Source organism: Streptomyces sp. NPDC015346 (genome assembly GCF_043078785.1).
Classification (GTDB): Bacteria; Actinomycetota; Actinomycetes; order Streptomycetales; family Streptomycetaceae; genus Streptomyces.
In genome coordinates, this window is record NZ_JBIBTW010000003.1 from 222140 (window position 1) to 278012 (window position 55873).

Genomic DNA, 55873 nt, shown 5'->3' on the forward strand with positions numbered 1-55873 from the left:
GCGGCTCACGCCGCCGTCGCGGCTCACGCCGCCGTCGCGGCTCACGCCGCCGTCGCGGCTCACGCCGCCGTCGCGGCTCACGCCGCCGTCGCGGCTCACGCCGCCGTCGCGGCCCATGCCGCCCACAGCGCCCACGGCGCCCACGGCGCCCGCAAGATCCACGTCAGCCACGCCGCCCCCGCCGCCCACCAAGCTCTCCACCGCCCCCAGCACCTCCTCGACCGAGACACGCAGCAGCCGCGGGTCCGGGGTGGTGCCGTGTGGGTCTCCCGGGCGGAGGGGGTCGTCGTCCGGGAGGGGGTGCCACAGAGGGCGGTGAGGGCCTGAGGGGGGCGGGCCCCACAGGCGCGGCGCCACCGGGCCGAACAGCACCACGGAGCGGGCGCCGAGCGCCGAGGCGAGATGGGCGATACCCGTGTCGCCCACCACCACGCAGCGGGACCGCGCGAGCAGCGCGCACAGCAGGGCGAAGGGCACGCCCCGCGGTCCGCCGAGCACCTCCGACGCGGGCAGCCCCGCCCGCGCGGCCACCGCCGAGGCGACCGCCTCCTCGCCCGGGCCCGCCGTCACCACCACCCGATGTCCCGCCCGGCGCAGGGCCCCGGCCACGGCGGCGTACCGCTCCGTCGGCCAGCGGCGGGCCCCGGAGTCCGCCCCGGGATGGAGCACCACGGCCCCGGGGGCGGGGGACGGCACGCTGGGCGCCGGGATGCGCAGTTCGTCGGGGTCCGCCGCCAGGCCGTACCAGCGCAGCAGCCGGCACCAGCGTTCCCGCTCGTGCTCGTCCGGGCGCCACCGGGGACCGTCGAGCGCGGGCAGTTCGGGGTGCCGGAACGCCCACAGCGCGCCCGCGCCCGTGCGTTCCAGGAGCCGGTGGCTGAGCGGGCCGCTGCCGTGCAGGTCGACCGCCAGGTCGGGCGGCGGGCCCGTCCACGGCAGCTCCGCCGGGACCTCGCGCCCCGGCGCCCGGGTCGGCAGCAGCCGGTCCACGGCTCCGGTGGCCCCCACGACCTCCGCCAACGCCCCCGGGGCCGCGAGCACGATCTCGTGGCCGGGGAACCCCCGGCGCAGCGCCCGCAGCGCCGGTACGGAGGTCAGCACGTCGCCGAGACCGAGCGCGCGCAGCACCAGCACCGTGGGCCGCCGCCCGTCCGCCCCGCGGGGGACCGGGGCGGCCTCCTCCCGCGCCGTCATCGTGCGGGTGGCGGGGGAGCGGCCGCCGCACGGGCGGCCCGGTGGGCGAGCGAGGTGGTGGAACGGCCGTCGAGGTAGGGCAGCATGACCGCCTGGCCGCCCCATGTGCGCAGCACCTCCGCCTCCGGCAGCTCCTCGACCGCGTAGTCGCCGCCCTTGACCCAGACGTCGGGCCGCAGCGTCTCCAGGAGCCGTACGGGAGTCTCCTCGTCGAACACGGCGACCGCGTCGACGCTGTCCAGGGCGCTCAGCACGCGCACCCGGTCCGCCAGCGGGGTCAGCGGCCGCCCGGGGCCCTTGAGCCGGGTGACGGAGGCGTCGGAGTTGACGCAGACGATCAGGCAGTCGCCGATCCGCCCGGCGTTCTCCAGGAGCCCGACGTGTCCGGCGTGGAGCAGGTCGAAGCAGCCGCCGGTGGCGACGACCGTGCCGCCGCGCGCGTGGATCTCGCGGGCGAGCTGGAGCGCGTCCGCGGGCAGCGGCGGCTCGTCGCGCGGCATCGTCGCCGGCTCCCACAGTCCTCGGTTGCCGGCGCCGCCCGCTCGTACGAACGCCGCCGCCTCGGCGACCGCGCGGGTGACGGCCTCCTCCGGCAGGGCGCCCTCGGCGAGGGCGACGGCCGCCGCCGCGGCGAAGCAGTCGCCCGCTCCGCACGGGTCGCCCCCGGCGTGGAAGGGGGCGGGGACGAGGACGGGAGCCGCCCCCGGCCGGGTGAGGAGCGCGCCCCGCTCGCCGAGGGTGACGACGACGGAGCCGGCGGCCCACCGCTCGGCCAGCTCGGCGCCCCGGTCGGCGTGCGCGCCGAGCGAGCCGCCGGGCAGGGCGCTGAGCGCGGCCGCCTCGGCGGCGTTGGGCGTGACCAGGCGGGCCCCGGCGACGGGCGAGCCGCCCCTGGGGTGGGGGTCCCACACCAGCGGGATCCGCGGGGCCGCCGCGGTCAGGGCCGGGCGGAGAGCGTCCGCGGTGCCCCGGCCGTAGTCGGCCACGAGGACGGCCCGGGCGGCGGCGAGAGCGGCGAGCGCCCGTGCGCCCGGCTCTCCCGGCGTCCCGTCGCCCCGGTCGACCCGGACCAACGGGCGTCCGCCGGCCAGGACCCGCGTCTTCACCGGCAGCGTGCCCTCCAGCGGGATCTCCACCAGGCTCACCCGTCCCCGCAGTGCGCGGCGGACGGTCTCGCTCGCCGCGTCCCGGCCGAGCGCGGTGATCAGGACGACCTGGCGGGGGTGGCGGGCCGCGAGCGCGGCGGCGAGACCGGCCCCGCCGGGCCGGGCACGTTCCTCCGCGACGTCGACCACGGGCACCGGCGCGTCGGGGGCGAGCCGGGTCGCGTGGCCTTCGACGTCCTGGTCGAGCAGGACGTCGCCCACGACGACGAGGGGTCCGTCTTCGTTCACGACGACCTCCTGAGGAAGGCGACCGAGGGCGCGGCCGACGTATGAGGCGTGCCGTTGAGCGCGGCGCGCGGCGGCGCGGCGGGGGCGGCTTCGACGGCGTCGTCGAAGAACTCGCAGAGCAGGTGGACGGCGACCAGGTGCGCCTCCTGGACGGTGGCCGTCGTCGCCCCGTCGACGCAGAGGGCCTCGTCGGACGCCTCCGCCAGGGGATTGGGCGACGGTCCCGTCAGCGCCCAGACCGTGAGGCCGACCGTGCGCGCGGTCATGGCGGCCGAGAGCAGGTTCGCGCTGCGCCCGGAGGTGGAGAGCAGCATGAGGACGTCTCCGGCGCGGCCGTGCGCGGCGACCTGCCGGGCGTAGACCTGCTCGAAGCCGTAGTCGTTGCCGATGGCGGTGACGCTGGACGTCTCGGCGTGCAGCGCGAGGGCCGAGTAGGGCGGTCGCTCGCGTTGGTAGCGTCCGACCAGTTCGGCCGTCAGATGCTGGGCCTGCGCGGCGCTGCCGCCGTTGCCCGCCGCGAGGAGTCGGCCACCCGCCGGAAGCACCTCGGCGAGTCGGTCGCCCCACCCCGCGAGTCGCCCCAGGCCCTGGCGACGCAGGCGCTCCAGGGCCGTCTGGAGCGACTGGCAGTGGAGCTGCGCGCTCTCGTACGTGTGCGATTCGCTCATGGTGTGTCGGCCGGCGCTTCGGGGAGCACCCGCCGCACCTCCTTCCGGCGCTTCCAGTCCGTGACGCGGTGGGATCGTGGTCGGCTCGCGGTGGCGGTGTCCGCACCGGGCATCCGGCATCCGGCATTCCGGGCCCGGGCCCGCCCCCGGGTGGTCAGAGGGCGGTCCCCGCGACCGGGACGCGCGCCGCGAGCGCGGCGCGGTAGGACGCCTCGGTGGCGGCCGCCACCCGCTCCCAGCAGAACCGGTCGAGGACACGTCGGCGGCCGGCGTTGCCGTACGCCGTGCGCAGGGCGGGATCGGCGAGCAGGACGGCGACGGCGGCGGCGAGGGCCCCCGGGTTCCTCGGTGGCACCAGGAGCCCGTTCACCCCGTCGGCCACGGAGTCCAGCTGGCCGCCCACGGCGCTGGCGACGACCGGCCGGCCGCACGCCATCGCCTCCAGCGGGACGATGCCGAAGGGTTCGTAGTCCGCCGGGCAGAGCACGACGTCCGCGCTGCGCATCAGGGCGGGGACCTTCGAGGTGGGCACGCCGCCGGTGAAACGGACCCGGTCGGCCACGCCGGCCTCCGTCGCGAGGTTCCGCAGCCGCCGTACCTCCGGATCGGCGTGGAGCCGGTCGGCCGGCGGGCCGCCGACCACGACCAGCTCCGCCCGGGGCAGCCCGGGCAGCGCCGCGATCGCGACGGCGGCGCCCTTGCGCGGCACCAGCCGCCCCAGTTGCAGCAGCCGGTAGGGGAACGCGCCCCGGCGCGCGACCGGCCCGTCCGGCCGGAACGCCTCCGGGTCGACCCCGCACGGAACGATGTCGACCTTCCCGCGCGGTATGCCCATGGCGGCCAGTTCGTCCACCTCGTCCCGGCAGGTGGCGATCACCCGGTCGCAGCCCGTGCCGACATCCGTCTCGCAGGCGACGCGGGCCGGCGGACTGGTGTCGGCCCGGCCCTGGTGGCGCCGCTTGACCGTGCCCAGCGCGTGGTACGTGTGCAGGAGCGGCAGCCGGGTCTCCCGGGTCGCCCACAGGGAGGCCAGGCCCGACATCCAGAAGTGCGAGTGGACCACGTCCGGGGCGCGGGCCTGCCACTCGCCGGTGAGGTAGCGGGCGAACTCGCTCATGTACGGCAGCAGTTCGTCCTTCGGGACCTGAGTCGCGGGCCCCGCCGGAACATGATGGACCGTCACCCCGGCGCGCAGGGGGGTCTCGACCGGAAGGCCGGCGTCGTCGCGTCGGGTGTACACCGTCACGCGGTGCCCGCGGTCGGCGAGCACGCCGGCGAGCTGGGCCACGTGCACGTTCTGCCCGCCGGCGTCGACCCCGCCCAGCGTGGCGAGGGGACTGGCGTGCTCGGAGACGAGGGCGATGTCCAGGGGACGGCCGCCGAGGGGGGAGAAGCGTGTCATGACCGAACCTCCGCGATGAGGTGCTCCCAGTCGTCGAGGAAGCGCTTGACGCCGTACCGCTCCAGGGCCGCCTGCCGGGCGCGCGCACCGTCCTCGGCCGCGGCCTCCGGCTCGGCGAGATAGCGCCGGGCCGCTTCGGCGAGGACCTCGGGGCGGGTGGAGAGCGTGCCCGTTCCCGCGGGGACGGCCTCCACGGCCTCGGTGGTGGCGAGCGCCACCACCGGCATGCCGAGGTGCATGGCCTCCAGGAGCGAGAGCCCCAGCGACGTCCACCGCACCGGATGGAGGTACAGGCGGCGTTCCGCGAGGGCGGCGTGCAGGTGACGTTGGGGGAGGTCGGCGGTGCGGCACCGCTCGGCGGTGAGGCCGAGATGGCCGGCGAGCCCCTCGGTCCGCATCCCGAAGACGTCGAGCGGCGCCGCCTCGGCCAGCTGCGGCAGCAGGTCCGTACCGACGAAGCGGCGCCGTCTGACCGGCTCGTTGACCACCACGGCGGCCCTCGGGAGCCGGCCGGTGTAGAGATGGCCGGGGTCCACGATGCCGTGCTCGATCACCGCGGTGCGGGTGGCGCCGTTGTCCCAGAAGAGCCGGTTGAAGTGGGTGACGTGGACGAGGGTGAGGTCCGTGCGGTCGGCCATCGGGTGCCGGGTGTCGGGAACGCCGCCGCGTGGCGTGTTGTGCTCCACGTAGACGGCGGGGACGTCCCTGCCGGGACGCCGGCCGCCGAGCCAGCGGGCGGCGAGCTCCTCCTCGTGCGGGCGTTGGAGGACGACCAGATCCACCGGTGCCTCCGCCAGCTCGGCGGGGGAGAGTTCGCGTACCGACGACGGCCAGGTGAAGGTCTCGGCCCGTCCCCGCCCGTCGGCTCCCCGGTCCGGCGTCACCGGAACCAGATACGTGTGAGGTCCCTGGACGAACGCGGTCGTCCAGGAACCGTGCACATGCCACAGGAGGATGTTCATACGGTCGCTCCTTCCGTCCCGTACGCGTCCTCCGGATGTACCGGAGCGGCGCCGGGAGCTTCCCGGCCGAGGAGCGCGGACACCGCCGCGACGACCTCGGCATCGCTCACCCCGTCGAGGCAGGGATGACCCTCGACCGGGCAGATCCGTGCCCGGCTCAGGGCGCACGGGGCGTCCTGGTCGCCGAGCAGCACATGGGCGACGCCGTAGGGCCGCCAGCGATCGGCGGGCACCACCGGCGCGAAGAGAGAGACGACGGGGGTGCCCACGGCGGCGGCCAGGTGCGCGGGCCCGCTGTTCCCGGCCACGACGACCTCGGCGCGCGCCAGGACTCCGGCGAGCGCCCCCAACCCTGCGGTCGCCCCGCCGAGATCGAGGCCGTGCCGGCCGGCCACCCGCGCCGTCAGCGGCTTCTCCGCCGGGCCGCCCGTCACGACCACCCGGTGCCCGGACCGGTGCAGGGCGGCGGCCGCCCGCTCCGCTCGGGCGGGGCTCCACGCGCGGGCCGGCACCGCCGCACCCGGGTGCAGCACGACGTACGGCTCCGGGCCGGTCAGCGCGGTGGTGTCCGGCGGCTCACCGACCCGCAGCGCCCCGTCGTCCCCCGGCGGCAGGGCGAAACCAGCGGCGCGCGCCAGGTCCAGCGCGGCCTCGGCCTCGTGCCGGCCAGGCAGGCGGCGATGGCGCAGGTCGAGCAGCGCCCCGGGGTAGTCCTCGCTGTCGGCGGCGATCCACGGCACGCCGGCGAGCCGCAGCAGCAGCGCCGCGGGCAGGGGGCTCTGGTGGTACGAGACGAGAACGAGGGCCCGGTCGAAGCGGTGGGCGGCGACGGCGTCGATCAGCTCCGCGCAGTCGCGGCGGGAGACCGGCGGCGGCTCCAGGCCGACCCAGGGCGCCTCGTGCACGAGGACGTCGTCCACACCGGGCAGCAGTTCGGCGGCGGGCGCGCCCAGCGGCCCGCACAGCATGACGGTCTTCGAGGAGCCGGCGGCGACCGCCCGCACGGCCGGGCCCGCGAGCAGCACGTCTCCGGCGCTGTCCAGGCGGACGACGAGCGTGCGGGGCGCGGTCATCGCACACCGCCCCCGGCCGCCGGGTCGCCGTGGGCACCGGCGCCCATCAGGATCATGCGGACCATGGCCGGCAGGTCGGTCGCGGTCTCGGGCGCCGCGTCGACCTCGTGCGGCAGCGTCGTACGGGTCGGGACGAGGACGCCCCGGGCGCCCGCCGCGCGGGCCGCCTCGACGTCGGAGCCGATGTCGCCGACGACCACCGTGCGCGACGGCCGCACCCCGAGCCGCGCGCAGGCGGCGAGGACCAGGCCGGGCGCGGGCTTGCGGCAGGAGCAGCCGTCTCCCGGACCGTGCGGGCACACCGCCCACACCGAGAAGGGGCCGACGAGCTCGTCCACGCGCCGCCGCATCGCCTCGACGTTCCGGCGGCTGATCAGGCCGCGGGCGACACCGGACTGGTTGCTCACGACCCCCACGGGTATGCCGAGGCTGCGCAGCGCCGCGACGGCGGCGGCCGCGCCCGGCATGGGGACCACCAGGCCGGGGTCGCCGTTGTAGGGCACATCGGCTATGAGCGTGTCGTCCCGGTCGAAGAGGACCGCCTCCGGCAGACGGGCGTACGGCCCCCGCGCCCACGCCGGCCTCGGCGGGAGCGGAGCGGTGGGAGGGTCGCCGTCCAGCAGCCACGGCCCGTCGGCGCGGGCGTCCACGGTACGGAGCCGGGCGGCGGAGGCGCCCCTCATGACGCCACCTCGGCGCGGCGCTGGGCGTCCGCCGTGGCGGGCCCCCCGACCGGCGGGCGGGCCGGTCCACGAGGCAGGGCGTTGCGGTGGACGATCCGGCCGCGCAGCCGGTGCCAGACGGCGGCGGCGGGGATCACGGCACTCGTCAGCAGCATGCGGGTGATCTCCTCCCGTGTGCGGGGGCCCGGAGCGACGCGGGCCAGGGCGAACTCGGCCGTTCCCGCGAGCCAGAGCGCGGCGCACCCCGCCGCCGCCCCGGGGCGCCCGGCGGCGGCGCAGCCGAGGGCGCCGACGCCGGCCGCGGCGACGGCCAGATGGCGCGGAAACCGGCCGCGAGGGGCGCCGGCCCGGTCCCGCCAGTCCGGTCCGTGCAGCCGGTTCATCAGCACGTCGTCGGCGTTGCCGGCCTGCTGGCGAACGGAGATCCAGGGGTCGGCGGGCCGTACGGGATGGGTGGTCCTACGGGTGCCCGCCGCGAGCGTCCAGCCACCGTCCAGCAGCCGCAGCGCCAGGTCGGCGTCCTCCCGGTAGGCACGCCGGAAGCGTTCGTCGAAGCCGCCGGAGGCGTCGAGCGCCGCTTTGCGGAAGGCCATGTCGGCGGTGATCCAGCGGGCGGTCGCCAGACCGGCCGTGGTGCGCTCCCAGTCGGTGGGGCGGCGGTCCCGCGGCAGCGGTACGTCGATGCGCGCCGTCACCGCCGCGGTGTCCCGCGACGCGGCGGCCAGGTCGCGGGCCAGGTCCTCGGCCCAGGTGTCCGACGGCACCACGTCGTCGTCCAGGAAGACGATCCACGGCGCGCCGGCCAGCCGGGCCCCGGTGTTGCGGGCCGCGGCCGGGCCGCACGCCCGGCCGGGGACGACGGTGGTGTAGGGCCGGAGGGCCTCGGGGACGTCGAGGCCGGGCGCCGTACCGTCCTCGCCGGGGCGGTCGTGCACGATCACCACCCGCGTCGGCCTCGGCCCGCTGGACGCGGCCAGAGCGGCCAGGCAGGCGCGGAGGCTGGGGCGGCCGAGGGTCGGCACCACCACCGCGTACGAGAGCGCTCCACCGGTGCCGGTCACCGGGACCACCCGTTGGCGCCGGAGCGGAAGGCCTCACCGCGGCGGATGGCGTACGGGCCGATGGCCAGCAGATCGACCGGCGACGACCCGAAGCACTCCAGGGCGTCGCGCGGGTCGTCCACCATCGGCCTTCCCGCCGTGTTCAGGCTGGTGTTGACGACGACCGGGAGGCCGGTGCGGCGCTCGAACTCCTCGAGCATCCGGGCCACGAGCGGCTCCTGGTCCCGGTCCACGGTCTGGATGCGTGCCGTGCCGTCCACGTGCACGACGGCCGGGATCCGCTCGCGCCACTCGGCCGCGACGTCGTGCACGAAGAGCATGTACGGGCTGGGCAGCGGGCCGTCGAACATCTCGGCCGCCCGGTCGGCCAGCACCATCGGCGCGACCGGCCGGAACTGCTCGCGCCCCTTGACGTCGTTCAGCCGCTCCAGGTTTCCCGCGTGGCCGGGATGGGCGAGGAGCGAGCGGTGCCCGAGCGCGCGCGGGCCGTACTCCGAACGCCCCTGGAACCAGGCGACGATGGCGTTGTCGGCCAGTGCCTCGGCGACGGTGGCGGCGATGTCGGGGGGCCGCTCGAAGGGGACCGCCGCGGTCTTGAGCCAGCCGCCGAGCTCCGCGTCCGACCACTCCCGGCCGAGGTCGGCGCCCCGCATCGGCTCCGGGTCGTCGCCCGCCCCCGCCGACAGCAGCAGCGCCGCGCCGAGCGCCGTCCCCGCGTCACCGGCCGCCGGCTGGACCCACACCCGGGCGAAGGGGCCTTCGCGCGCGATCCGCGAGTTGGCCACGCAGTTGAGCGCCACGCCTCCGGCGAGGGTCAGCACCCGGTCGTGGGTGCGCCCGTGCAGCCAGCGCGCCAGGTCCAGCATCGTCTCCTCCAGGACCGCCTGCGCGCTCGCCGCGACATCGGCGTGGTCCTGGGTCCACTGCTCGTCGGGGGCGCGCGGCGGACACAGCTCGTGCCACGGCACACCGCACGCCCGGAAGCCGCCCTCGCCGGTCGGGTGCACGTACCGGCGCAGCTCTCCCAGCATGCGCGGGGTGCCGTGCGAGGCGAGCGCCATCACCTTGAACTCGTCGGAGGAGCGCAGGAAGCCGAGATGCTCGGTCAGCTCCTCGTACACCAGGCCGAGGGAGTGCGGCAGGTCCTGCGCGTACAGCGGCTCGATGCGGTCGCCGGTCCGCCGCGCGGCCAGATGCGAGCTCCGTTCCCCCCGCCCGTCGAGGACGAGCACCGAGGAGGTCTCGGCGTCGTGCGCGGCGAACGCGCTCGACGCGGCGTGGGCCATGTGGTGGCCGACGAAACGGACGATGCCGGGGTCGAGCCCGGGGAGCGCGGTCTTCAGGAATCCGGGCGCCTCACGGGCGTAGGTCTGCCGCAGGTGGTCCCACGGGTCGTACAGCCCCATGGACTCGGCCGGCAGCGCCTGCGCCGGGTCGTAGGAGTACGCGACGGCGTCGAGGTCCTGCGGCTGCAGCCCGGCGCGCTCCAGACACCAGCGGGCCGCCTGCTCGGGCAGCTCCCAGGCCGAGAACGGCACCGGACGCTTGCCGTGCTTGCGCCGTGAGAAGCGCTCCTCCTCCGCGGCGGCGACCGTCCTGCCGTCGACGACGAGGGCGGCGGCGGGATCGTGGAACAGCGCGTTGATTCCGAGAACTCGCATGATGGCGGGGGCCTTTCCGCTGTCGGGCTACGGACGGCTCAACTGGCGAGAGGAGGGGCGGGGGACTCGGTGGCGCCGTGGTCGCGGAACCACGCGATGGTGCGGCGCAGCCCCTCCTCGGCCTGGACCACCGGTTCCCACTGGAGCTTGTCGCGGGCCAGGGTGATGTCCGGGCAGCGGACGGCCGGATCGTCGGTGGGCCGCTCGATGAAGCGGATCTCCGAGCGGGAACCGGTGAGTTCGACGATCCAGCGCGCCAGGTCGAGCATGGTGATCTCGGTCGGGTTGCCGAGGTTGACCGGGCCGCGCATCGTGTGGGCGGCCGTCGCGAGGATGCCGCGGACCGTGTCGTCCACGTAGCACAGCGACCGCGTCTGCAGCCCGTCACCGGTCACCGTCAGCGGCTCGCCGGCCAGCGCCTGCCGGATGAAGGTCGGCACGGCACGTCCGTCGTGCCCGCGCATCCGCGGCCCGTACGTGTTGAAGAGCCGCACGATCGCCGTGTCGGTGCCGTGCGCCGAGGCCTCGGCCGTGGTCAGCGCCTCGCCGAAGCGTTTGGCCTCGTCGTAGACGCTGCGCGGCCCCACCGGGTTGACGTTGCCCCAGTACCGCTCGTTCTGCGGGTGCTCCTGAGGGTCGCCGTACACCTCGGACGTGGAGGCGAGGACGAACCGCGCTCCCGAGGCGTGCGCGACCGCGAGGGCGTTCCGCGTGCCCAGACTGCCGACCTCCAGCGTGTGCAGGGGGAGGCGCAGATAGTCCACGGGGGAGGCGGGCGACGCGAAGTGGAGGACGAGGTCGGCCGGCCGGTCGACGTGGAAGGGCTCGGAGACGTTGGCCTCCAGCAGGGCGAAATCGGGGCGGGCGAGCAAGGGGGAGACGTTCTCCCGCCGACCGGTGCTGAAGTCGTCGACACAGGTCACGGCCACGCCCTCGTCGAGCAGCGCGGCGCACAGATGGGAACCGACGAAGCCGGCGCCGCCGGTGACGACGGCATGCTCCCAGCGGGGCCTGGATGAAGTTGCCATGGTGAATTCCTCCAGCGGTGAGGGAGGGGAGAACCGCGGCCTCGGTGGCGGCTGGAAAGCGGACAACGCCCCCGCGCGCCGAGTGGACGGCGCCGACCGGGGGCGCTCATGCGTCCTGCTCATCTTGTGCCGGGTGGGCGCGGCTCGCCACGCGACTGCTCTGTCCGGGTGATCGTCCGCACCCTTGTTTGCGGACGAAACCGCAGGGCAACACGCGAAGGGAGGACGGAAGGAGACGGTCGTGAGTGGTCCGCAGAGTCGTGAACAGCGGCGCAGCGACAAAGGCGCCGCCACACCGCAGGACAGCGCCGAACTGAAGGCGCGCCAGAGCGGCCCCGGAAAGCGGGAAAGGGGAAAGGCGCACGGCACGGACAAGGGCGGCAAGGGCGGTGGCCGCGGCGGCGGAACCCCGCCGGCCCAGCAGCCCGACGAACCCTGATCCCGGCCCCTGACCGGGCCACGGCACCCGCGGAGGCGAAGAAGCCCCGCGGGCGCCGCCGCACGCGCTGCGGCGGCCCCCTTGGCGGGCACGGTCCGCCAGCCCCTTGGCATGGGCGCATGGGCGGACGGTCCGCCGGGGCCCTTGGCCGGTCCTTCGGGGCGGGCTCCTAGCCGATCACCGCCGCCCGGACGCAGAGGACGTCCGGCAGGTGCTGGACGAGGAGCTGCCAGCTGTCACCGTCGTCCGCGCTCGCGTACACCTCGCCGTTGCGGTTGCCGAAGTAGACGCCCGTCGGGTCGGCGCCGTCCACGCACATCGCGTCCCGGAGCACCGTGCCGTAGTGGTCGCCCTGCGGCAGCCCGGCCGTGAGCGGCTCCCAGCTCTCCCCGGCGTCGGTCGTACGGAAGACACGGCAGCGCCGTCCCGCCGGCACCCGGTCGCTGTCGGCGTTGATGGGGAACACATAGGCCACGTCTGCCCGATGGGGGTGGGCGACGCAGGCGAAGCCGAAGTCGGACGGGAGCCCGGACCCGATGTCGGTCCACTTCGCCCCCGCGTCGTCGCTGCGGAAGACTCCCCAGTGGTTCTGCAGATACAGCCGGTCCAGGTCGCCCGCGTCCTGCGCGATCTTGTGGACGCACTGGCCGAACTCCGGGTTCGGGTCGGGCAGGAAGACCGCGGACACGCCCTGGTTGGACGGGGCCCAGCTCTTCCCGCCGTCCCTGGTGCGGAACACACCGGCCGCCGACACCGCCACCGTCACCGCGTCCGGATCGCGCCGGTCGGTCACGATCGTGTGCACGGCCTCACCGCCGCCACCCGGCTCCCACCGGGAGCGGGTCGGGTGCTCCCACAGCGGGCGCACCAGCTCGAAGGAGACGCCGCCGTCCTCGGACCTGAAGAGGGCGGCGGGCTCCGTCCCGGCGTAGACGACGTCGGGGGAGTGCGCGGGCGCCGGGTGCAGCTGCCAGACCCGCTCCAGCGAAGCGCCGGTGTCGCGCGGGAATCCGACCGCCGGCTTCGGCGGCTCGGTCCAGCTCGCGCCGAGGTCGTCGGAGTGGAACACCGAGGGCCCCCAGTGCTCGCTGTCCCCGCCCACGAGGAGCCGCGGTGTGGCCCGGCGGGTGTCGATGCCGATCGAATAGACGGCCTGCGCGGGGAAATGGGGCTCGCCGAACTCCCACCGGCCCGCACGCCTGCGGCCGATGAACAGACCCTTGCGGGTGCCTACGGTCAGTACTACGTCGGGCATGGCCGACACCTCCAGGACGCCGTTGTCGCGGATAGGGGCCAGTCTGCACCCGACCACTGACAACGGCTTCTGAGCCATGCTTCTCCCCAGGTCGTCAGGGGTGTTCGGCGTCCCGCCCCGGGGCGGCGGAGGAGGCGGGAGAGGTCAGATCGCCCAGGCGTACGGGCTCGGCGCGTGGGGCGGCTCGGCGCCCAGCTCGCGCGCCGCCCGGCGGGCCCAGGAGGGGTCACGGAGGAGCTCACGCCCGAGCAGCACGGCGTCGGCCTCCCCATTGGCGAGGATCTTCTCCGCCTGCGCGCTCTCCGTGATCAGCCCCAGGGCCGCGACCGGGAGGCCGGTCTCCGCCTTCACCCGGGCCGCGAAGGGCACCTGGTAGCCGGGGCCGACGGGGATCTCGGCCGGGCCTCCGTTGCCGCCGCTGGAGACGTCGAGGAGGTCGACGCCGTGCTCCCGCAGCAGGGCGGCGAAGCGGACGGTCTCGTCCGGGGTCCAGCCCTGGTCGCCCAGCCAGTCGGTGGCCGAGATCTTGAAGAAGACGGGCAGCTCCTCGGGCCACACCGCCCGTACGGCGTCGACGACTTCGAGGGCCAGGCGGGTGCGGTTCTCGAAGGAGCCGCCGTACGCGTCGGTGCGGTGGTTGGCGTAGGGGGAGAGGAACGAGCTGATGAGATAGCCGTGGGCGCCGTGCACCTCGATCACCTCGAAGCCGGCCGCCAGGGCGCGGCGCGCGGCGTCGGCGAACTGCCCGACGATCTCCTGGATTCCCTCGGTCGTCAGCTCGGTCGGGACGGGGTGGCCCTCGGCGAACGGGACGGGGCTCGGCCCGACGGGCTGCCAGCCCTGCCCGTCCGCCGGGACCGGACCGCGGCCCTCCCAGGGGCGCTGGGTGGAGGCCTTGCGGCCGGCGTGCCCGATCTGGATGCCGGGCACGGTGCCGTGCTCCTTCAGGAACCCGGCGATGCGGCGGAGCGACTCCACCTGGGTGTCGTTCCAGATGCCGAGGTCGGCGGGGCTGATCCGGCCGTCGGCGGAGACGGCGGTCGCCTCGACGAGGATGAGGCCGGTGCCGCCGGTGGCGCGGGCGGCGTAGTGGGCGAAGTGCCAGTCGTTGGCGACGCCCGCGTTCGGGCCCGACACCTCTGCCGAGTACTGGTCCATGGGCGCCATCCACACACGGTTCGGGATGGTCAGGGACCGAAGGGTGTAGGGCTCGAACAGGGCGACGCTCATGACGGACTCCGTTTCGGGATGCCTCGGTGGATGCTCGTACGATACCCATCGTAGTACGTCACCTGTCAAACTACGAGGCCTCTCGTACAATGGGCGGGTAACCCCGGATGAAGTGGAGCCGCCGCTGTGACGACCGCGACCAACCCTCGGGTCCTGGACCACCCGGCGCGCGACGAGATCCGCCTGGAGGGGGTGCTGCACGCGCTGTCGGACGCGGTGAGGCTGCGGATCGTGAGCGAGATGGCGCGTGAGGGTACGGAGTTGAGCTGCTCCCACTTCGACCTGCCGGTGACCAAGTCGACGACGACGCACCATTTCCGGGTGCTGCGCGAGAGCGGCGTCATCCAGCAGATCTACCGGGGCACGGCCAAACTGAACGCCCTGCGCCGGGAGGACCTGGACGCCCTCTTCCCGGGCCTCCTCGACAGCGTCCTCGACGCGGCGACCGCCCAGGAGAGCCGCCTGACCCAGCCGGACCCGCGGCCGGCGGCGGCCGAGGGAAAGCCCTGAACGGCGCGCCGTAGGGGGTGTCCGGCGCACCGGACGCGCCGCGCCCTATCCGGCCCTGATCCGCCGGACACTCCCTACGCCCCGCCGTCCCTCGCCGCGGCCCGCAGGCCCGCCCAGTCCGGGATCTTCACCGGGCCCCGCCCCAGCGAACGGCCGAGCGCGGCCTCCGCGCGCTCGATGGAGAGCCAGCCCGGCCAGGCGACCGGCTCCAGGCCGAGGTCGCACAGCGCGCCCAGCGGGTCGGCCGCGACCGTACGACCGGCCAGTTCCGCCGCGTCGGAGAGCAGCGAGGTCACCGTCTCCTTGGCGCAGGGGCGGTTCGTCCCGATGACCCCCGTCGGCCCCCGCTTGATCCAGCCGGCGACGTACTCGCCCACGGCGGGAGCGCCGTCCCGCAGCACGCGGCCCGCCGCGTTCGGGACCGTCCCGGTCGCCTCGTCGAAGGGCAGCCCGGGCAGCGGGACCCCCTTGTAGCCGACCGCCCGCAGGACGAGTTGGGCCTCGATCTCCTCGTACCGTCCCGTCCCCCGCACACCCCCCGTACCGTCCGGCTCCGTCCGCTCGAAGCGGACCGCGGCCACCCGGCCGTCCTCGCCGAGGATCTCCGCCGGGCGGAGGAAGAACCGCAGCCGGATGCTGCGCGCCGCCTCGACCCCGTTCAGGCCGCCCCCGCCGTCCGCGAGGCCCGTGAGATCGGCGCCGTCCGCGCCTTGCGCCGCCCACGCCCGTACGACCTCCAGGTTCCGCCGGTTCACGGCCGGCAGCCCCGACGGGTCGGCGAACGACGGGTCGAGAGCCAGGTCGGCCGGCTCCACCCGCACCCGGGCGCCGGGCAGCCCGCCCAGCTCCCGCAGCTCCTTCGTCGTGAACTTGGCCTGGCCGGGACCGCGCCGCCCCACCATGTGCACCGTGCGGATCCGGCTGGACTCCAGCGCCGTGAGGGCCGGGTGCGGCACGTCCGTCGACCGCAGCTCGTCCGCGCCCCTGGCCAGGATGCGGGTGACGTCCACCGCCACGTTCCCGACCCCGATCACGACCGCCGAGCGGCCGCCGAGGCCGACCCCGAAGCCGTTGCCCGCGGCGTCGGGGTGCGCGCTGTACCAGGAGACGAAATCGGTCGCCGAGAAGCTGCCGGCCAGGTCCTCGCCCGGCACCCCGAGCCGCCGGTCGCGCGCGGCGCCCACGCAGTACACGACCGCGTGGTAGAGCTCCAGGAGCCGGGCCGGGGTCACGCCCCCCGCGCCGACCTCGACATTGCCGATGAAGCCGATCCGCTCGTCCTCGAGGACCGCCCGCAGGTTCTGCTGCAGCGACTTGATCTTCTCGTGGTCCGGGGCGACCCCGTAACGGACCAGTCCGTACGGACAGGGCAGCCGGTCGAGCACGTCGACCCGCACCCCGGGCACGAGCGACTGCTGGACCAGCGACTGGGCGGTGTAGACCCCGCTGGGTCCGGAACCGACGACAGCGACACGAAGCACGGTCGTACTCCTTCCCGCCGCAGGGTGATTCCCGCCGGGCTTCCAGCATGGCACCGGAAGCCCGGCGACGGGAGGCGCATGACCCCCGCTCCCCTCGACTACATCGACCGCATCCGGTTGATCTCCGCCGTCTGCTGCGCGATCACGTCGTTCGCCATCTCCTCCACCAGCACGTTGTTCCCCTGCCCCAGGACCTCGGCCGCCATGGTCACCGCACCCTCGTGGTGCGCGATCATCAGCTTCAGGAACAGCGTGTCGAACCCCTCGCCCTTCGCCTTCCTCAGCTCGGCCAGCTGCTCCTCGGTCGCCATCCCGGGCATCGTGTGGTGGTCGTGACCGCTCTGCTCGCGCGGGCCGCCGTGGCCTTCCAGCCATCCCTCCATCGCGTCGATCTCCGGCCGCTGCGCCGCGGCGATCCGCTCCGCCAGCTTCTTCACCTGCGTCGAACGGGCCCGCTCCGGGACGAGCGCGGTCATGGTCAGGGCCTGTCGGTGGTGCACGATCATCATCTGGGTGTAGGCGAAGTCCGCCCCGTTGGGCTTGTCGTCGGGCAGCAGCTCGGAGGCTTCCGCGGGGGATATCCTCCGCGCCGGTTCGCCGGGCTTCCCCGGCGCCACCACCGCCGGACCCGTGGAGCTCCGGCTCTGCGGCGTGCCCTCGTCCGGCCCCGGGTCGCAGGCGGTCAGCGCGCCGACGGCGGTGGCGGCCACGACCACGGCGACAGCTCGGGTGACGGCGCGGGTGACAACTCGACGGATACGGCGGTTCAACCGGTTCGGCAAAGTGACCTCCAGGGGTACTTCGATGACGTCCGTGTCGCCCTCTGTTGAGATGTACACGCAAAGGACGATACTGCGGGAGTCCATCAACCGTTCAACCACGAACGGACGCAAGGGAGGACGGAGTGACCTCGTCGAGAACCACTCGTACCCCGCGTGCACGGATCAGAGGTCTGGGTGTGGCCACCGCCGCCGCCGGACTGCTGGTCGGTCTGCTCGCCGCAGGCCCCGCGGCTGCCATACCCGACCCGGGCGACACCCCGGCCCAGCACGGCGTCTCCTCGCAAGAGGCGGCCGACACCCGGGCCGCCATCCAGAGCGGCGCGATCCCCGGCGTGGACGAGATCGTCCACAGCGACAACATCGAACACCTGGCCAACATCCCCAAGGACGCCCTCCGCGGCACCAACTCCGACCTGGCCTTCCAGGGCCGATACGCCTTCGCGGGCAACTACGACGGCTTCCGGATCTTCGACATCAGTGATCCGACGGCCCCGAAGACCGTCGCCCAGGTCCTCTGCCCCGGATCCCAGAACGACATCTCCGTCTCCGGCAACCTGCTCTTCCTCTCCACCGACTCCTCCCGCAGCGACAACTCCTGTGCGAGCGTCAGCCAGCCGGCCACGGAGAAGTCCTCCTGGGAGGGCATGAAGATCTTCGACATCAGCGACATCGCCAACCCGAAGTACGTCGCCGCCGTCGAGACCGCCTGCGGCTCCCACACCCACACGCTGGTGCCCGAGCGCAGGGACGTCTACGTCTACGTCTCCTCGTACTCGCCCAACGTCGCGTTCCCCGACTGCCAGCCCCCGCACGACGGCATCTCGGTCATCAAGGTGCCGCGCAAGGCGCCCGAGAAGGCCGCGATCGTCAACTTCCCCGTCCTCTTCCCGGGCGAGGGCCCGGACGGCGGCGGCAACCCGGGCAGCCCCACCAACCCGGGTGTCTCCAAGACCACCGGCTGCCACGACATCACCGTGCTGCCCGCCAAGGACCTCGCCGCCGGTGCCTGCATGGGCGACGGCATCATCTTCGACATCGAGGACCCGGCGAACCCGAAGGTCATCGACCGCGTCCAGGACAACGTCAACTTCGCGTTCTGGCACTCGGCGACCTTCAACCAGAAGGCGAACAAGGTCGTCTTCACCGACGAGCTCGGCGGTGGTTCCGCGGCGACCTGCAACGAGGCCATCGGCCCCCACCGCGGCGCCGACGGCGTATACGACATCGTCGGCAGGGGCGACCATCGCAAGCTGGTCTTCCGCAGCTACTTCAAGATCCCCCGCCACCAGGCGAAGACCGAGAACTGCGTCGCCCACAACGGCTCGCTGATCCCGGTCAAGGGCAAGGACCTGATGGTCCAGGGCTGGTACCAGGGCGGCGTGTCGGTCTGGGACTTCACGGACTCGAGCAAACCGAAGGAGATCGCGTACTTCGAGCGCGGTCCGCTCTCCACCGAGCGCCTCAGCTCGGGCGGTTCCTGGTCCGCGTACTACTACAACGGCCACATCTACTCCAACGACATGGCCAAGGGCTTCGACGTGCTGAAGCTCGACGACCGACTCACCGACCCCGCGGAGCGGATCCGGATGGACGCGCTCAACGTCCAGACCCAGCCGGACTACTTCGACGACTTCGAGGACGTCGACGACTGACGCGGCACCCGGTCCCGCGCCGTGGAGAGCGCGGCCGGCGCCGGTAACGCCGGTAACCCGGAAGCGGTGAACGGCATGCCGTCGGGCGGACCCCCGCCCGGCGGCATGCCCTGCTCCCAGTCGAGTCCGTACCGGTGGAACAGCTCCGCACGCAGCCGCGCCACCGGCATCGGCGCCCCCGGCAGCAGCACCGCCACCACCGCGCCCATCAGCAGCGCTCGCAGCAGCGGATAGTCCGCGTCCACGTCCTCGGAGCCGTACCGCGTCACCGTGTCCCGCAGGAGGAACGCGAGCCGCTGCTGCTCGGGACACTGCACGAACCCCTCCGCCTGCAGAATCCCGGCCATATGGGTCCGCATCAGCACCGGCCGGGCCATGGCCAGGCCCAGAATCGCGTCGATCGCCCGAGCCAGCCGCTCCCGCCCGTCCTCCGTGCGCGGCTCGCGCTCCAGCGCCTCTTCCAGCGTGAGGTGCATCAGCCGGTGCACCGCCGACTGCAGCAGCTGCCGCTTCCCCGGGAAGTAGTACGAGATCAGACCACGTGCCGAGCCCGCCCGCTCGGCGATGTCGCCCAGCGTCGTCGCCTCGTACCCACGCTCCGAGACCAGCTCGACGGTCGCCTCGAGGAGCCGCTCGCGCGAACGCCGGCGAAGCTCTTCATTGACCGATGCGCTACGCGGGGACATGCTGGACTCCTGCGTTGACTGGCTCGCAGCCAATATACTCAGCGCATCCTGCTGTCGCGCCTTCGTGGCTGGTCAGCGGGTTTGCCGTCTGTTCTGGGCGACGCGGGGGATCGCCCAGAACAGCCGGTTTCCTTGCGTTTCCCCCATTCTCCTCCGGCCCGATCGGCACGACAGCCTCCCCTAGGGGGTGTCTCGCTGAGCGTCCCTGCGGTCCGCGTTCCGCCCGTACTTCCGGTACGTGATGATCGCCACAGCGGCGCCGCACCAGCCCAGCAGCCAGCCGGCCACCACGTCCGAGGGCCAGTGCACCCCCAGGTAGACCCGGGTCCACCCCACGCCCACCACCGACACCACGGCCGTCACCGCGAGGACGCTCCACCCCCGCCAGGTCTCCCGCCAGTGCAGGGCGAGCACCCACAGCAGCAGCGCACAGGTCAGCGCCGCCGTCAGGGCGTGCCCCGAGGGGAAGGCCGCGTAGTGCGCCGAGTCGACCGGATCGGTCCAGGAGGGCCGGTTCCGGTCGACGGCCGCCTTCATCCCCTGCTGCACGGCCGCCGCCGCCAGACTCGCCCCGACGAGCCACAGCGCGAGCAGGCGCTCCCGACGCCACCACAGCACCACCACCGCGGCCGTGATCAGCGCCCGCATGGTCCATGGGTCCCAGACCCAGTCGCTGAGGACCCGGTTGAGGTGGGTGAGGCCCGGCTCGGCGACGGCGCTGCGGTGCAGCGATTCGGCGACCGAACGGTCCAGGGAGAGCAGCGGCTGAAAGTCCACGGCTACGAGGACGAGCAGCAGCACGGCCAGGGCACCGGAGACGACGGCGGAGGAGCGCATGACTCGATCTTCCCCGATCTTCCCCGGCGTTCGGGCCGGCGCCGAGCCGCCCGCGGTTATCCGAGCGCCCGCAGCGCGGGGACGAACGCCACCAGAACCGGCACCACCGGCACCAGCGCCGCCGCCGCCGTCAGCCGCAGCCGGCGCCCCGCCGTCAGGCGTGGAGTGGCCGCGAGGAGCCGGTTGACCCGCTGCGGAAGGTCCCCGTCCGGGACCTGGCCGGGGCCGAACACCCCACGCTCCTCGTTGAGTTCCACCAGCGCGAGGGCGATCGTCAGCCGCCCGAAGCGGCGCGAGGCGACATCGTCGGCGGCCAGCTCCACCAGCCGGTGCATCTCCCCGCGGAAGGCCGCGAAGACCGGAATCCCCGGGAACCCGCCCGCCAGCGCGCCCGAGCAGTGCAGCAACCAGTCGTGGCGCGCCCGGGCGTGTCCCTGCTCGTGCGCGAGCACGGCATCGAGCTGGCGTCCCTTCAAGCGGCGCAGGGCGGCCGTCGTGACCACAAGGCGTGGCGCGGTGCCCGACAGCCACCAGGCGTCCGGCCGTTCGGCCTCCAGGACGACGAGCCCCTCGCCGTCCGGCCGCTCGCCGGGCAACAGCGGGGAACGGGCGAGCAGTTCGCCGTGGCGCTGCCGACGGCGGGCCCGCGCCCGGCGGATCTCCCGGGTCAGCATGGCCGCCGTCCACAGTCCACCGCAGGCCAGCACGACCGCCAGCGCGGCCGACCACGGCCGGTGGGTGCCCAGTTCATACGCCTCGATCACACCACGCGGCGCGGGCGCGAAGATCCGTCCCCGTACCACCTGCCAGGCAGCCGCCGCGCTGAACGTCATCGACAGCGCGAAGCTCAGCAGGACCGCGGCCACCACGCACTGCCACATCCAGAGCGCCACCACGGGCTCGCGTTCCGCCCAGTCGGACCGCGACAGCAGTCGCGGGGCCACGACGGCGGTCAGGACGCCGAGCGCGAGCAGCGCGAGGGAGACCAACATGAGGCCACCCTATGAGCGTCGGCTACCGGGGGGTACAACCGCGCGAGCCAAGTGACGTACGCCACGGTTTCCCACAGAGCCACAGAGCCACAGAGCCACAGCGTCACAGCGTCACGAGCATCGCCAGCATCGCGAGCGCCATCGACAGCCGGCACACGAGGGCGAACTCCGGCCGCGAGGCCCACGCCGCCGAAGGCCCGCCGGCCGGCGCCGCCACCGGGACCAGCCGGGCCCCCGACCGCAGCACGTACACCGCGTAGTACGCCAGCAGCGCTCCCGTCACGAGCGGCGCGCCCCCCGTGACCCCCGACGCGGCCGCGTGGACCCCATGCCCTCCGTGCGCTCCCTGCGCCGGCAGCGCCATGGCCACCGCCATGTAGACCATGGCCAAGGAGCCCACCAGGTGGTGCAGATGATGCCCGCCGCGCCGGGCCGCGAGCAGCGCGCGCAGCGCCGCCACGCCGAACACCGCCGCGTACACCGCCCAGCTCCAGTCCGGCGGGGTGAGCACGGCGGCCGGCAGCGCCATCGCCGCCATGCCGAAGCCCATCACGGCCTCGCTCCCCGCCGCCCTGCGCTCCTCGCCGGCGCAGCGCCGCGTCCGCAGCAGGCAGTACGCCCCGCTCGCCCCGCACAGCGCCACCAACAGCCACGCCGACAACGCCGGTCCGTGCACGGCACACCTCCCCGTCGTCCCTCCCGACGTCGATGCCCGGGCGGAGCCGGGCGTACGCGAGCGCACAGGCGTACACGGGGAGCACGCGGCGGGGGCGTTACGCTCGGGGAGATCGCCTCCACCGATCGTCAGCGCCCGAGGGGAGAACCGAACGCCATGGACACCGCCACGTCCCAGGACACCGGCCGGATCAGCTACCGCGACGCGGTCGAGGACGACGTCCCGGCGCTCGTCGCGCTCGTCGAGTCGGCCTATCGGGGCGACTCCAGCCGGGCCGGCTGGACCACCGAGGCGGACATCCTCGAGGGGCGGCGCACCGACGCCGAGGGCGTGCGCGCGGTCATCACCACCCCGGGCAGCCGGCTCCTCGTCGTCGAGCGCGACGGCGAGCTCGTCGCCTGCTGCCAGCTCGAACGCCGGGGCGAGGCGGCCTACTTCGGCATGTTCGCGGTCCGTCCCGAGCACCAGGGCGGGGGCCTCGGCCGCCGGATCATCGCCGAGGCGGAGCGCCGGGTGCGGGATCTCTGGGACGTGCGGGAGATGCACATGACGGTGATCTCCGTACGCGAGGAGCTCATCGCCTGGTACGAGCGGCGCGGCTACCGCCGTACGGGAGAGATGACCCCGTTCCCGTACGGCGACGAGCGCTTCGGCATCCCGCAGCGGGACGACCTGCGGTTCGAGCTCCTGGTGAAGCCGCTGGTGTGAGCGGCTCGTGCGAGCCGCTGGTGCGAGCTGCTGGAGTGGGCTCCGGTGTGAGCCGGGCCCTCAGGCCGTGAAGCGGCCGGTGCGGCGGATCTCCGGATAGTCGGTCGTCGCGCCGTCCAGCTCCAGGGCCCGGGCGAGCCGCAGGTGGTCCTGGGTGTTGACCACCCAGCCGATCACCCGCAGGCCCTCCCGGTGGGCGTGCTCGACCGTATCCAGCGTGAGGTGCTGGATGTTCAGGACGAGGGCGCCCGCCCCGACCGCCTTGGCCCGGTCGACGACGTCCCCGTCCCAGTCGTCGGCCACGAGCGCGGTCCGGACGCCCGGGACGTGCCGGGCGATCTCGGCGAGGGCCTCGTCGTGGAAGGAGAGCACCTCCACGCGCCCGGTCAGATCGCGCCGGTTCATCACCTCGGCGAGCGTCCGGGCGGCGGCCACGTCCTTGATCTCGGCCTGGATCGGGGCCCGGACCGCGTCCAGGACCTCCTCGAAGACGGGGACGCGCTCCCCGTCACCGGCGTCCAGCTCGCGGAGCTCGGCGAGGGTCAGTTCGGCGATCGGCCCACTGCCGTCGGTGGTCCGGTCGACCTCGGCGTCGTGCATGACGACGAGGGCGCCGTCCTTGCTCAGGTGGAGATCCAGCTCGATGGCGTCCATGCCGGCCTGCTCGGCGCGGACGAAGGAGCGCAGGGTGTTCTCGGGCTCGACGCCCATGACTCCGCGATGACCGATGGTGAGGAAACTCAAGATCTTCTCGCTTCCGTCGATGTCCGGGCACGGGTCCCTGGGTGGCGCAGCCTAATGGCTTCGCCGTGAGAGGGAAGCGCACGCGCGGCCCTCGTCGGAACGAGCCCTTCCCCGCCGCCCCGAACCCCGAACCCCGAAGAACCCCGAACCCCGAAGAACCCCGGGCCTGCGGTCTCAGGACCGGCCGCCCGAGTCCTCCAGGCCCGCCGGGCCCTCCAGCGCGTCCAGGCCCTCCAGGTCCTCCAAGCCCTCCAGGTCGGCGAGCATCGCCTCCGCCAGCTCCAGCTCCGCCAGGCTCCGGCGCTCGCTCCAGCGCAGGGCGACCGCCGGATGGGCCCACCGCGGTACGGACTCCGCCTGGGTCAGCGCGCCCCTGATCTCGGTCAGCTCCTCCCGCGTACGGGCGATGTGCTCCTCGACGAGCGCGCGCAGTCGCCCGGGTGCGGCCAGATGGCCCAGCCACACCCGCAGCACCAGCGGGTGCTTCAGCACCACGGGCCCGCCGTCCCCCTCCGCCGCCCACCGGGCAAGGGCCGCCCGGCCCGCCTCCGTGATGGCGTACCGCCGCTTCGCCCTCGGTTCCTCCGGGCCGGACCGGGCCGACGTCACGTAACCCCGCGACTCCAGGCGCCGCAGCTCCGCGTAGATCTGGCTGATCGCCGGCGACCAGTGGAAGAAGCGCAGCGAGGCGTCGGCCCACTTCTTCAGGTCGTAGCCGGTGCGCTCGCCGGGGAAGGAGAGCAGGCCGAGCACCGCCCACGCGGTCTGCGGCAATCCCTGTTCCGTCTCTTGCCTCTTCGAGACCTGACGACTAGTCATATGGCGAATTGAAGTAAGGGCAGCGCACCGGCACAACCCCCTGGAGGGCACGTGAAGTTCTCGGTGATCTTCGAGGCGCAGCTGGCCGACCCGACCGTGGAGCACGAACACCAGGTCATCAGGGACTGCGTCGAACAGGCCGTCCTCGCCGAGGAGATGGGCTTCGACCGGATCTGGGCCGTCGAGCACCACTCCCTCAAGTGGTACGCCCACATGTCCGCGCCCGAGGTCTTCCTCTCCTACGTCGCCGCGAAGACGAGCCGGATCAGGATCGGGCACGGCGTGGTCTGCATGCCGTTCCGGTTCAACCACCCCGCCCGCGTCGCCGAACGCGCCGCCATGCTGGATCTGCTCTCCGGCGGCCGGCTCGACCTCGGCGCGGGCCGGGGCGGCACCGAGCAGGAGACCTCGCTGTGCGGCGTCGACCGCGACCGGACGACCGCCGAGGTGGAGGACGCCCTGCGGATCATCGGCAAGGCCTGGCAGAAGGAGGAGCTGGAATACCACTCCGAGCTGATCGGGATCGATCCGCATCCGATCCTGCCCCGCCCGAGCCAGACCCCGCACCCGCCGCTCTTCCTCGCCTGCAGCCGCGCCGAGACCCTGGTCCAGGCCGCCGAGCTGGGCATCGGCGCGCTGGTGATGGGCTTCGCCGGACCCGACTCGATCGCCGGGATGCGCCGGGCGTACGACGCGGCCCGGGCGGCCCGTACCGGCGAGCGGTTCGTCTCCACCGTCGTCAACGACCACTTCTCCGTGCTCTGCCCCACGATCGTCCTCGACGACCGCGAGGAGGCCCGGCGGGTAGGCATCCGGGGCCAGCGCTTCTTCGCCCAGTCGATCGGCCACTGGTACGGAGGGGCCGGCATCCCCGACGAGGCGGTCGTCCGCGGCGCCACGGGCGAGGACGAGGCCGCCGAGATGCGCCGCGCCGCCGAGCAGGTCGTGGCCCGGCTCCACGAACAGCGCATTCCGGTCCGGCCCTCGGCCACGGCGACCTTCAACGCCGACCACGCCTACGGCACGGCGCGGGACGCCATCGCCTACGTCGAACGCCTCCGCGACGCGGGGGCCGACGAGATCATGTGCCTGATCCAGATGGGAACGGTGCCGCAGGAGGCCTGCCTGGAGACGCTCCGCCAGTGGGGCGACACCGTCATCCCCCACTTCAAGAAGAAGGGCGAGGGGCGATGAGCGGCCGGGTCCCGCCCGGCGGCGACCGGCTCGACCCCGCCGCCCGCCCCTTCGCCGACCTGCTGACCGCCGTCTTCCCCGACATAGGGGGCGCCGTCACCGACCCCGTGGAGGCGCGCCGCGTCCTGGCCGCCGCCACGGCGGCGCCCACCGACCCGCCCGCCGTCGGCGCGGTGGAGGAGCGGACGATCCCGGGCCCCGAGGGCGCGCCCCCGCTCCGCGTCCGCGTCTACCACCCGCCGAGTGCCCCCGCCGGGCCGCGAGGCGAAGGCATCCCCCGCCCGCCGGCCCGGGCAGCCCGGGCGCCCCGTCCCACCGTCGTCTTCTACCACGGTGGCGGCTGGGTCCTCTGTGACCTCGACACCCATGACCGCACCTGCCGGGCGCTGTGCCGGGAGTCCGGTGCCGTCGTGGTCTCCGTCGACTACCGGCTCGCCCCGGAGGCCCGCTTCCCCGCCGCCGTCGAGGACGCCTACGCGGCCCTGCTCTGGGCCTCGGCGCACCTGGACGAGCTGGGCGGCGACCCCTCGGCCCTGGTGGTCGCCGGGGACAGCGCGGGCGGCAACCTCGCCGCCGCGGCCGCGCTGCTCGCCCGCGACCGGCAGGGGCCCGCGCTCGCCCGCCAGGTGCTGATCTACCCCGTCACGGACCTGGCCGGCGACCACCCCTCGTACCGCCTCAATGGAGCGGGGTACTACCTCACCACCACCCACATGCGCTGGTTCCGCGACCACTATCTCGGCCCCGACGGGGACCCCCGCCATCCGCTCGCCTCCCCCCTCCGTGCCGAGCTGGGCGGCCTGCCGCCCGCGCACGTCGTCACGGCCGGCTGCGACCCGCTGTGCGACGAGGGGCGGGCGTTCGCCGCCGCACTCGCCGCGGCGGGCGTCGCGGTCACGGAGGACCACCATCCGGGGATGTTCCACGGCTTCCTGGCCCTGGCGGAGTACCTCGACGCCGCGGCCCGCGCCCTGACCGGCGCTGCGGATGCGATCGCCTCAACCCTGTCGGACAGGAAAAATCGCGGTGACCATGGGGGTCGCACAGGATAATTTCTTCTGCCCCCACTTGTGGGGAGGAACCGCGAATGGATACGGTGTCTTGACGCGAGGTTCTCCTGTGGAGGAAGACGAATGACGGAAATTCTTGTGCAGGACGTGACCGGTGGGGGGATAACCACCGCTGCTCCGGTGATCCAGCACCCTGCCTGGCCCGAGCTCAAGAATGCCGTGGAGGAGATCCGTCCCTGGCAGAGCAAGGACGGCTCCATCGACCTGGAGGCCGAGGGAGCCCCCTCCCGAGCCCTGGTCGAGCGCACGGTCGACCGGATCGTGGCCGCGGTGGAGCAGCTCTCCCCGCTGCTGCCGCACGACGCCGCGTACCACCGCGCGCTCGTCGCCGACCTGCGCAAGTGGGTGGAGAGCGGCTTCGCGGTCCCGGACTTCCTGGACTCCCTGCTGGCCTTCCAGCCGGCCGCCGACCGCGTGGACGGGCTCCAGCACCTGGCGCTCTTCCCGATGTACACCCAGAACGGCAACCCGGACCGCAACCTGGAAGCCGTCGTGCTGCGCATGGTCTGGCCGGAGTGGCTCTCCGAGCTGGAGCGCACCCGCTACGACAACCCGCTGTTCTGCGGCATCACCTTCGAGGACTTCACCGCCGGTTACGACACCAACTCGGCCGTCCTCTTCCCCGAGACCATCGCCGTGCGCGAGGCCCCCGAGCGGTTCAGCTGGGGCGGCATCTTCTGCGACCGCGAGGCCGCCCGCTTCCGCAAGGTCACCGAGGCCGCCGTCGACATCCTCGGCATCGACCTGCCCGAGGACATCGCCGCCATGGTCAAGGACCAGAAGCGCTGCGAGGCCGCCTTCGTGCTCTGGGACATGGTCCACGACCGCACCCACAGCCACGGCGACCTGCCGTTCGACCCCTTCATGATCAAGCAGCGCCAGCCGTTCTGGATGTACGGCCTGGAGGAGCTGCGCTGCGACCTCACCGCCTTCAAGGAGGCCGTGAAGCTGGAGGCCGAGGGCAACACCCACGGCCGGGACGTGCAGTACGCCGTCCTCTTCGACCGGATGTTCCGCTTCCCGGTCACCGGCGACCGCAACCGCAACTACGACGGTCTGGGCGGCCAGCTCCTCTTCGCGTACCTCCACAAGCACGACGTGGTGCGCTGGACGGACAACACGCTCAAGATCGACTGGCGGCGCGCCCCCGAGGTCACCAACCAGCTCTGCGGCGAGATCGAGAAGCTGTACCGCGACGGCATCGACCGCCCCAAGCTCGTCCACTGGTTCAAGGCGTACGAGCTGGTCTCCACCTACCTCGCCCCGCACCCCGGCTCGCGCTGGGCCAAGGGTCCCGACGCCCTCGACCTGACGCAGCCGCCGCGCAAGCTCGTCGACGACGTGCTTCCGGACGAGTTTCCGCTCAGCATGTTCTATGAGGCCCTGTCCAAGAAGCTCAAGGGCGTGATCGCCGCGACCAAGGGCATCACCGCCGCCGGCGCTTCCCGGACCGAGCAGGCTGCCGCGTGAACTCAGTTTCCAAGGAGGCGACGCCCATGAACGGCAACGGGAACGGCGGTCGGCTGGAAGGTGCCGTCATCGCGGTCGCGGGAGCGGCCGGACCGGCCGGCCGGGCGGCGCTGATGCGCCTCGCCGAGGCCGGCGCGGTCGTCGTCGCCTCGGACGCCGACCCCGCGCGCCTGGCCGAGGCGGTCGACGCCGCCCGGTACGCGCACGGCGGGGCCACGGTCGTCGGTGACACGGTCGACCTCTTCGACCTCGGAGCCGCCCGTGAGTGGGCGGACAAGACGGAGAAGGAGTTCGGCCGGATCGACGGACTCGTCCACCTCGTCGGCGGCTGGCGCGGCAGCGCCTCCTTCGCCGAGACGGACCTGGCCGACTGGGCCTTCCTGGAGAAGGTGCTGATCCGTACGGTCCAGTCCACCTCGCTCGCCTTCCACCAGCCGCTCATGCGCAGCGACCGCGGCCGCTACGTCCTGGTCAGCGCCGCGGGCGCCTCCAAGCCCACCGCCGGGAACGCGGCCTACGCCGCGGCCAAGGCGGCGGCCGAGGCGTGGACCCTGGCGATGGGTGACGACTTCCGCAAGCTGGGGGGCGAGGACGGGCCCAAGGCCGCGGCTGCCATCCTGGTGATCAAGGCACTGGTGCACGACGCCATGCGCGCCGAGCGCCCGAATGCGAAGTTCGCGGGCTTCACCGACGTCAAGGATCTGGCCGACGCCATCGCCGGCGTCTGGGACCGGCCCGCACAGGAAGTGAATGGACAGCGTCTGTGGCTGACCCCCAAGCCGTGACCCCGGCACCGCCCTCCAGGACCGACGCGCGTCGTCACCACGACCCGTCGGTCCGGGGCTTCGCCAGCGACAACTACGCCGGCGCCCACCCGGAGGTCCTCGCGGCGATCGCCCTCGCCAACGGCGGTCATCAGATCGCCTACGGCGAGGACGACTACACCGAGCACCTCCAGCGGATCATGCACAGCCACTTCGGCCCCGGCGCCGAGGCCTTCCCCGTGTTCAACGGCACCGGCGCCAATGTCACCGCCCTCCAGGCGCTGACCGACCGCTGGGGCGCGGTGATCTGCGCCGAGTCCGCGCACATCAACGTGGACGAGGGCGGAGCCCCCGAGCGCATGGGCGGCCTCAAGCTGCTCACCGTGCCGACCCCGGACGGCAAGCTCACCCCCGAGCTGATCGACCGGCAGGCGTGGGGCTGGGAGGACGAGCACCGGGCCATGCCGCAGGTCGTCTCGATCACCCAGAACACCGAGCTGGGCACGGTCTACACCGTGGACGAGATCCGGGCGATCGTCGAGCACGCCCACTCCAAGGGCATGAAGGTCCACCTCGACGGAGCCCGGATAGCCAACGCCGCCGCCTCGCTGGACGTCCCGATGCGGGCGTTCACGAACGCGGTGGGCGTGGACGTCATCTCCTACGGCGGCACCAAGAACGGCATGCTGTTCGGCGAGGCCGTCGTCGTCCTCAACCCGGACGCCGTCAGCCACATGAAGCATCTGCGCAAGATGTCCATGCAGCTCGCGTCCAAGATGCGGTTCGTGTCGGTGCAGCTGGAGGCGCTGCTCGCCAAGGACCTGTGGCTCCGCAACGCCCGGCACGCCAACGCGATGGCCCAGCGCCTCGCGGCCGGGGTGCGCGCCGTGGACGGGGTGGAGATCCTCTACCCCGTACAGGCCAACGCGGTCTTCGCGCGGCTGCCGCACGAGGTCAGCACCCGCCTGCAGGAGCGCTTCCGCTTCTACTTCTGGGACGAGGCGGCCGGCGACGTGCGCTGGATGTGCTCCTTCGACACCACGGAGGACGACGTCGACGCCTTCCTCCAGGCGCTCAAGGAAGAGATGGCGCGCTAGTCACCTTGCATAGCTATGCGGTCGACCGGAAATAGATTGACTCCGGTCGGCCGCATTCCTACGCTCGGGCGCATGGAACTGATCCAGCGGGAACCAGAACTCTCCGCCTACCTCGCGGCCGACGAGGTCATCGACCATGAGCACCCACTCGTACGGGAGACCGCCGCGCACCTGCGCGCCGACCACCCCGACGCATACTCATACGCGAAGGCCGCCTTCGAGTTCGTCCGGGACGCCATCCCGCACTCATTCGACTCCGGCGACACCCAGGTCACCTGGCGGGCCTCCGACGTCCTCGCGCGGGGCACCGGCATCTGTTACGCCAAGTCGCACGCGCTCGCGGCGCTGCTGCGCGCCGAGGGCATCCCGACCGCCCTCTGCTATCAGAAGTTCGAGGCCCTGCACGGGCTGGTCGCGGTCCGGATGCCGGGGGAGTCGACCTGGCACCGCCAGGATCCGCGGGGCGGCGAGCCGGGCAAGGAGGCCGAGTTCTCCCTGGAGGGCGAGCGGCTGGCCTTCCTCCCGGACCCAGAGTTCAATGAAGTGGACTCCCCGGTATTGTACGCTGTACCGCATCCGGCGGCGCTGCACGCCCTGCGGTCGGCGCGGGACGTGCCGGAGCTCTCCCGGACCCTCCCGACCGAACTCTGACAAGGACCGCGATGCCCCTCACCCTGACCGTGTCCGACGAGGTACGCGCCCTCGTGCCCGGCTTCACCCACCTCGCCGTCGAGGCGCACGGGCTGGTCAACGGGCCCAGCGACGAGGCCAGTTCGGCCCTGCTCGACGACGCGGCCCGTCGCCTCGCGCAGCGGCTCGACGGACAGGCACCGGACAAGGACCCGCACATCGCCGCCTGGCGCGCCGCGTACACGGCGTTCGGCGCCAAGCCGTCCCGTACCCGCAACTCCGCCGAGGCGCTCGCCAGGCGAGCCCTCGCGGACGGCGGGCTGCCCCGGATCAACCGGCTCGTCGACGCCTACAACGCGATCAGCGTCGCCCATCTGATCCCCGTCGGCGGCGAGGACCTGGGCCGCATCCAGGGCGCGATGAGCCTCGTCCGGGCCACCGGCGACGAGCCGTTCGTGACCATGGCGGGCGGCGAGGAGACCGTGGAGCACCCCGAGCCGGGCGAGATCGTCTGGCGCGACGAGGCGGGCGTCACCTGCCGCCGCTGGAACTGGCGCCAGGGGCCGCGCACCCGGATCGAGGACGACACCGTCGACGCGATCTTCCTGCTGGAGTCGCTGGCCCCCATGACCCGCGAGGAGCTCATGGCGGCGGGCACGGAACTCGCCGAGTCGCTGGAGAAGCTCAGCCCCGGGGCGCGGATCACCGTCGGCACCCCGGAGTGACGACCCGCCGCCGCGGCCGGAACCCCGGACCCGCGGCGGACCCTCGGCCTGCTTCCGTGACGGAGGTCAGCCGGTTCCTCGGACGACGCTCAGCCGGCTTCTTTGACCTGGGCCGGAGTCGGAGCCGTGCCCCCGAGGTGCGCGGGCACCCACCAGGTGTCGCTCGCGTCCTTGGGACGTACGGGATAGGCGCGCTGCGCGGCCTCGAGAAGCTCCTGCACACGCTCGCGCAGGCGCCGGGTGATGGCCCCCGCGTACTGGTCGGCCGGAGCCTCCATCGGCTCCCCGACGCGGATGGTCACCGGGATGTGGCTGCGCTTGAAGTTCCGCGGCCGGCCCTTCGTCCAGACGCGCTGCGTGCCCCAGAGCGCCATCGGGATCAGCGGCACCCCGGCCTCCTGGGCGAGTCGCGCCGCACCCGACTTGAAGCTCTTCAGCGTGAACGACTGCGAGATCGTCGCCTCGGGGAACACCCCGATGATCTCCCCGGCCCGCAGCGACTCCAGCGCGTGCTGGTAGGCGTGCTCGCCCTGCGAGCGGTCCACCGGAATGTGCTTCATGCCGCGCATCAGCGGGCCCGAGACCTTGTGCCGGAACACCGAGTCCTTGGCCATGAAGCGCACCAGGCGCTTCTGCGGCAGAGCGGCCAGGCCCGTGAAGATGAAGTCCAGATAGCTGATGTGATTGCTGACGAGCACGGCACCGCCGGTACGCGGGATGTGCTCCGAACCCTGGGTGTCGATCTTCAGGTCGAGCGCCTTGAACAGCGTCAGTGCGGCGCCGATGACCGGCCGATAGACGAGTTCTGCCATCTGAGAGGAACCCCTTCTTCTTTGCCTGGGGAGGGTTCTCCCGGCGGAAGTTACGCAGCCGTAGGTTTTAGGCTTTGGGCAGATCGTGCCCCATGTGGGCCGTCGTGACCAGTCCTGACGGCTTCGTACGGCGAGATTCTCGTCACGCCCCCCGGCCATGGCGGGAATCGAACGGTGCCGCGGGGCGCTGCACGGGAGAGCCAAGGGCCAGGAGTGGCGAGCGGGAAGAAGGGGACATGACACGACAGGTGGAGACGCTCGGCGCGGAGAGCGGGGTCGAGCTCGGGGAGCGGGCCACCCTGGTGCAGTTCTCCACGGCCTTCTGCCAGCCCTGCCGCGCCACCCGCCGCACGCTGGCCGAGGTCGCCGCGATGATCGAAGGTGTCGGGCACGTGGAGATCGACGCCGAGGAGCGCCTCGATCTCGTCCGCCGGCTCGGCATCGTCCGTACCCCCACCGTCCTGGTCCTCGACCGCGCCGGACGGGTCGTGGTCCGGGCGGCGGGACAGCCCCGCCGGGCGGACGTCATCGCCGCCCTGGGCCGCGCCGTCTGACGCGGTGACACATCTCCCACATCCCGGGACGCGCTTGACTGCACCGGCCAACGATCGTCAGGCTGGCCGGATGCCCCAAGAACTCCTTCTCCACGGGCGGGCCGACGTCGATCTGGCCCGCAACGCGAGCGCGCGCTGTCCGGGTGTCTGAGAACCCACGGACTCCCCTCACGACGCCCCCGCAGAAGGACAGTTCCATGACGGTTTCGCCCGAGCTCCGCACTCTCCGCGCCCCTCGGCAGGCCTCTCCCGATCTCCGCCGCTCCGATCTCCACCGCTCCGACCTTCTGCGTTCCGTCTTCCGGCAGCACGCGGCCGGTGTCGCGGTCGTCACCGCCCACGGAGACCGTCCCGTCGGCTTCACCGCCACCTCCCTCACCTCGGTCGCCGCCGACCCTCCTCTCCTCTCCTTCGGCGTGGGCACCACCTCCTCCAGCTGGCCGGTGATCGCCGAGGCCGAGCACATCGGCGTCCACATACTCGGCGAGCACCAGCGGGAGCTGGCCGACACGTTCGCCCGCAGCGGCGCCGACCGGTTCGGTGCCCCGACCCGCTGGAGCGTCGGCCCCGAGGGCGTGCCGGTGCTCGACGGGGTGCTCGCCTGGCTGGTGTGCCGGGTGGTGGCCCGCGTCCCGGCCGGGGATCATCGGATCGTGATCGCCGAGGTCGTGGCGGGGGACCCCGCCGGTGAGGGCCGGCCGCTCCTCTACCACCAGGGTCGATTCACCGCCCTGCGCGACTGAGGCGACCCGCCCGCTTCGCGTTGGCAAGGTCACACACCTGAGCGCTTGCTCACCGGTAACGGATTGGGTGTACTGACGAGTAATATCTCGGGTGGGGCGCCCAGCGGCCCCGACCGGAAACCCGCCCTTCAGGCGCCTATGCTGCGAGCAACAAGGCAGCCCAGTAATGACGATGCAGTAGGAGAGCCGGCGTGAGCTTGAGGATCGTTGTCTGTGTGAAGTACGTGCCCGACGCCACCGGCGACCGGCACTTCGCCGATGACCTGACCGTCGACCGCGACGACGTCGACGGCCTCCTTTCGGAGCTCGACGAGTACGCCGTCGAGCAGGCGCTGCAGATCGCCGAAGAGGCGGACGAGGCCGAGGTCACCGTCATCACGGTCGGCCCCGAGGACGCCAAGGACGCGCTGCGCAAGGCGCTGTCCATGGGCGCCGACAAGGCCGTCCACGTCGAGGACGAGGACCTGCACGGCTCCGACGTCATGGGCACCTCGCTGGTGCTGGCCAAGGCGATCGAGAAGACCGGCTACGACGTCGTCATCGCGGGCATGGCCTCCACGGACGGCACCATGGGCGTCCTGCCGGCCATCCTCGCCGAGCGTCTGGGCGTCCCGCAGGTCACGCTGCTCTCCGAGGTGAAGATCGAGGACGGTGTCGTCAAGGGCCGTCGCGACGGTGACACCGCGTCCGAGCAGCTGGAGGCCTCGCTTCCGGCCGTCGTGTCGGTGACGGACCAGTCGGGCGAGGCCCGCTACCCGTCCTTCAAGGGCATCATGGCCGCCAAGAAGAAGCCGGTGGAGTCCTTGGACCTCTCCGACCTCGACATCGAGGCCGACGAGGTCGGCCTGGAGGGCGCCTGGACGGCGGTCGACTCCGCCACCGAGCGCCCCGCGCGCACCGCGGGCACGATCGTCAAGGACGAGGGCGAGGGCGGCAAGCAGCTGGCCGAGTTCCTCGCGAGCCAGAAGTTCATTTAGTTGCCGGGGGTCCGGGGGTTGCCCCCGGACCAGCACAGCATCTAGGGCTCGCGCGAGCCGCTGAAGTCCGCCCCTCTTTCGTTCGCAGGAGATTGAAGTCCCATGGCTGAGATTCTCGTCTACGTCGACCACGTCGACGGAGCCGTCCGCAAGCCCACCCTGGAGCTGCTGACGCTGGCCCGCCGCCTCGGCGAGCCCGTCGCCGTCGCGCTGGGCAACGGCGCCGAGGCCACCGCCCCGGCCCTCGCCGAGCACGGTGCCACCCGTGTCCTGACCGCCGACGCCCCCGAGTTCGCCGACTACCTCGTCGTACCGAAGGTGGACGCGCTGCAGGCCGCGTACGAGTCTGTGTCCGCCGCCGGCTCCCTGGCCGCCGTGCTCGTCCCGTCCTCCGCCGAGGGCAAGGAGATCGCGGCCCGCCTCGCGGTCCGCATCGGCTCCGGCATCATCACCGACGCCGTCGACCTCGAGGCCGGAGACGAGGGCCCGGTCGCGACGCAGTCCGCGTTCGCCGCCTCCTTCACCACCAAGTCCCGTGTCTCCAAGGGCACTCCGGTCATCACGGTCAAGCCGAACTCGGCCCCCGTCGAGGCCGCCCCGGCTGCCGGCACCGTCGAGCCCCTCGCCGTGACCTTCTCCGCCCAGGCCACCGGCACCAAGATCACCGCGCGCACCCCGCGCGAGTCGACCGGCCGCCCGGAGCTGACCGAGGCCGCGATCGTCGTCTCCGGCGGCCGAGGCGTCAACGGCGCCGAGAACTTCGCCATCATCGAGGCGCTCGCCGACTCCCTCGGCGCGGCCGTCGGCGCCTCGCGCGCCGCCGTCGACGCCGGCTGGTACCCGCACTCCAACCAGGTCGGCCAGACCGGCAAGTCGGTCTCGCCGCAGCTGTACATCGCCTCCGGCATCTCCGGTGCGATCCAGCACCGCGCGGGTATGCAGACCTCGAAGACCATCGTCGCCATCAACAAGGACGCCGAGGCCCCGATCTTCGACCTCGTCGACTACGGCGTGGTCGGCGACCTCTTCGACGTCGTCCCGCAGCTGACCGAAGAAGTCAAGGCCCGCAAGGCCTGACCTGCGGTTCTCTCGCGGCCGGGGCCGCACGGTGATCTCTCACCGTGCGGCCCCGCGCCGTTTCGGACAACCATTGACGCAGGTCCCGGCGGACTACTAACTTCGCCATACGGATTGTTGATTCCGTGAAGCGGAAAACAGGAGGATGTGGGATGGGTCAGCAGGAGAAGGTGTCGACGAGCCTCGCCGGAGCGGTCAGCGAGGGCATCAGCGCCTCCCTCGCAGCGGTGGACGCCGAGCTCGACCGGCGCTACCCGGGAGACCCGGGCACCCGCCAGCCCGTCCACACCGTCTACGTCCCCGGCAACGTCTTCGAGGCCGGAACCATCCGCTCCTGGGGCGACCAGGCCCTCGCCGCCCTCGATGAGCACGCCTCCGACGCGAACGCCTTCGCCGCCGTCCTCGGCCTCTCCGACGACCTGGCCGAGGACGTCTACCGCCGCGTCCGCGCCAAGCTGGAGCGCGAGCCCATCGAGGACCTCCGGGTCGACTTCGAGGACGGTTACGCCGGCCAGGACGAAGACGCCGACGCCGCCCGCGCCGCCCGCCTGATCTCGGAGGCGTACAAGAACGGCACGGCCGCCCCGTACATGGGCATCCGGATGAAGTGCATGGAGGCCGCCGTACGCGACCGCGGCATCCGCACCACCGACGTCTTCCTGACCGGCCTCATGGAGAACGGCGGCCTGCCCGACGGCCTCGTCCTCACCCTCCCCAAGGTCACCTACCCCGAGCAGGTCTCCGCCTTCGTCCGCCTCCTGGAGGCCTTCGAGAAGGCCCACGGCCTCGACGACGGCCGCCTGGGCTTCGAGATCCAGATCGAGACCAGCCAGGCCATCCTCGCCGCCGACGGCACCGCCGCCGTCGCCCGCATGATCGACGCCGCCGAGGGCCGCGCCACCGGACTGCACTACGGCACCTTCGACTACAGCGCCTGCCTCGGCGTCTCCGCCGCCTACCAGGCCAGCGACCACCCGGCCGCCGACCACGCCAAGGCGATCATGCAGGTCGCCGCCGCGGGAACCGGCGTACGGGTCTCCGACGGCTCCACCAACGTCCTGCCGGTCGGCTCCACCGAGCACGTCCACGAGGCCTGGCGACTGCACTACGGCCTCACCCGACGCGCCCTCGCCCGCGCCTACTACCAGGGCTGGGACATGCACCCGGCCCACATCCCCACCCGCTACGCCGCCGTCTTCGCCTTCTACCGCGAGGGCTTCGAGACCGCCGCCAAGCGCCTCTCCGCCTACGCCAACCACGCGGGCGGCGACGTCATGGACGAGCCGGCCACCGCCAAGGCCCTCAGCTCCTACCTGCTGCGCGGCATCGACTGCGGAGCCCTCGACACCGCCGAGGTCGACGCCCTCACCGGCCTGACCCGCGCCGACCTCGACCGCTTCGCGGCCCCGCGCCGCGGCGACCTCACCGCCACGGCCCAGTAACAAGCGGAAACCACCAAGCGGAACCACCCGCGCCGAGCGCGCGACCGTGCCCCGTACTCTGTACGCGTTCAACGCAGCCGACAGAGAACGGGGCATCGGTGTCTTCGGGGGAGAACGAACGGCTGGCCGGCCGTTATCGAGTCGTGCGCCAACTGGGCCGCGGCGGCATGGGTGTCGTCTGGCGGGCCGTCGACGAGGTCCTCGGCCGCGAGGTGGCCGTCAAGGAACTGCGGACGTACAACGACTCGTCCGGTCCGGAACTGGCCGATCTGCGCCTGCGGATGCAGCGCGAGGCCCGGGCGGCGGCCCGGGTACGGCACCCCGGGGTCATCGCCGTCCACGACGTGACCGACCACCAGGGCCGCCCCGTCATCGTCATGGAACTCGTCGACGGGCCCTCGCTCGACGACGTCCTCAGAGACCGCGGCGTCCTGGACCCGCGGGAGGCCGCGCGCGTCGGAGCCGCCGTCCTGGAGGCGCTCGCCGCCGCCCACGACGTCGGCGTGCTCCACCGGGACGTGAAGCCCGGCAACGTCCTCCTCGACAAGGGAGGACGGGTCGTCCTCACCGACTTCGGCATCGCCGCCATGGACGACCCGGGCGACGGCTCCACCACCCACCTCACCCGCAGCGGCGAGATCGTCGGATCACTGGACTACCTGGCACCGGAGCGCGCCCAGGGGCAGCAGCCCGGACCCGCGTCCGACGTCTGGGCGCTCGGCGCGACGCTGTACGCGGCCGTGGAGGGCTCCTCTCCGTTCCGCCGCACGTCGACCTGGTCCACGCTCAACGCCATCGTCGTGGAACCGCTGCCCGAGCCGCGCCGCGCCGGGCCCCTCGGGCCCGTACTCCAGCTCCTGATGCACAAGGACCCGGCACAGCGCCCCGACGCCCGCGCGGCGGCCCGGCTCCTCACCGCCGTGGCCCAGAGCGAGAACGCCGCCCCGTCCGCCCCGGTCGCCCAGGCCACGCCGTCCGGCGTCCCGGCGCCCCCACCGGTGCCGACGGAGCCCAACGCGGTCCCGCACCACCCCGCGGGCTTCGGCCCCGCGACGCCGCACAAGGCCGGCGGCTTCGGGCCCGCCTCCGTACCGGCCGGTGGTTTCCCGTCCGCCGGATACGCGCCCGGCGGCGCTGCGGCGACGTCTCCGGGCGCCCAGCCGACCGTCGCACCGCCGGCGACCGGGCCGAAGCGGTCCATGGCGCTGGTCGCCGGGGCGGTCGCCGCCGTGCTGCTGGCGGGCGGCGGAGTGACGTACGCCCTGGTCGGACAGGACGACGGTACGAAGCAGGAGCAGCTGGCCGGGGACCAGGCGCCGGACAGCCCCGAGGCGAGCCCCGGCCGGGTCCTCGACCCGGGCACCGCGCACCCGGCGACCGCGTCAGCCACTCCCTCCAAGGCGGGCGCGACGAAGTCAGCCGCGCCGTCTCCGACCGGGGCGTCGAAGGCGCCCCTGCCCGGCTCCGGCGGCGGCACGGACGCCGGCGGCACCACCACGGGCGGAACCACCTCCGGCGGCACCGCTTCGGGCGGCGGCTCCACGACCGGTGGCGGCTCCGCGAGCGGGGGTAGCGGTACGACGGGAGGCTCGGCCACCACGGGCGGCGGCGCCCCGGCCCCGCAGCCCGCGCCCGTCTGTCACTCCCGCGGCGACGGGAAGTACGACTGCCAGGTGTGGCGCACGGAGAAGACGTACAGCCACGGGGGCGGCGAGATGGGCGTCCTCAACGCCGGCACGAACTACTTCTACTGCCAGGCGAACCTCGGCCGGCGGGAGACGTCCGGCGAGTGGACGAACGTCTGGTGGGCCAGGACCGACGACGACAGCGGCAACACGAACGTGTACTTCAGCGTCGTCTACATCAAGGGCGGCGACAACGACCAGCCGGTGCCCGGCCTGCCCGTCTGCTGAGCCGGCTTCCTATGCGGACGGCGGGGGCGGGACCTCCCCCGAACCGCGCGGGATCAGGGTCGTCTTCAGGACCACCTGGGCCGGCGGCTCCTCGACGCCGTCCAGGCGGCGGAAGAGCCGTTCCGCCGCCGTGCGGCCCAGCGCGGCGGCGTCCTGGGCGATGACCGTGATCCCGAGCAGGTCCGCGAGCTCGATGTCGTCGAACCCGACCAGGGCCACCGGGTGTTCGCGCCCGGCCAGCGCCCGTACCGCCGTCACCGTCACGCGGTTGTTGCCCGCGAAGAGCGCCGTGACCGGCTCCGGCCCCGACACCATCGCCGTGACCGCCTCCCGTACCCGCTCCGGGTCGGTGGGGCCCAGCGAGACCCAGGGGTCCTCCACGGCGAGGCCCGCGTCCTCCATCGCCGCCCGGTAGCCGCGCAGCCGCTCGGTCGCGGTGTGGATGCGGGGCTGGTCGCCGATGAAACCGATCCTGCGGTGACCGTGGGCGATCAGATGGGCCACCCCGGCGCGGGAGCCGCCGAAGCTGTCCGAGAGCACGGCGTCGGCGTCGATCCGGCCCGCCGGCCGGTCCACGAAGACGGTGGCGACACCGGCCTTCATCTCCGGTTCCAGATAGCGGTGGTCGTTGCCGGCCGGAATCACGATGAGCCCGTCGACCCGGCGGGCGCACAGCGCGAGCGCCAACTCCTGCTCCCGCTCCGGGTCCTCCGCGCTGGAACCGTTGATGAGCAGCGCGCCGTGTGCCCGGGCGACCTCCTCGACGGCGCGGCTGAGCGGACCGTAGAACGGGTCGGCGAGATCCTCCAGGACGAGACCGACCGAGGCGGTGCGCCCCTTGCGCAGAACCCGGGCGCTGTCGTTACGGCGGAAGCCGAGCGATTCGATGGCCTCCTGGACCCGGCGCTCGGTGTCGGGGGTGACGCCGGCTTCGCCGTTGACGACACGGGAGACCGTCTTGAGGCCGACGCCCGCCCGGGCGGCGACGTCCTTCATCGTGGGCCGATTGCCGTAACGGTGCTCGGGGCGGCGGGCGGTCTCGGCCACGGTGCGCAGATCCTCTGTCTCTTCGGGACGGGCTCGTCGGTGCCGTCGTGGTGTTCGTGATGTTGTCGAGCATAGGCCCTGGACAACGTTGTCAGAGGGAGGGAGACTGGAGCTGACACCGATCGTCGCCTTCGGCTGCCCTTCTGGAGACACCGCACCCATGCATACCGACCTCGTCGCCGGCCTCGTCGTCGCCCTGGACATCGGCGGGACCAAGATCGCCGGTGCGCTGGTGGACGGCGACGGTCGCCTTCTCGTCCGGGCCCAACGGCCCACCCCGGCGCGGGAGGACGGCGAGACGGTGATGCGGGCGGTCGAGGAGGTGCTCGCCGAGCTGGCGACCTCGTCGCTGTGGGCCGCGGCGGGGGCGGTGGGCATCGGCAGCGCGGGCCCCGTGGACGCCTCCCGGGGGACGGTCAGTCCCGTCAACGTGCCGGGGTGGCGCGGCTTTCCGCTGGTCGAGCGGGTGGGCCGGGTGGTGGGCGGCCGGCCGGTGACGCTGGTCGGCGACGGAGTCGCGATGACGGCGGCCGAGCACTGGCAGGGTGCCGCCCGTGGCCACGACAACGCGCTGTGCCTGGTCGTCTCGACCGGCGTGGGCGGCGGTCTGGTCCTCGGCGGTCAGATCCATCCCGGTCCCACGGGGAACGCGGGCCACATCGGGCACATCAGCGTGGACCTGGACGGCGATCCGTGCGCGTGCGGTGGGCGTGGCTGTGTCGAACGGATCGCGAGCGGGCCCCACATCGCCCGCCGGGCCCTGGAGAACGGCTGGCTTCCCGGTCCCGACGGGGACGTCTCGGCCGCCGCGGTGGCCGCCTCGGCGCGAGCCGGGGACCCGATCGCCGTCGCCTCCTTCGAGCGCGCCGCGCAGGCGTTGGCGGCCGGCATCGCGGCCACCGCGACCCTGGTCGAGATCGACATCGCGGTCGTCGGCGGGGGAGTGGCGGGCGCCGGTGACGTCCTCTTCACCCCGCTTCGCCGCAGCCTGGCCACCTACGCGACCCTCTCCTTCGTCCGCCATCTCCAGGTCGTGCCCGCCCTCACCGCCACCGACGCCGGCCTCCTCGGCGCGGCGGCGGCCGCCTTCCCCCACCCCTCCCGGACGGCCACACCGCAGCGGACGGGCTGACACGGGAGGCTCGCCGCGCGGGGGCGGGTCAGGGCGGGTCAGGCGTTCGCCGTCTCCGGGGTCCGCTGGGAGACGATCACCAGGAACGTGTCCGTCTCCAGGTCCATCACCACCTCCGCCGGAAGCCCCTCGTCCCGGAGCGCACTCGCGCGCTCCTCGGCGGGCCAGCTGCCCCGCGGCCCTCCCGCGGGAAACTTCTCCAATACCGTACGGCTCATGTCCGCACCCCCTTGCCTCGCGGGTCCAACGACACTCGGACCCGAAGTGTTACGCATCGCCCCGCACGGGCGTTCGTGCCGTGAGGCGTCTCACATACCCCGTTCCTCCTGACCGACGCCCGTTCGGACGCCTCCGGTTCCCCCGGTTCTCCCCGGTGGTTTCCGTGGCAGGGTGTTGCGGGCAAGCCACTGGGGGCTACCGAAGAGGGGGAATCGTGATCGTCTGGATCAACGGTGCGTTCGGCGCGGGAAAGTCCAGCACCGCGCGCGAGCTGGTCGATCTGATCCCGAACAGCACCCTGTACGACCCCGAGCTCATCGGCGGCGCGATGAGCTGGCTGCTGCCGCAGAAGCGGCTCGCCGAGGTCAACGACTTCCAGGACCTGCCGATCTGGCGCCGCATGGTCGTGGACACCGCCGCCGCTCTGCTCGCCGAGGTCGGCGGGATCCTCGTCGTCCCGATGACCCTGCTCCGCCAGGAGTACCGCGACGAGATCTTCGGCGGCCTCGCCGCCCGTCGCATCCAGGTGCGCCATGTCCTGCTCGCCCCGGACGAAACGATCCTGCGCGCCCGGATACACGGCCGGACACCCGACCACTCGCAGTCGGCCGAACTCACCCGCGTCCGCCAGTGGTCCCTGGACCACATCGAGCCCTACCGCACGGCCGTCCACGACTGGCTGGGCGCCGACGCCTACATCGTCGACAGCTCCGCGCTCACCACCGCCGAGACCGCCCGCGCCGTCGCCGAGGCCGTCACCTCCGGCACGGCCGCCCCCTGCGGCATCGTCCAGACGCCCGAACCCACCGGTGAGACCCTGGCGGCCGGAGTCCTGCTCTTCGACGAGCACGACCGCTTCCTTCTCGTCGACCCCACCTACAAGCCCGGCTGGGAGTTCCCCGGCGGCGTCGTCGAACCCGGCGAGCCGCCCGCCCGCGCCGGCATGCGCGAGGTCGCCGAGGAGATCGGGCTCGAACTCGACGCCGTACCCAGCCTGTTGCTCGTCGACTGGGAACGGCCCCAGCCCCCCGGCTACGGCGGTCTGCGGCTCCTCTTCGACGGCGGCCGGCTGCCCGCCGCCGAGGCGGAACGGCTCCTCCTGCCCGGAGCCGAACTGCGCGGCTGGCGCTTCGTCACCGAGACGGAGGCCGCCGACCTGCTCCCGCCCGTCCGCTACCGCCGCCTCCACTGGGCCCTGCGCGCCCGCGAACGCGGCACCGTCCTGAACCTGGAGGCCGGCGTCCCCGTCGGCTGAGCCCGGTGCCGGTCGCCCTACGACGCCGCGGCGAGCCGCTCCGCGGCGTCCTCCGTCACCGGCGCGCCGTGACCGCAGCAGATCACCGAGGGCTTCAGCCCGGCCATCCGCCGCATCGAGGCCGTCGCGCGCTCACGGTCCACATGGAAGACGCCGAGGGTCACCCCCTGCACGGAGGCGACCGTGTCCCCCGTGAACAGCACGCCGTGGCTCGGGAGATGCACGGCGATCGAGCCCTCCGTGTGCCCGGGGGTGTGCACCACCACGGCCCCGTCCCCGAACTCCAGCACGTCACCGTCCTCCAGCTCCCGGTCGACCCGCGTCGGCGGCGCCTCGGGGACGGTGAGACCGTGCTCGTACAGCGGGATCTCCCAGTCGAGCAACACCGGCTCGGGGACCGGCGCTTCGCCCCTGATCACCGGGGCGTCGAGGCGGTGGGCGAGGATCCGCGCGCCATGACGGTCCGCCAGCTCCTGGGCGGAGCCCACGTGGTCGCGGTGGCAGTGGGTGAGCACGATCCGGCGCAACCGGGCGGGGTCCAGGCCCTCTCCCCGTAGCGCCGTCTCGATCTCCGACGCCGCACCCACCCAGCCGGCGTCGATCAGGGTCAACTCCCCTTCGTCCTGCCAGAGATACGCCTGGCCGATGGAGAAGTCGAGCATGTGCAGCCGCGGAGTGATCGGGATGAGTTCCATGCGGCGAACGTACGTCGTCACGTCCGCCCGCCGCATCGTTCTACGCTCTCGGCGAGCTTCGCCCAGCGCGTAAGGGCTGCCCCTCTAACCCTGCTTCGAGCGGGCGTAGTTCAGCAGGAAGTGCGCCTCCGCCACCGAGAGCCGCTCCAGCTCCTCCGGCGACACCGACTCGTTCACGGCGTGGATCTGCGCCTCCGGGTCGCTCAGGCCGATCAGCAGGATCTCCGCCTTCGGGTAGAGCGCGGCGAGCGTGCTGCACAGCGGGATCGACCCGCCCATGCCCGAGGCCTGCATCTCCTCACCCGGGTACGCGAGCCGCATCGCCTCGGCCATCGAGGTGTACGCCGGGCTCGTCACGTCGGCGCTGAACGCCTGGCCCTGGCCGACCTGCTCGAAGCTCACCCGGGCGTTCCACGGCACCCGCTTCTGGATGTGCGCGTAGAGCAGCTGGGTCGCCTCGGCGGCGTCCTGGCCCGGCGGCACCCGCAGGCTGATCTGCGCGCGGGCCGTCGACGGGATCGACGGGGTCGCGCCGGCCACCGGGTGGCAGTCGATGCCGATGACCGTGACGGCGGGACGGGCCCAGATGCGGTCCGCGACCGTACCGCTGCCCGCGAGACCCACGCCGTCCAGGACCTTGGCGTCCCTGCGGAAGTCCTCCTCCGGGTACTGCAGGCCCTCCCACACCGCGTCCGCCGGCAGCCCGTCGATGACCGTCGAGCCGTCCTCGGCCCGCAGGGTGTCCAGTACGCGGATCAGCGCGGCCAGCGCGTCCGGCGCCGCGCCACCGAACTGGCCGGAGTGGAGGTTGCCTTCGAGGGTGTCGATCCGGACGCGGATCATTGTCATCCCGCGCAGGGTCGCCGTCACCGTCGGCAGGCCGACCCGGAAGTTCCCGGTGTCGCCGATCACGATCGCGTCGGCGGTCAGCAGCTCGGGGTGCGCCTCGGCGTACCGCTCGAGGCCGCCCGTGCCCTGCTCCTCCGAGCCCTCCACGATCACCTTGACCGTGACCGGCACCCCGCCGTTCGCCTTCAGGGCGCGCAGCGCCAGCAGGTGCATGATGAAGCCGCCCTTGCAGTCGGCCGCGCCACGCCCGTACCAGCGGCCGTTCCGCTCGGTCAGTTCGAACGGCGGAGTGATCCAGGCCGACTCGTCCAGCTTCGGCTGCACGTCGTAGTGGGCGTAGAGCAGGACCGTCGGGGCGCCGACCGGGCCGGGCAGCACGCCGTAGACGGACTGCGAACCGTCCGGGGTGTCGAGCAGCGCCACATCCTGGAAGTCCTCCGCGCGCAGCGCGTCCGCCACCCAGTTGGCGGCCGCCTCGCACTCGCTGCGCGGCGCCACCGCCTCGTCCGCCACCGATTCGAAGGCCACCAGTTCCGCGAGCTCCGCCTTGGCGCGCGGCATCAGCGCGGCGACGGTCTCGGCGATGGTCCCGGCGGTCGGATGGGCGGTCATGGGCACGCTCCTGGTGGCTGCGACGTTGTGACGTTGTCAGGGCGACTCGCCGTATCGGTGGTACGGCGAACGCATGGTCGATCCTACGGCTCCGGTCCACGGGGGCCGCGCCGTAGGATGCCGCAAGAGCTTGGACCATCGGTCGGATCAGGAGCAGAAGCACATCGTGAGCAGCGAGAACGCAGACGCCGAAGAGGTACGCGCGGGACTGTCGCAGGACGCCGTGACCGTCTGGGACGTGGTCGTGGTCGGCGCCGGACCGGCGGGCGCGTCGGCGGCGTACGCGGCGGCGGTCGCCGGCCGCCGGGTGCTGCTCCTGGAGAAGGCCGAGCTGCCCCGCTACAAGACCTGTGGCGGCGGCATCATCGGGCCCTCGCGGGACGCGCTGCCGCCCGGCTTCGAACTGCCGCTCCAGGACCGGGTGCACGCCGTCACCTTCTCCATGAACGGCCGCTTCGCCCGCACCCGCCGCTCGCGCCGGATGCTCTTCGGGCTCGTCAACCGGCCCGAGTTCGACGCCGGCCTCGTCGAGCAGGCGCAGAAGGCGGGAGCCGAGCTGCGGACGGGCGTGACGGTCTCCCGGGTGGAGCAGCACGGACCCGCGGTGCCGGACCGGCGGACGGTCGCCGTCGTCCTCGCGGACGGCGAGACGGTGCTGGCGCGGGCGGTCGTCGGCGCCGACGGCAGCGCGGGCCGGATAGGAGCGCACGTCGGGGTCAAGCTCGACCAGGTGGACCTCGGTCTGGAGGCGGAGATCCCGGTTCCGCCGCCGGTGGCCGAGGACTGGAAGGGGCGCGTCCTCATCGACTGGGGGCCGCTGCCGGGCAGTTACGGCTGGGTCTTCCCGAAGGGCGACACGCTCACGGTCGGCGTGATCTCGGCGCGCGGTGAGGGCGCGGCCACCAAGCGGTATCTGGAGGACTTCATCGCCCGGCTCGGCCTCGCGGGCTTCGAGCCGGCGATCTCGTCCGGGCATCTGACCCGCTGCCGGAGCGACGACTCGCCCCTGTCACGGGGCCGGGTGCTCGTCTGCGGTGACGCCGCCGGTCTGCTGGAGCCGTGGACCCGCGAGGGCATCTCCTTCGCGCTGCGTTCGGGACGGCTCGCGGGGGAGTGGGCGGTACGGATCGCCGAGGCGAACGACGCCGTCGACGCGCGCCGCCAGGCGCTGAACTACGCCTTCGCCATCAAGGCCGGGCTCGGCGTGGAGATGGCGGTCGGGCGGCGGATGCTCGCGCTGTTCGAGCGCCGGCCGGGGCTGCTGCACGCGACGATCACCGGTCTGCGTCCGGCCTGGAACGCGTTCACGGACATCACCCGCGGCTCGAGCTCGCTCGCCGGACTCGTCCGGTCTAACGGCGTGGCGCGCCGGGCGCTGGACCTCCTGGACCGCCGGATGGAGTCGACGGGCGGTTCGGGCACCCGGGGTGTGAAGGACCACCGTCCGGAGGACGACGAGGAATCCCCCGCCGGCACGGAGACGGGTTCGGAGGCCGGTGCCGGGACGGGTGCCGGCCCGGGGTCGGATGCCGGGTCCGGGCGCGGTGGAGAGCGGGCGGCGGACTGAGCCGACTCGGCGCCCGGATTCGGGGCCGGGCTCCGGGCCGGTCCGGGTTCGGGGCCGACCGGGTTCCGGGCGGGTCCGGGCTCGTTTCCTTCGAGGTCTTCGGCCAGTTCAACCGGGCCGTCGAGGACCGGGAGGCCTACTTCACCGCCGCCGACCGCCTACGCCGCGACATCGGCCTCCTGCCCCGCCCCTGACGGCGGGTGAGGTGCGGGGTGCGCTCTCAGGTGATGCTGGACGTGGTCCGCCAGAGGCGGGCGAGCGAGGCGTCGCCCGCCACGGAGACGGCGCCCTCGGGCAGCCGGTTCCAGAGCGCCAGGTAGAGACGGTCGGCGGGTCCGCTCAGCTCGCAGTCGACGGGACCCATGGTGTCGGCGTCCTCCGGAGCGGTGTGCGGCACCTCCGGTGACAGCCGTACGGTCCACACGTCACCCGTGTCCGTCGTCCGTACGCGCAGGGTCCGCGGCTCCGCCGTCCGCACCCGGCTGCGGTCGCGGCCGTGGAAGCCGCGCAGAAGTTCGTCGATCCCGTCCGCGGCCAGCCTGGGATCGACCGGGCCCAGGACGCCGGCCGGCAGGGCCGATTCGGCGTCCGCCCGGTGCACGGTCGTCTCGTGTGCCTGGCGGCGCGCCCAGAAGGCGAGGGCGGACGGGGCGGGCAGGAACGTCCAGCACTCCAGCGACCCGGGCGCCGCGCGCAGGGCGGCGACGAGCCCGGCATGGCCCTCGCGGTAGTGGTCGAGCAGCTCGTCGCCGTCGAGGTCCGGCTCGCCGCCGTCCGGGACGTAGGAGAGGTGGCCCTCGGCGACGAAGGCCGTCGCCCAGCGGTGCACCGTCGTCGTGTGGCGCAGGAGATCCCGCACCCGCCAGCCGGGGCAGGTCGTGACCGGGGCGTCCGGCCCCGCTTCGGCCGCGACGTCCGCCAGGGCCCGGCCCGCCGCGTCCAGCGCCCCGATGTGCTCATCGATCTCCATGATCCCCATCCGCCGGATTCTGTCAGAGGCGGGCGCGGCGGGGGAGGGGAAGGCGGAGGCGGCCGCCCGCCGCACCCCGCTACTCGACCGGCGCCGGCGCCGGCACCCGGGCGTTCCGGGCCGCGTAGCCGATCACGGCGGCGCCGGCCGCGAGGACGGCGACCGTGGTCAGGGCCAGGGGCAGCGAGAACCAGTCGGCGAGGAAGCCGATCGAGGGCGGGCCGAGCAGCATGCCGCCGTAGCCGAGGGTGGAGGCGGCGGCGACCCCGCTGGGGCCGGCGAGCGCTCCGGCGCGGGCCACGGCGACCGGGAAGATGTTGGCGAGCCCGAGGCCGGTCACCGCGAAGCCCAGCAGAGCGAGCCAGATGCTCGGGGCGAGGGCGCCGAGCAGCATGCCGGCGGCGGCCGTCGTCCCGCCCGCGACCAGGGTGCGGGTCTGGCCGAGCCGTTCGAGCAGCGCGGTGCCGGAGAGGCGGCCGACGGTCATCGTCAGCGCGAAGAGCGAGTAGCCGGCGGCGGCGACGCCCGGGTGCGCGTGCAGGTCCTGCTCCAGGTGGAGCGCGCCCCAGTCGGCCAGGGCGCCTTCGCCGTACGCGGTGCAGAGCGCGATCACCCCGAAGACGACGACGAGACCGCGCGAGCCCGCCGCGCGTCGCGGCCGGTCGGCAGAGGTCGCGGAGATCTGCTCCGGCGGGGCGGGGGAGGGCTGCCGGAGCAGTACGGGACCGGCGGCGGCGGTCAGGAGGAGCCCCGCGACGGTCAGGCCGAGGAGGTGGGTCGCGGGGGAGACGCCGCCGGCGACGAGTCCGCCGAGGCCCGCGCCGAGCATGCCGCCGAGGCTGAACGCGGCGTGGAAGCTCGGCATCACGGGCCGCCGCAGCGCGGCGACGAGGTCGACCGCGGCGCTGTTCATGGCGACGTTGATGCCGCCGTACGCGGCGCCGAAGAGGAGCAGGACGAGGCCGAGGGCGAGGGGGGAGTGGGTGAGGGCGGGCAGGGCGATGGAGAGGGAGAGCAGGACGGCGGTGACGACCGTGACGGCGTGGCTGCCGAAGCGTCGGCAGAGGCGGCCGGTCAGGGTCATGGTCACCACGGCGCCGGCGGACACGCCGAGGAGCGCGAGGCCGAGATCACCGGCCGAGGCTCCGGTCTGCTGCTTGATGGCGGGGATCCGGACCACCCAGCCGGCGAAGAGGAAGCCGTCGAGAGCGAAGAAGAGAGTGAGGGCGAAGCGGAGGCGGGACAGGGAGGCAGCGGTGTCTCCGCCAGGGCCCCCCGGAACGGCCGTCCGTACTTTGTTTAGTAGCGGCACAAACCCAGGATAGGGGTGGGCGGGGGTGCTTTTCAACCGGACCGCGCCGAGCGCGCCAGCGACGCCCGCACCAGGGCCGCCGCCAGGTGGGGCAGTTCCTTGCGGGGGACCAGGTCGGCCAGGGTGTCGGCGTCCGAGGGGAGGTGGGCGCGGCGCGCGCCCTTGAGGGCGCGGGCGTCCAGGTACGGGGCCACCTCCGGCCAGACCCCCTGCACCTCGCGCAGGAAGATGTCCGCGCCCGCCGGACCGACGCCGGGCATCTCCCGAAGCGCCGACCGGAGCGCCTCCACGTCCCCGTCCGCCGCCTTCCGCATGCGCCGCAGGTCCCCGCCGTACTTCTCGAGCAGCAGCTCGGCCTCCTCGCCCAGCTGCGTCGCCGTCCGCTCGTCGTAACGCCGGTAACCACCCTTGCCGAGCGCGTCCACGCGCTGCTGCCAGCTCGCCTCCCGCATGGCCCGCGGGTTGCGCATCCCCGCGTCGAACAGCGCGGCGGCCGCGGCGACGGCCGTCTCCGCGCGGATCCGCGCGCTCAGCAGATGGGCGAGGACGAGCAGCTGGTACAGCGGCTGCGGAGTGTCCTTGAGCCGGATACCGGCCTGCTCGGCATAGGTCTCACGCCCCTGCTCCGCCAGGAGCTCCCGTACGTGCTCTGCCGCTGCCGTGTCGGAGCGTGCCATGACGCCTCCCGTGACGCCCGCGGTGGCTCCCCCCCCGTTCCGCCGCGCCGCTACCCGCCCCGCCCGCCCGGCAAACCGCTTCCCCCTCCGATCATGGGAGACTCGCCCTCATGAACGGCAAGGCGACGACGACCAGAACACGGCTGGACAGGGGGCGCGGCGCACTGGGGCCCGCGCTGGAACTGGTGCACACGGGCCGCGCGCCGACCCGCGCCGTGCTCACCGCCGAACTCGGCGTCACCCGCGCCACCGCGGGCGCCGTCGCCGCCGAACTGGAGGCCCTCGGCCTCATCCGGGTCGACTCCAACCCGGGCGCCGCCGCCGGGTCCCAGGGCCGCCCCTCGCACCGTCTCGCCGTCGACGACAAGGGCCCCGTCGCCCTCGCCGCACAGGTCCACGCCGACGGCTTCCGTGCCGCGCTCGTCGGCCTCGGCGGCACCATCGTGGCGACCGCGCCCGGCTGCGTCACCGTCTCCGCCGACCCCGCGCAGGTCCTCGGCGCCGTCGTCGAGGCGGGCGCCGACCTGCTCCGCGAGAGCGGGCGCCGCTGCGTCGGAGCCGGGCTCGCCGCGCCGTCGGCCGTCGCCGAGCCCGAGGGGACCGCCCTCAACCCGCTGCACCTGGCCTGGCCCGCGGGTGCGCCGGTACGGGAGATCTTCGCCGAACGCGTCCGTGCCGCGGGCATCGAGGGCCCCGCCTTCACCGGTAACGACGTCAACCTCGCCGCGCTCGCCGAGCACCGGCACGGCGCCGGGCGCGGCGCGCGGGACCTCCTGTGCGTCGCCACCGGCCACCGCGGCGTCGGCGGCGCCCTCGTCCTCGACGGCCGCCTCCACACCGGCAGTTCCGGTCTCGCGCTCGAGGTCGGGCACCTCACGGTCAACCCCGAGGGCCGCCCCTGCCACTGCGGCAGTCGCGGCTGCCTCGACGTGGAGACCGACCCGCTCGCCTTCCTCACCGTCGCCGGACGCGAACCGGGGCCCGAGGTCTCGCTGCTCCAGCAGGCGCGCGACCTGCTCCGCGACAGCCCCGGCGACCCGGGCGTACGGGCCGCCACCGAGGAGCTCATCGACCGGCTGGGCCTCGGCCTCGCGGGTCTTGTGAACATCCTCAACCCGGACCGGATCATCCTCGGCGGCCTGCACCGCGAGCTGCTCCACGCCGACCCCGAACGGCTGCGCGCGGTCGTCGCCGACCGCAGCCTGTGGGGCCGCAGCGGCGGAGTCCCGATCCTCGCCTGCACCCTCGACCACAACAGCCTCGTCGGCGCCGCCGAGTTGGCCTGGCAGCCGGTGCTGGACGATCCCCTGGCCGCGCTGGGGAGACCGGAGGCCTGACCAGGAGCCCGGTCACCCCCCCCGGCCCGGCGGGGCCCGTCCGGGAATTCCCTGGCCGGCCGGCTCCGGACGAACTAGCGTCCGGATCGTGACCGACACCGACGAAAACCTCCCCCCGCGCCTCGGCAGCCTCACCTTCCACGGGCCGCTCTCCGAGGCCCGTGCCACCCGCCTGATCGAGCGGCTCGCCGCGCACTCGCCCGCCACCGTGCTCGACATCGGCTGCGGCTGGGGCGAGTTGCTGCTGCGCGTCCTGGCGGCGGCACCCGGTTCGACCGGCGTCGGTATCGACATCAACGCCGAGGACCTGGCCAGAGGCCGGCTCCTCGCCAAGGAGCGCGGGCTCGCCGAGCGCGTCGAGTTCGTGGAGGAGTCGGCGCTCGGCACCACCCGCGGCCCGGTCGACGCGATCCTCTGTCTCGGCTCCAGCCAGGCGCTGTGCGACCCCGGACAGCCGCACGACCCGGCCGCCGCGCTGCGTGAACTGCGGCGCCTGGTCAAGCCCGGCGGCCGGGTCGTCCTCGGTGAGGGTTTCTGGCAGCGGACGCCCACGGCGGAGGAGTTCGCCGCGATGTGGCCCGGCGCGCACGCGGGCGACCACCTGCCGCTCGGGCCGCTGGTGGACCTGGCGATCGAGGCGGGCTTCCGTCCCGCGTGGATCGAGACGGCGAGCGCCGAGGAGTGGGAGGAGTTCGAGTCCGGCTACCGCCACGACACCGAGGTGTGGCTGGCCGCCCACCCCGACCACCCGCTGGCGGCCGAGACCCGCGAACGCGTCGACCGCCAGCGCTCCACCTGGCTGAACGGCTACCGGAACGCGCTCGGCATCGCGTACCTGACCCTCGTCCCGGTCGGCTGACGGCTCGCGCGCCGGACCCGTGGGTCCCGCGGGGGCGCGGGGCGCCCCGGACGTCAGCCCGCGAGGGCCGACCGGGCGACGGCGGGGGCCCGGGCAGGCGCCGTGGGCGTGCCGAACGGGATGCCTTCCAGGCTCGTGCCGTGGGTGCCGTGGAAGGGGCTGTGACCGGCGAAGGGGCCGTCGGTGGTCGCGCCGTACACGGCGTGCGAACGGGACGGGGCCGCCACGGCGGGTGCCGGAGCCGGAAGGGTGAACCAGACGACCTTCCCGGTCTCGCCGTGCGGGCGGATGCCCCAGCTCTCGCTGACCGCCTCGATGATGGCCAGACCGCGCCCCGACGTGGCGAACTCGTCCACCTCGCCGAGGCTCTCGCACCTCGGCCTGCCGCTGAAGTCCGGTATGCGCGGGTCATGGTCGGTGACCGAGACCGTGAGGCGGTCGAGCAGCAGCTCCATCTCCACGGTGCACCTCTTGTCCGGCTGGGCGTGCCGGTGAACATTGGTCAGGAGCTCGGTGACACCGAGCGCCGCATGGTCGATCAAGGCGTCGAGATGCCAGTAGCGCAGATGCGCCGATACGATTCTGCGGACCTGACCGATCCGCGACGGCAGGGCCTGGAGCTCCACCGTGCAGTGCCTGCTTGGCTCGCTGATCACGGCTGCGACTCCCCGAAGTAGGTCCGGAAGAAGACGAGGGATCGGATCTGAACGTGTGCTGCGCACGGCGGCGGGCTGGATCACAGCGTCACCGCCGGTAAACCCTCGGTGAGGTGGTTCCAGCGTGAACCAGTGGTGACCGGCCCGCAACTCGCCGCGATCCCCCGCAGGTCAGGTCGCGCGTCGTCGCACCGCTCAGCGGTCCTTCGTCGCCCTCTTCAGCGCGTCGAGGAACCGCCCGGGGCCCGACGCGCGGTCGCGCCGCCCCTCCATGGTCAGGCGGTAGCGCGTCCCGTTCACCGTCGCCACCGTCTCGTCCGCCTTCGCGAACCAGGGCCGCCCCGCCCGCACCGAGGTCACCGGGGCGCTGTCGATCTCGCTGCCGTAACTGGTCAGCAGCGACAGCCTGCCGTCCTCGATCCGGACCTCGCCCGCCCGCGTCAGCGAGCGGGGCCAGCGCTCGATCCGTACCCCCGTCGCCGTGAACTCCGGCTCCGCCATATCACTCCGCCCCCTTCACACCGATTGCTCCGACCAGTGTGCCCGCGCACGCCGCAGGTACGCCAGAGGCCCTCTCCCAGCGCGTCTGCAAGGTACTCCTATGGACCCCCAAAGCGAACGTTTGCGCAGGTGAGGGAGTTATCGTCACCAGTGGGGACCGTTGTGGGACCGAGGAGAGGCACGCATGGGCACCACGGAGAACATCACCGAGAACAGCGCGGACAGCGCACGCGCCGGCGCGGACACCGGCGCACGCAGCGGCGCGGACGGCGGCGCCGGCAGCACGGCCGCCACCAGAACCGCGCCACTCCCCACCGTCGACGTCGACCGCAGCGACCCCGCCTACCGCGCCTGGCTGAAGGAAGCCGTCCGCAAGGTCCACGCCGACGCCAACCGCTCCGCCGACACCCACCTCCTGCGCTTCCCGCTGCCCGAGAAGTGGGGCATCGACCTCTACCTCAAGGACGAGTCGACCCATCCCACCGGCAGCCTCAAGCACCGCCTCGCCCGCTCCCTCTTCCTCTACGGCCTGTGCAACGGCTGGATCCGGCCCGGCAAGCCCGTCATCGAGGCCTCCAGCGGCTCGACGGCCGTCTCCGAGGCGTACTTCGCCAAGCTGATCGGGGTGCCCTTCATCGCGGTGATGCCCCGCACCACCAGCTCGGAGAAGTGCCGGCTGATCGAGTTCCACGGCGGCCGCTGCCACTTCGTCGACGACTCGCGCAGGATCTACGAGGAGTCCGCCGCCCTCGCCGAGCGGACCGGCGGCCACTACATGGACCAGTTCACCTACGCCGAGCGGGCCACCGACTGGCGGGGCAACAACAACATCGCCGAATCGATGTACCAGCAGCTGAGGCTGGAGCGCTATCCCGAGCCCGCCTGGATCGTCGCCACGGCCGGCACCGGCGGTACCTCCGCCACCATCGCCCGGTACGTGCACTACATGCAGCACGACACCCGCATCTGCGTCGCGGACCCCGAGAACTCCTGTTTCTTCGACGGCTGGACCCACAACGACCCGCAGGCGACCGCCGACTGCGGCTCCCGCATCGAAGGCATCGGCCGCCCCCGCATGGAGCCCAGCTTCGTCCCCGGCGCGATCGACCGGATGATGAAGGTCCCGGACGCGGCCAGCGTCGCCGCCGTCCGCGCCCTGGAGACCGCGATCGGCCGCAAGGCGGGCGGTTCCACCGGCACCGGACTGTGGAGCGCGCTGAAGATCGTCGCCGAGATGGTCCAGCACGGCCGCACCGGCAGCGTCGTGACGCTGATCTGCGACCCGGGCGACCGCTACCTCGACAAGTACTACTCCGACGCCTGGCTCGCCGGACAGGGCCTGGACATCGCGCCGTACGCCGCCGCTATCGACCAGTTCCTGGAGACGGGTGTCTGGCCGGAATGAGCCGCCGGTCCAGCCGCCGCATCGCGTCGCGGAAGGAGAGGCCGACACCCGGGCGCGCCAGGCGCATCGCCGTGCGGAACGCGGACGGGCCGTCTGCCGCCATCGTCCAGCGGACCCGTGTGCCGGAGCCGACGGGGGAGAGGACCCACTCCTCCAGCATGGCCCGCACGGCCGGCGCGTTGGTCTCGTCGACGCGGTAGGCGTACCGCGTGTCCGACTCCCGGGACATGATCGTCTCCTGGAAGAAGACGCCGCCCCGCAAGCGGACGGTCCGCCCGGTGCCCCCACCGGTCGGCGTCGCCGAGACGACGGCACGGAACCAGGAGGGCCAGCTGCCCACCTCCTCCGCCAGCGAGCGGTGGACGGCCGAGGGCGGCGCCGCCAGCTCGGCCGTGAAGACCAGGCGTACGGGCGCCGTTGAGACGAACCCGAGCTCCACGAGCTCGAGTCGGCGCGCGGGACGGAGCGTGGGACGGCGCGCGGGGCGGAGCGTGGGTCGACGTGCCATGGTCCGTACCTCCGGGGGCGAACGGCGGTGCACGGCGGTGGGCCAATCGTCTCGTACACGGGTACGAGGGCGAACCCACCCTAGCTGTCGGACCGTCAGATGTCCGCCCGCCCGGCGGAGTTCACCGCCGCGAGCCGAAGCCCAGGAGGCCGTCCAGGGCCCGGCCGAACATCAGCCGCCCCGCGAGCACAAGTACGGGATCGAAGACCCGGGGAACCCCGCGTACGCCGAGCTCCTCGGTCCACACCACCCGCGCGCCCTCCGGCGTCCCGTACACCTCGATACCCGCCCGGCCGAGGACGACCCGCCCGCGCTTCTCCAGCCGGCAGACGCCCGCACGCCCCGGAGCCGGCGGCTCCCACCGTACGACCTCCATCAGGTCGTCGAAGGCCAGCGGCCCGACGCCGGTACGGGCCGCGAACCTGGTCCCCACCCGCGTGGGCCCTTCGGTGAGCACCCGCGTCCGGGTCAGCGGCACCCGCGCGCCGTGCGCGGGCCAGTCGGTGACCCGTCGCCACGCCTCCCCGGCCGGCAGGGCCGTGGAGCGCTCGATCCGGAAGGGCCGCACCGCCCCGTCACTCCTCGTCCTCGCCCGCCACCACCAGGCCCGGCAGGTGCTCCGCCATCTCCTCCCGCGTCCGCGGTGAGAGCCCGCGATCCGTCACCAGCGTGTCCACCTCGTCGAGCCGGGCGAACGAACTCAGCCCGACCGTCCCCCACTTGGTGTGGTCGGCGACCACCACCACCCGGCGGGCCGAGCGCATCAGATGCCGGTTCGTCTCCGCCTCCGCCAGATTCGGGGTCGACAGACCGGCCTCCACCGAGACCCCGTGCACCCCGAGGAACAGCACGTCGAAGTGGAGGGAGCGGATCGCCTGATCGGCCACCGGCCCCACCAGCGCGTCCGACGGCGTCCGCACCCCGCCCGTGAGCACGACGGTCGCCGCGCCGGGCTTGGCCTCGCCCGAGGCGCTCTGGCCCCGCTGCGCCGTGTGGAAGACATCGGCGACCCGCACCGAGTTGGTGACCACCGTCAGATCCGGCACGTCCAGCAGATGCCCCGCCAGGGCGAACGTCGTCGTCCCACCCGACAGCGCGATCGCCGCGCCGGGCGCGACCATCCGCGCCGCCGTCCGGGCGATCTCGTCCTTGGCGCTGAGTTCGAGCGCCGACTTCGCCTCGAACCCCGGTTCGTGCGAACTCGTCTCGACCACCGGCACCGCCCCGCCGTGCACCTTCTCCACGACACCCTGGCGGGCCAGCGCGTCCAGGTCCCGGCGGACCGTCATGTCGGAGACATTGAGCCGCCGCGTCAGCTCGTTGACCCGTACACCGCCGCGCCGCCGCACCTCGTCCAGAATGAGGGCGCGCCGCTGCTCCGCGAGGAGATTCTGATGGTCGCTCACCACCGGGGCCGGTCCTTCCGAAGGGGACTAGGGGATTGGTGTCGGATTCCGTGAGAGGCCGTGCGCACGCGCACACCCTTCCGCGATCCTGTTGTATGCCGTCGAATCCTCCCACCCAGAGAGCGAGACACCGAAGTGTCCCCTGCCACACCTGCCCCGGCGAGCGGGGGCGCGGCGCTCGAGCTCCTCGTCCACGGTGTCGGAGGAGCGACCCCGCAGGCCATGCTCGACGACCCGCGCACGGTACGGATCACCGGCGACACGACCGCCGCCATGCACCGCCGCGCCGACGACCTCGACGCGGAGGAGCACCCCGAGCGTTACGCCGAACGCCCGGTCCCGGAGGCGTACTGCTGGTCCAACCTCACCTCCGGCAACGGCACCCGCGCCCTCTGGCTGCTGCTCCTGCCGTTCATGGTCGTCAACCTCGCCCACTGGATGCGGCCGCCGACCCAGGACCG

57 protein-coding genes and 1 pseudogene (1 of these 58 only partly in view) are annotated in these 55873 nt (G+C 73.4%); 25 read left to right on the forward strand and 33 right to left on the reverse strand.

The window, feature by feature from the left end; translation table 11 throughout:
* The 10 genes from ACF06X_RS11910 to ACF06X_RS11955 all read right to left on the reverse strand — a co-directional run.
* Window positions 1-1194, reverse strand: a 1194-nt coding sequence (locus tag ACF06X_RS11910) for a glycosyltransferase family 9 protein (protein WP_392287104.1), incomplete at its 3' end; no start/stop codon positions are given.
* Complete coding sequence (rfaE2, locus tag ACF06X_RS11915; RefSeq protein ID WP_392287105.1) at window positions 1191-2588, reverse strand: D-glycero-beta-D-manno-heptose 1-phosphate adenylyltransferase; 1398 nt, start codon at window positions 2586-2588, stop codon at window positions 1191-1193. The genes ACF06X_RS11910 and rfaE2, both read right to left, overlap by 4 nt.
* Window positions 2585-3256, reverse strand: a complete 672-nt coding sequence (locus ACF06X_RS11920; RefSeq protein ID WP_392287106.1) for an SIS domain-containing protein — start codon at window positions 3254-3256, stop codon at window positions 2585-2587. Before ACF06X_RS11920 ends, rfaE2 begins: the two co-directional genes overlap by 4 nt.
* 154 nt (window positions 3257-3410) lie before the next feature.
* Entirely contained in the window at window positions 3411-4658 is a 1248-nt protein-coding gene (locus tag ACF06X_RS11925) for a glycosyltransferase (RefSeq protein ID WP_392287107.1), read from the reverse strand.
* A complete protein-coding gene (locus tag ACF06X_RS11930; RefSeq protein WP_392287108.1) occupies window positions 4655-5620 on the reverse strand; it encodes a glycosyltransferase in 966 nt (321 codons plus the stop codon). Before ACF06X_RS11930 ends, ACF06X_RS11925 begins: the two co-directional genes overlap by 4 nt.
* Window positions 5617-6693: a glycosyltransferase family 9 protein gene (locus ACF06X_RS11935; RefSeq protein ID WP_392287109.1), complete on the reverse strand. Its 1077-nt coding sequence runs from the start codon at window positions 6691-6693 to the stop codon at window positions 5617-5619. The genes ACF06X_RS11930 and ACF06X_RS11935 overlap by 4 nt, the downstream gene beginning before the upstream one ends.
* Window positions 6690-7376: a D-glycero-alpha-D-manno-heptose-1,7-bisphosphate 7-phosphatase gene (locus ACF06X_RS11940; RefSeq protein WP_392287110.1), complete on the reverse strand. Its 687-nt coding sequence runs from the start codon at window positions 7374-7376 to the stop codon at window positions 6690-6692. The genes ACF06X_RS11935 and ACF06X_RS11940 overlap by 4 nt, the downstream gene beginning before the upstream one ends.
* On the reverse strand, window positions 7373-8437 hold the full coding sequence (locus ACF06X_RS11945; RefSeq protein ID WP_392287111.1) for a glycosyltransferase: 1065 nt from the start codon (window positions 8435-8437) through the stop codon (window positions 7373-7375). The genes ACF06X_RS11940 and ACF06X_RS11945 overlap by 4 nt, the downstream gene beginning before the upstream one ends.
* Window positions 8434-10098: a carbamoyltransferase gene (locus ACF06X_RS11950; RefSeq protein WP_392287112.1), complete on the reverse strand. Its 1665-nt coding sequence runs from the start codon at window positions 10096-10098 to the stop codon at window positions 8434-8436. Before ACF06X_RS11950 ends, ACF06X_RS11945 begins: the two co-directional genes overlap by 4 nt.
* A gap of 38 nt (window positions 10099-10136) precedes the next feature.
* Window positions 10137-11126, reverse strand: a complete 990-nt coding sequence (locus tag ACF06X_RS11955) for an NAD-dependent epimerase/dehydratase family protein (RefSeq protein WP_392287113.1) — start codon at window positions 11124-11126, stop codon at window positions 10137-10139.
* A 241-nt stretch (window positions 11127-11367) separates the two neighbouring features.
* Here ACF06X_RS11955 and ACF06X_RS11960 point away from each other — a divergent pair, with 241 nt between their 5' ends.
* Window positions 11368-11565 carry a hypothetical protein gene (locus tag ACF06X_RS11960; RefSeq protein WP_392287114.1) on the forward strand — a complete coding sequence of 66 codons (198 nt, stop codon included), beginning with the start codon at window positions 11368-11370 and terminating at the stop codon, window positions 11563-11565.
* A 169-nt stretch (window positions 11566-11734) separates the two neighbouring features.
* Here ACF06X_RS11960 and ACF06X_RS11965 read toward each other — a convergent pair whose 3' ends face one another.
* Both ACF06X_RS11965 and ACF06X_RS11970 read right to left on the reverse strand, forming a co-directional pair.
* Window positions 11735-12820: a WD40/YVTN/BNR-like repeat-containing protein gene (locus tag ACF06X_RS11965; RefSeq protein WP_392287115.1), complete on the reverse strand. Its 1086-nt coding sequence runs from the start codon at window positions 12818-12820 to the stop codon at window positions 11735-11737.
* Window positions 12821-12964: 144 nt separating this feature from the next.
* A complete protein-coding gene (locus ACF06X_RS11970; protein ID WP_392287116.1) occupies window positions 12965-14050 on the reverse strand; it encodes an NADH:flavin oxidoreductase/NADH oxidase in 1086 nt (361 codons plus the stop codon).
* Window positions 14051-14176: 126 nt separating this feature from the next.
* On the opposite strand from ACF06X_RS11970, the gene ACF06X_RS11975 reads away from it, so the two are divergent.
* Entirely contained in the window at window positions 14177-14560 is a 384-nt protein-coding gene (locus ACF06X_RS11975) for an ArsR/SmtB family transcription factor (RefSeq protein ID WP_392287117.1), read from the forward strand.
* A gap of 74 nt (window positions 14561-14634) precedes the next feature.
* Here the strand turns inward: ACF06X_RS11975 and ACF06X_RS11980 are convergent, their stop codons facing one another.
* Window positions 14635-16041, reverse strand: coding sequence for an FAD-dependent oxidoreductase (locus ACF06X_RS11980; protein ID WP_392287118.1), 1407 nt, complete (start codon window positions 16039-16041; stop codon window positions 14635-14637).
* A gap of 98 nt (window positions 16042-16139) precedes the next feature.
* Window positions 16140-16799, reverse strand: a complete 660-nt coding sequence (locus tag ACF06X_RS11985; protein ID WP_392287682.1) for a DUF305 domain-containing protein — start codon at window positions 16797-16799, stop codon at window positions 16140-16142.
* Between the two features lie 146 nt (window positions 16800-16945).
* On the opposite strand from ACF06X_RS11985, the gene ACF06X_RS11990 reads away from it, so the two are divergent.
* On the forward strand, window positions 16946-18475 hold the full coding sequence (locus tag ACF06X_RS11990; protein WP_392287119.1) for an LVIVD repeat-containing protein: 1530 nt from the start codon (window positions 16946-16948) through the stop codon (window positions 18473-18475).
* Here ACF06X_RS11990 and ACF06X_RS11995 read toward each other — a convergent pair.
* The 4 genes from ACF06X_RS11995 to ACF06X_RS12010 form a co-directional block, all read right to left on the reverse strand.
* Complete coding sequence (locus ACF06X_RS11995) at window positions 18442-19161, reverse strand: TetR/AcrR family transcriptional regulator (RefSeq protein ID WP_392287120.1); 720 nt, start codon at window positions 19159-19161, stop codon at window positions 18442-18444. The two genes, ACF06X_RS11990 and ACF06X_RS11995, sit on opposite strands and share 34 nt — an antisense overlap.
* 180 nt (window positions 19162-19341) lie before the next feature.
* Window positions 19342-19998 (reverse strand): phosphatase PAP2 family protein, encoded by a 657-nt coding sequence (locus ACF06X_RS12000; protein WP_392287121.1) that lies wholly within the window; start codon window positions 19996-19998, stop codon window positions 19342-19344.
* 56 nt (window positions 19999-20054) lie between these two features.
* A complete protein-coding gene (locus ACF06X_RS12005; protein WP_392287122.1) occupies window positions 20055-20990 on the reverse strand; it encodes a M56 family metallopeptidase in 936 nt (311 codons plus the stop codon).
* A 103-nt stretch (window positions 20991-21093) separates the two neighbouring features.
* Window positions 21094-21666 (reverse strand): DUF5134 domain-containing protein, encoded by a 573-nt coding sequence (locus ACF06X_RS12010; RefSeq protein WP_392287123.1) that lies wholly within the window; start codon window positions 21664-21666, stop codon window positions 21094-21096.
* A gap of 156 nt (window positions 21667-21822) precedes the next feature.
* Between ACF06X_RS12010 and ACF06X_RS12015 the strand changes: the two genes are divergently transcribed.
* Window positions 21823-22374, forward strand: a complete 552-nt coding sequence (locus tag ACF06X_RS12015; RefSeq protein WP_392287124.1) for a GNAT family N-acetyltransferase — start codon at window positions 21823-21825, stop codon at window positions 22372-22374.
* A 60-nt stretch (window positions 22375-22434) separates the two neighbouring features.
* Here ACF06X_RS12015 and ACF06X_RS12020 read toward each other — a convergent pair whose 3' ends face one another.
* Window positions 22435-23118: a glycerophosphodiester phosphodiesterase gene (locus ACF06X_RS12020; RefSeq protein WP_392287125.1), complete on the reverse strand. Its 684-nt coding sequence runs from the start codon at window positions 23116-23118 to the stop codon at window positions 22435-22437.
* Between the two features lie 174 nt (window positions 23119-23292).
* On the reverse strand, window positions 23293-23871 hold the full coding sequence (locus ACF06X_RS12025) for a PadR family transcriptional regulator (RefSeq protein WP_392287683.1): 579 nt from the start codon (window positions 23869-23871) through the stop codon (window positions 23293-23295).
* A gap of 117 nt (window positions 23872-23988) precedes the next feature.
* On the opposite strand from ACF06X_RS12025, the gene ACF06X_RS12030 reads away from it, so the two are divergent.
* The 7 genes from ACF06X_RS12030 to ACF06X_RS12060 all read left to right on the forward strand — a co-directional run bounded on the left by ACF06X_RS12030 (window position 23989) and on the right by ACF06X_RS12060 (window position 30887).
* Complete coding sequence (locus tag ACF06X_RS12030) at window positions 23989-25131, forward strand: LLM class flavin-dependent oxidoreductase (protein WP_392287126.1); 1143 nt, start codon at window positions 23989-23991, stop codon at window positions 25129-25131.
* The gene (locus tag ACF06X_RS12035) at window positions 25128-26183 is read left to right on the forward strand and encodes an alpha/beta hydrolase (protein ID WP_392287127.1); all 1056 of its coding nucleotides are present in this window, start codon (window positions 25128-25130) and stop codon (window positions 26181-26183) included. The genes ACF06X_RS12030 and ACF06X_RS12035 overlap by 4 nt, the downstream gene beginning before the upstream one ends.
* Window positions 26184-26264: 81 nt before the next feature.
* Window positions 26265-27671 carry a DUF6421 family protein gene (locus ACF06X_RS12040; RefSeq protein WP_392287128.1) on the forward strand — a complete coding sequence of 469 codons (1407 nt, stop codon included), beginning with the start codon at window positions 26265-26267 and terminating at the stop codon, window positions 27669-27671.
* A gap of 26 nt (window positions 27672-27697) precedes the next feature.
* Window positions 27698-28456 (forward strand): SDR family NAD(P)-dependent oxidoreductase, encoded by a 759-nt coding sequence (locus ACF06X_RS12045; RefSeq protein WP_392287129.1) that lies wholly within the window; start codon window positions 27698-27700, stop codon window positions 28454-28456.
* Window positions 28453-29532: a threonine aldolase family protein gene (locus ACF06X_RS12050; protein WP_392287684.1), complete on the forward strand. Its 1080-nt coding sequence runs from the start codon at window positions 28453-28455 to the stop codon at window positions 29530-29532. The genes ACF06X_RS12045 and ACF06X_RS12050 overlap by 4 nt, the downstream gene beginning before the upstream one ends.
* A 72-nt stretch (window positions 29533-29604) precedes the next feature.
* Window positions 29605-30183, forward strand: a complete 579-nt coding sequence (locus ACF06X_RS12055; RefSeq protein WP_392287130.1) for a transglutaminase family protein — start codon at window positions 29605-29607, stop codon at window positions 30181-30183.
* Between the two features lie 11 nt (window positions 30184-30194).
* Complete coding sequence (locus tag ACF06X_RS12060) at window positions 30195-30887, forward strand: B3/4 domain-containing protein (RefSeq protein ID WP_392287131.1); 693 nt, start codon at window positions 30195-30197, stop codon at window positions 30885-30887.
* A gap of 89 nt (window positions 30888-30976) precedes the next feature.
* Here the strand turns inward: ACF06X_RS12060 and ACF06X_RS12065 are convergent, their stop codons facing one another.
* Window positions 30977-31699 (reverse strand): lysophospholipid acyltransferase family protein, encoded by a 723-nt coding sequence (locus tag ACF06X_RS12065; RefSeq protein ID WP_392287132.1) that lies wholly within the window; start codon window positions 31697-31699, stop codon window positions 30977-30979.
* Window positions 31700-31935: 236 nt separating this feature from the next.
* On the opposite strand from ACF06X_RS12065, the gene ACF06X_RS12070 reads away from it, so the two are divergent.
* The 6 genes from ACF06X_RS12070 (at window position 31936) to ACF06X_RS12095 (ending at window position 38405) form a co-directional block, all read left to right on the forward strand.
* Window positions 31936-32253 carry a TlpA family protein disulfide reductase gene (locus ACF06X_RS12070; RefSeq protein WP_392287133.1) on the forward strand — a complete coding sequence of 106 codons (318 nt, stop codon included), beginning with the start codon at window positions 31936-31938 and terminating at the stop codon, window positions 32251-32253.
* Between the two features lie 197 nt (window positions 32254-32450).
* The gene (locus ACF06X_RS12075) at window positions 32451-32996 is read left to right on the forward strand and encodes a flavin reductase family protein (RefSeq protein WP_392287134.1); all 546 of its coding nucleotides are present in this window, start codon (window positions 32451-32453) and stop codon (window positions 32994-32996) included.
* A gap of 191 nt (window positions 32997-33187) precedes the next feature.
* Entirely contained in the window at window positions 33188-33973 is a 786-nt protein-coding gene (locus ACF06X_RS12080) for an electron transfer flavoprotein subunit beta/FixA family protein (protein WP_392287135.1), read from the forward strand.
* A 102-nt stretch (window positions 33974-34075) separates the two neighbouring features.
* A complete protein-coding gene (locus ACF06X_RS12085; protein WP_392287136.1) occupies window positions 34076-35050 on the forward strand; it encodes an electron transfer flavoprotein subunit alpha/FixB family protein in 975 nt (324 codons plus the stop codon).
* 152 nt (window positions 35051-35202) lie between these two features.
* A complete protein-coding gene (locus ACF06X_RS12090) occupies window positions 35203-36492 on the forward strand; it encodes a DUF6986 family protein (protein ID WP_392287137.1) in 1290 nt (429 codons plus the stop codon).
* 98 nt (window positions 36493-36590) lie between these two features.
* Window positions 36591-38405, forward strand: coding sequence for a protein kinase (locus tag ACF06X_RS12095; protein ID WP_392287138.1), 1815 nt, complete (start codon window positions 36591-36593; stop codon window positions 38403-38405).
* 9 nt (window positions 38406-38414) lie between these two features.
* Here the strand turns inward: ACF06X_RS12095 and ACF06X_RS12100 are convergent, their stop codons facing one another.
* On the reverse strand, window positions 38415-39401 hold the full coding sequence (locus tag ACF06X_RS12100) for a LacI family DNA-binding transcriptional regulator (protein ID WP_392287685.1): 987 nt from the start codon (window positions 39399-39401) through the stop codon (window positions 38415-38417).
* Window positions 39402-39612: 211 nt separating this feature from the next.
* On the opposite strand from ACF06X_RS12100, the gene ACF06X_RS12105 reads away from it, so the two are divergent.
* Window positions 39613-40584, forward strand: coding sequence for an ROK family protein (locus ACF06X_RS12105; RefSeq protein WP_392287139.1), 972 nt, complete (start codon window positions 39613-39615; stop codon window positions 40582-40584).
* Window positions 40585-40622: 38 nt separating this feature from the next.
* Here ACF06X_RS12105 and ACF06X_RS12110 read toward each other — a convergent pair whose 3' ends face one another.
* Window positions 40623-40802, reverse strand: a complete 180-nt coding sequence (locus tag ACF06X_RS12110) for a hypothetical protein (protein ID WP_392287140.1) — start codon at window positions 40800-40802, stop codon at window positions 40623-40625.
* A gap of 215 nt (window positions 40803-41017) precedes the next feature.
* On the opposite strand from ACF06X_RS12110, the gene ACF06X_RS12115 reads away from it, so the two are divergent.
* Window positions 41018-42058 carry an NUDIX domain-containing protein gene (locus ACF06X_RS12115; RefSeq protein WP_392287141.1) on the forward strand — a complete coding sequence of 347 codons (1041 nt, stop codon included), beginning with the start codon at window positions 41018-41020 and terminating at the stop codon, window positions 42056-42058.
* A 17-nt stretch (window positions 42059-42075) separates the two neighbouring features.
* On the opposite strand, the gene ACF06X_RS12120 is transcribed toward ACF06X_RS12115, so the two are convergent.
* Window positions 42076-42753, reverse strand: a complete 678-nt coding sequence (locus ACF06X_RS12120; protein WP_392287142.1) for an MBL fold metallo-hydrolase — start codon at window positions 42751-42753, stop codon at window positions 42076-42078.
* 84 nt (window positions 42754-42837) lie between these two features.
* Entirely contained in the window at window positions 42838-44214 is a 1377-nt protein-coding gene (locus ACF06X_RS12125; RefSeq protein ID WP_392287143.1) for a dipeptidase, read from the reverse strand.
* 166 nt (window positions 44215-44380) lie between these two features.
* On the opposite strand from ACF06X_RS12125, the gene ACF06X_RS12130 reads away from it, so the two are divergent.
* The gene (locus ACF06X_RS12130) at window positions 44381-45781 is read left to right on the forward strand and encodes a geranylgeranyl reductase family protein (protein WP_392287144.1); all 1401 of its coding nucleotides are present in this window, start codon (window positions 44381-44383) and stop codon (window positions 45779-45781) included.
* Between the two features lie 77 nt (window positions 45782-45858).
* A pseudogene (locus ACF06X_RS12135) lies at window positions 45859-45975 on the forward strand (TetR/AcrR family transcriptional regulator); the annotation flags it as partial.
* A 26-nt stretch (window positions 45976-46001) separates the two neighbouring features.
* On the opposite strand, the gene ACF06X_RS12140 reads toward ACF06X_RS12135, so the two are convergent.
* The 3 genes from ACF06X_RS12140 to ACF06X_RS12150 form a co-directional block, all read right to left on the reverse strand.
* On the reverse strand, window positions 46002-46751 hold the full coding sequence (locus ACF06X_RS12140; protein WP_392287686.1) for a maleylpyruvate isomerase family mycothiol-dependent enzyme: 750 nt from the start codon (window positions 46749-46751) through the stop codon (window positions 46002-46004).
* Window positions 46752-46830: 79 nt separating this feature from the next.
* Window positions 46831-48063, reverse strand: a complete 1233-nt coding sequence (locus tag ACF06X_RS12145) for an MFS transporter (protein WP_392287145.1) — start codon at window positions 48061-48063, stop codon at window positions 46831-46833.
* Between the two features lie 32 nt (window positions 48064-48095).
* Window positions 48096-48740: an endonuclease gene (locus ACF06X_RS12150; RefSeq protein WP_392287146.1), complete on the reverse strand. Its 645-nt coding sequence runs from the start codon at window positions 48738-48740 to the stop codon at window positions 48096-48098.
* A 110-nt stretch (window positions 48741-48850) separates the two neighbouring features.
* On the opposite strand from ACF06X_RS12150, the gene ACF06X_RS12155 reads away from it, so the two are divergent.
* Both ACF06X_RS12155 and ACF06X_RS12160 read left to right on the forward strand, forming a co-directional pair.
* Complete coding sequence (locus tag ACF06X_RS12155; RefSeq protein WP_392287147.1) at window positions 48851-50077, forward strand: ROK family protein; 1227 nt, start codon at window positions 48851-48853, stop codon at window positions 50075-50077.
* An 88-nt stretch (window positions 50078-50165) separates the two neighbouring features.
* Window positions 50166-50936, forward strand: coding sequence for an SAM-dependent methyltransferase (locus ACF06X_RS12160; protein ID WP_392287148.1), 771 nt, complete (start codon window positions 50166-50168; stop codon window positions 50934-50936).
* Window positions 50937-50989: 53 nt separating this feature from the next.
* Here the strand turns inward: ACF06X_RS12160 and ACF06X_RS12165 are convergent, their stop codons facing one another.
* Both ACF06X_RS12165 and ACF06X_RS12170 read right to left on the reverse strand, forming a co-directional pair.
* Entirely contained in the window at window positions 50990-51592 is a 603-nt protein-coding gene (locus ACF06X_RS12165) for an ATP-binding protein (RefSeq protein ID WP_392287149.1), read from the reverse strand.
* Between the two features lie 195 nt (window positions 51593-51787).
* Window positions 51788-52093: a hypothetical protein gene (locus ACF06X_RS12170; protein WP_392287150.1), complete on the reverse strand. Its 306-nt coding sequence runs from the start codon at window positions 52091-52093 to the stop codon at window positions 51788-51790.
* 184 nt (window positions 52094-52277) lie between these two features.
* Here ACF06X_RS12170 and ACF06X_RS12175 point away from each other — a divergent pair, with 184 nt between their 5' ends.
* Complete coding sequence (locus ACF06X_RS12175; protein ID WP_392287151.1) at window positions 52278-53498, forward strand: PLP-dependent cysteine synthase family protein; 1221 nt, start codon at window positions 52278-52280, stop codon at window positions 53496-53498.
* On the opposite strand, the gene ACF06X_RS12180 is transcribed toward ACF06X_RS12175, so the two are convergent.
* The 3 genes from ACF06X_RS12180 to ACF06X_RS12190 form a co-directional block, all read right to left on the reverse strand.
* Complete coding sequence (locus ACF06X_RS12180) at window positions 53458-54006, reverse strand: SRPBCC family protein (RefSeq protein WP_392287152.1); 549 nt, start codon at window positions 54004-54006, stop codon at window positions 53458-53460. The two genes, ACF06X_RS12175 and ACF06X_RS12180, sit on opposite strands and share 41 nt — an antisense overlap.
* 121 nt (window positions 54007-54127) lie before the next feature.
* On the reverse strand, window positions 54128-54574 hold the full coding sequence (locus ACF06X_RS12185) for an SRPBCC family protein (protein WP_392287153.1): 447 nt from the start codon (window positions 54572-54574) through the stop codon (window positions 54128-54130).
* A gap of 7 nt (window positions 54575-54581) precedes the next feature.
* Window positions 54582-55412 (reverse strand): DeoR/GlpR family DNA-binding transcription regulator, encoded by an 831-nt coding sequence (locus tag ACF06X_RS12190; RefSeq protein ID WP_392287154.1) that lies wholly within the window; start codon window positions 55410-55412, stop codon window positions 54582-54584.
* Between the two features lie 135 nt (window positions 55413-55547).
* On the opposite strand from ACF06X_RS12190, the gene ACF06X_RS12195 reads away from it, so the two are divergent.
* Window positions 55548-55873, forward strand: partial view of a hypothetical protein gene (locus ACF06X_RS12195; RefSeq protein WP_392287155.1) — the 5' end (the start) only. Its footprint extends 2146 nt past the window's final position; the window shows 326 of its 2472 coding nt (coding positions 1-326); its start codon is at window positions 55548-55550; its stop codon lies beyond the right edge, outside the window.

Coding starts and splice junctions, on each gene's coding strand:
- ACF06X_RS11920 (WP_392287106.1), bottom strand. CDS start 3,256: ATGAGCGAATCGCACACGTACGAGAGCGCGCAGCTCCACTGCCAGTCG.
- ACF06X_RS11925 (WP_392287107.1), bottom strand. CDS start 4,658: ATGACACGCTTCTCCCCCCTCGGCGGCCGTCCCCTGGACATCGCCCTC.
- ACF06X_RS11930 (WP_392287108.1), bottom strand. CDS start 5,620: ATGAACATCCTCCTGTGGCATGTGCACGGTTCCTGGACGACCGCGTTC.
- ACF06X_RS11935 (WP_392287109.1), bottom strand. CDS start 6,693: ATGACCGCGCCCCGCACGCTCGTCGTCCGCCTGGACAGCGCCGGAGAC.
- ACF06X_RS11940 (WP_392287110.1), bottom strand. CDS start 7,376: ATGAGGGGCGCCTCCGCCGCCCGGCTCCGTACCGTGGACGCCCGCGCC.
- ACF06X_RS11950 (WP_392287112.1), bottom strand. CDS start 10,098: ATGCGAGTTCTCGGAATCAACGCGCTGTTCCACGATCCCGCCGCCGCC.
- ACF06X_RS11955 (WP_392287113.1), bottom strand. CDS start 11,126: ATGGCAACTTCATCCAGGCCCCGCTGGGAGCATGCCGTCGTCACCGGC.
- ACF06X_RS11965 (WP_392287115.1), bottom strand. CDS start 12,820: ATGCCCGACGTAGTACTGACCGTAGGCACCCGCAAGGGTCTGTTCATC.
- ACF06X_RS11970 (WP_392287116.1), bottom strand. CDS start 14,050: ATGAGCGTCGCCCTGTTCGAGCCCTACACCCTTCGGTCCCTGACCATC.
- ACF06X_RS11995 (WP_392287120.1), bottom strand. CDS start 19,161: ATGTCCCCGCGTAGCGCATCGGTCAATGAAGAGCTTCGCCGGCGTTCG.
- ACF06X_RS12000 (WP_392287121.1), bottom strand. CDS start 19,998: ATGCGCTCCTCCGCCGTCGTCTCCGGTGCCCTGGCCGTGCTGCTGCTC.
- ACF06X_RS12005 (WP_392287122.1), bottom strand. CDS start 20,990: ATGTTGGTCTCCCTCGCGCTGCTCGCGCTCGGCGTCCTGACCGCCGTC.
- ACF06X_RS12015 (WP_392287124.1), top strand. CDS start 21,823: ATGGACACCGCCACGTCCCAGGACACCGGCCGGATCAGCTACCGCGAC.
- ACF06X_RS12035 (WP_392287127.1), top strand. CDS start 25,128: ATGAGCGGCCGGGTCCCGCCCGGCGGCGACCGGCTCGACCCCGCCGCC.
- ACF06X_RS12040 (WP_392287128.1), top strand. CDS start 26,265: ATGACGGAAATTCTTGTGCAGGACGTGACCGGTGGGGGGATAACCACC.
- ACF06X_RS12045 (WP_392287129.1), top strand. CDS start 27,698: ATGAACGGCAACGGGAACGGCGGTCGGCTGGAAGGTGCCGTCATCGCG.
- ACF06X_RS12055 (WP_392287130.1), top strand. CDS start 29,605: ATGGAACTGATCCAGCGGGAACCAGAACTCTCCGCCTACCTCGCGGCC.
- ACF06X_RS12060 (WP_392287131.1), top strand. CDS start 30,195: ATGCCCCTCACCCTGACCGTGTCCGACGAGGTACGCGCCCTCGTGCCC.
- ACF06X_RS12065 (WP_392287132.1), bottom strand. CDS start 31,699: ATGGCAGAACTCGTCTATCGGCCGGTCATCGGCGCCGCACTGACGCTG.
- ACF06X_RS12070 (WP_392287133.1), top strand. CDS start 31,936: ATGACACGACAGGTGGAGACGCTCGGCGCGGAGAGCGGGGTCGAGCTC.
- ACF06X_RS12075 (WP_392287134.1), top strand. CDS start 32,451: ATGACGGTTTCGCCCGAGCTCCGCACTCTCCGCGCCCCTCGGCAGGCC.
- ACF06X_RS12085 (WP_392287136.1), top strand. CDS start 34,076: ATGGCTGAGATTCTCGTCTACGTCGACCACGTCGACGGAGCCGTCCGC.
- ACF06X_RS12090 (WP_392287137.1), top strand. CDS start 35,203: ATGGGTCAGCAGGAGAAGGTGTCGACGAGCCTCGCCGGAGCGGTCAGC.
- ACF06X_RS12100 (WP_392287685.1), bottom strand. CDS start 39,401: ATGAAGGACGTCGCCGCCCGGGCGGGCGTCGGCCTCAAGACGGTCTCC.
- ACF06X_RS12105 (WP_392287139.1), top strand. CDS start 39,613: ATGCATACCGACCTCGTCGCCGGCCTCGTCGTCGCCCTGGACATCGGC.
- ACF06X_RS12110 (WP_392287140.1), bottom strand. CDS start 40,802: ATGAGCCGTACGGTATTGGAGAAGTTTCCCGCGGGAGGGCCGCGGGGC.
- ACF06X_RS12120 (WP_392287142.1), bottom strand. CDS start 42,753: ATGGAACTCATCCCGATCACTCCGCGGCTGCACATGCTCGACTTCTCC.
- ACF06X_RS12125 (WP_392287143.1), bottom strand. CDS start 44,214: ATGACCGCCCATCCGACCGCCGGGACCATCGCCGAGACCGTCGCCGCG.
- ACF06X_RS12140 (WP_392287686.1), bottom strand. CDS start 46,751: ATGGAGATCGATGAGCACATCGGGGCGCTGGACGCGGCGGGCCGGGCC.
- ACF06X_RS12150 (WP_392287146.1), bottom strand. CDS start 48,740: ATGGCACGCTCCGACACGGCAGCGGCAGAGCACGTACGGGAGCTCCTG.
- ACF06X_RS12155 (WP_392287147.1), top strand. CDS start 48,851: ATGAACGGCAAGGCGACGACGACCAGAACACGGCTGGACAGGGGGCGC.
- ACF06X_RS12170 (WP_392287150.1), bottom strand. CDS start 52,093: ATGGCGGAGCCGGAGTTCACGGCGACGGGGGTACGGATCGAGCGCTGG.
- ACF06X_RS12175 (WP_392287151.1), top strand. CDS start 52,278: ATGGGCACCACGGAGAACATCACCGAGAACAGCGCGGACAGCGCACGC.
- ACF06X_RS12180 (WP_392287152.1), bottom strand. CDS start 54,006: ATGGCACGTCGACCCACGCTCCGCCCCGCGCGCCGTCCCACGCTCCGT.